Source organism: Mycolicibacterium austroafricanum (genome assembly GCF_902705885.1).
GTDB lineage: Bacteria > Actinomycetota > Actinomycetes > Mycobacteriales > Mycobacteriaceae > Mycobacterium > Mycobacterium vanbaalenii_A.
The window spans coordinates 1-54,864 of sequence record NZ_CACSIP010000015.1 but is presented as its reverse complement, the minus strand read 5'-3'; the positions used below and the strand labels follow the sequence as shown (position 1 = coordinate 54,864).

Genomic DNA, 54,864 nt, shown 5'->3' with positions numbered 1-54,864 from the left:
TGCGATCAGAGTTCGGTGGCGGTTCCACCCGCGGCGGTGATCTTCTCGCGGGCAGTCGCGCTGAACTTGTTGGCGGTGACGTCGACCTTGACGGCCAGCTTGCCGTCGCCGAGAACCTTCACCAACGTGTTCTTGCGCACCGCGCCGGCCGCCACCAACTCGGCGACACCGACGGTGCCACCGTTGGGGAACAGCTTGCTGATGTCGGCGACGTTGACGACGTCGTACTCGGTGCGGAAGCGGTTCTTGAAGCCCTTGAGCTTCGGCAGCCGCATGTGGATCGGCATCTGGCCACCTTCGAACGTCGCGGGGACGTTCTTACGCGCCTTGGTGCCCTTGGTGCCGCGGCCGGCGGTCTTGCCCTTGGAACCTTCGCCGCGACCCACGCGGGTCTTGGCGGTCTTCGAGCCCGGTGCGGGCCGCAGATCGTGCAATTTGATCGTCATCTCAGACCTCCTCAACCGTCACCAGGTGGTGGACGGTCTTGATCAGTCCACGGGTCTGGGAGTTGTCCTCCCGGACCACGGACTGGCGGATCTTGCGCAGACCGAGCGTCCGAAGGGACTCCCGCTGCTTCCAGCGCGCACCGATGGTGCTGCGCACCTGGGTGATCTTGAGTTCAGCCATGGTGGTTATGCCGTTCCTTCACGCGCTGCGCTGGCGGCCAGGGCGTCCGCCTCACGGCGGGCCTTGAGCATCCTCGCGGGCGCTACATCTTCGATCGGCAGGCCGCGGCGAGCCGCGACCTCTTCGGGACGCTGCAGCAGCTTCAGCGCGGCGACGGTGGCGTGCACGACGTTGATCGCGTTGTCACTGCCCAGCGACTTGGCCAGGATGTCGTGCACCCCGGCGCATTCCAGTACGGCACGCGCGGCGCCACCGGCGATGACACCGGTACCCGGGCTGGCCGGGCGGAGCATGACCACCCCGGCTGCCGCCTCTCCCTGAACGGGATGTGTGACAGTGCCGCCGATCAACGGAACGCGGAAAAAGCCCTTACGGGCCTCTTCGACACCCTTGGCGATCGCGGCGGGAACTTCCTTGGCCTTGCCGTATCCGACACCGACCATGCCGGCGCCGTCGCCGACGATCACCAGCGCGGTGAAGCTGAACCGGCGGCCGCCCTTGACCACCTTGGACACGCGGTTGATCGCGACGACGCGCTCGATGTAGTTGCTCTTGTCACCGCCGTCGCGGCCACGGCCGCCACCACGGTCATCGCGGCGGCCGCCACTGCGGCCTCCACGGTCGTCGGAGCGCGCTCCTCTGCCGTCGCGGCCTCCTGTGCTCGAGGGCCCGCCGGCTCCAACAGCCTGCTCGGCCATCATGCATTCCTTCCGTTTTTATTGGGAATCGTCATCTAGAACTTCAACCCGCCTTCGCGCGCGGCATCGGCCAGCGCCGCGATCCGTCCGCCGTAGGTGTACCCACCGCGGTCGAAGACGACCTCCTCGATGCCCGCGGCCTTGGCGCGCTCGGCGATGAGCTGCCCGACCCGAGTGCTGTGAGCCTTCTTGTCCCCGTCGACGGCCCGCACGTCGGCTTCGATCGACGACGCCGCGGCCAGCGTGACGCCTTCGGAGTCGTCGACCAACTGAACGTGGATGTGCCGCGCCGAACGGTTGACCACCAGGCGGGGCCGCTGCGCGGTGCCGGAGACCTTCTTGCGCAACCGTGCATGCCGCCGCAGCCGCGACCTGCGCCGCGCCTCGGAGATGTTCTGTCCCACCGGCTTGCGCACGGTTTCTTTGGTGTTGGTAGCCATGTCTACTTACCCGTCTTTCCGACCTTGCGACGGATCTGCTCACCCTCGTAGCGAACGCCCTTGCCCTTGTACGGGTCGGGACGGCGCAGGCGGCGGATGTTCGCCGAGATCTGTCCGACCTTCTGCTTGTCGATCCCCGAGATCGAGAATTTGGTGGGCGTCTCGACCGCGAAGGTGATGCCCTCGGGAGCCTCGATCACGACCGGGTGGCTGTAACCCAGCGCGAACTCCAGGGTGTTGCCCTTGGCCACCACGCGGTAGCCGACGCCGAAGATCTCCATCTTGGTGGTGTAGCCCTCGGTGACACCGGTGACCAGGTTGGCCACCAGGGTCCGGGACAGCCCGTGCAACGAGCGATTGCGCCGCTCGTCGTCGGGACGGGTGACCACGACCGCGCCGTCGTCGTCGCGGGACACCGTGATCGGCTCTGCGACAGCGAGTTCCAGCGTGCCCTTGGGGCCCTTGACGGACACCTTCTGACCATCGATGGTCACGTCCACTCCGGTGGGAATCGCAACCGGCTGCTTTCCAATACGTGACATTGCCTGTTCCTCCCCGCTACCAGACGTACGCGAGGACTTCGCCGCCCACGCCTTGTCGTGATGCCTGGCGGTCGGTGAGCAACCCCGACGACGTGGAGATGATCGCCACGCCGAGGCCACCCAGCACCCGCGGCAGATTGGTGGATTTTGCATACACACGCAGGCCGGGCTTGGAGACCCGGCGCAGGCCGGCGATGCTGCGTTCCCGGCTCGGGCCGTACTTCAGTTGCACCACAAGCGCCTTGCCCACGCGGGCATCCTCGGTGTGGAAGTCGGTGATGTAACCCTCTGCCTTGAGGATCTCGGCGATGTTGGCCTTGATCTTGCTGTGCGGCAGGGTCACTTCGTCGTGGTACGCCGAATTGGCGTTGCGCAGACGTGTGAGGAAGTCTGCGATCGGGTCCGTCATGGTCATGACAGCCGGTTCACCTTTCTCGCGGCGGTTCCTCCGAGAAGATTTCGGGAGGCCTACCGCAACCTGTTATTGGAGTTGAAGTTTGGGGGTCGACTGTCTTACCAGCTGGACTTCTGCACACCGGGCAGTTCGCCGGCGTGCGCCATCTCGCGAAGGCAGATCCGGCACAGGCCGAACTTGCGGAACACCGCGTGCGGACGGCCGCACCTGTTGCAGCGCGTGTAGCCACGCACCTTGAACTTGGGCTTCTTGTTGGCCTTGTTGACCAGAGCCTTCTTTGCCATCTGCTCAGTTCTCCTTGAACGGAAAGCCCAGCGCCCGCAGCAGCGCTCGTCCTTCGTCGTCGGTCGTCGCCGAGGTGACGACGGTGATGTCCATGCCACGGGGCCGGTCGATGTCGTCGATGTTGATCTCGTGGAACATCGACTGCTCGTTCAGCCCGAAGGTGTAGTTGCCGGTGCCGTCGAACTGCTTGGGGTTCAGGCCACGGAAGTCGCGGATACGGGGCAGCGCGATCGAGGTCAACCGGTCGAGGAACTCCCACATCCGGTCGCCGCGCAGCGTGACCCGGGCGCCGATCGGCATGCCTTCACGCAGCTTGAACTGCGCGATCGACTTGCGGGCCTTGCGGACCTCGGGCTTCTGCCCGGTGATCAGGGCGAGGTCGTTGACCGCGCCGTTGATCAGCTTGGCGTCACGGGCGGCGTCGCCGACACCCATGTTCACCACGACCTTGACCACGCCGGGGATCTGCATGACGTTGGCGTAGCCGAATTCCTTCTGCAGCGACTCGCGGATCTCCTCGCGGTAGCGCTGCTTGAGGCGCGGCAGGGCCTTCTCAGTTGTGGTCATTTCACAGATCCTTGCCATTGCTCTTGGCGATCCGGACGTTCTTGCCGGTCTCGTCATCCTTGCGGTAGCCGACGCGGGACGGCTTTCCGTCGGAATCGATCACCATCACGTTGCTCACCGAGATCGGCGCTTCCTGGGTGACGATGCCGCCGGAGGACGCACCGCGTTCCGTGCGTGATTCGGGGGTGTGCTTCTTGATCCGGTTGACGCCCTCGACGAGCACCTTGTCGCGGGTCGGGTAAGCCACCAGGACCTTGCCCTTGGCACCCTTGTCCTTGCCCGAGATCACGAGCACCGTGTCGCCCTTGCGGACCTTCATCTACAACACCTCCGGGGCGAGCGAGACGATCTTCATGAAGCGCTTCTCGCGCAATTCGCGACCGACCGGCCCGAAGATGCGGGTACCGCGCGGGTCGTTGTCGGGCTTGATGATGACGGCGGCGTTCTCGTCGAACCGGATGTAGCTGCCGTCGGCGCGACGGCGCTCCTTGACGGTGCGCACGATCACGGCCTTGACGACGTCGCCGCGCTTGACGTTGCCGCCGGGGATTGCGTCCTTCACGGTCGCGACGATGACATCACCGATGCCGGCGTAGCGCCGCCCCGATCCGCCGAGCACGCGGATGCACAAGATCTCCTTGGCGCCCGTGTTGTCGGCGACCTTGAGACGCGATTCCTGCTGAATCACTCGATCTCCTTGACCTGGTTATTCTGTATGCACGCAGGATTACCGACCCTGACGTACGCGGTCTTTGTCACCGAAGAGCACGCAGGGTCATCTGCGAAAGACAACCGAGGTCTGCCCAAGGCAACCCCCATATACTAGGTGAGCTCTTGGAATGCTCCAAATCGTGGCGACCTGCAGTTATCGGTCAGGCCATGCCTTCGAACGCCGCGGCCGCCGCCAGCACCAGCGCGTCAGCGTGCCGCCGGCCGACGATCTGCAGTCCCACCGGCGCCCCGCCGACGCGTCCCGCGGGGACCGAGATCGCCGGCTGACCGGTCAGGTTGAACGGAAACGTGACCGCCAGCGCGCCCCAGTGATCCACGGGTTGGCCCGCGATCTCGGTCGGCATCGGTCCCTCGGCCGGAAACGCAGGAACCTGCGTGGCTGGGGTGAGCAGCAGGTCAAAACCCTCGAACGCCACGGCCATCTCGGCCACCAAGGCCGCGCGGGTTTCATGAGCGTGCACGAGCGCGTCCGGGCCCAGCGCCTCGGCTGCCTCGACGTAGCGACGCACCGACGGGTGCATGTCGCGCCCGGGGAGCGCAGCGCGGACCTGGCCGTAGACCTCCGGTGCCGACAAGGCGCGGAAGGCCGTCCCGCACGCAGCATCGACCGTCACGTTTACCGGCACCCGGCGGGCACCGGTCGCTGCGATGAACATCTCCGCCGCCGACTCGGTGACGGCCGCCACCCGCGGATCACACGGCGCGTTTCCAAGTGTCGGCGTGAAGGCCACCCGCAGCTCGCTCAGATCCGTTGCGAAAAGCCGGTCCTCGTAGCGGAACGGCGGGGCGGGCAGCGAGGCCCGGTCGTAATCGTCCACTCCGCACACACAGTCCAGGAACCGGGCGGTGTCGGCGACGGTGCGGGTCAGCACCCCGTAGTGGTCGTTGTCGGCGACCCCCCGATGCCGCGGACCGCGCGGAACCAGCCCGTAAGTGGCCTTGAAACCCACCAGCCCGCAGTACGAGGCAGGGATACGGATCGAGCCGGCGCCGTCGGTCCCGGTGGCCATGGGCACCATGCCGGCGGCTACCGCGGCCGCAGACCCTCCGCTGGATCCGCCGGGTGTCAGATCGGTGTTCCACGGGTTACGGGTGACGCCGTGCAGCGCCGACGCGGTGTAGGAGGCGCGGCCGAACTCCGGCGATGCGGTCACGCCGATCGGCACCGCACCGGCAGCGACGGCCCGCGCCACCAGCGTGCAGGTGTGGTCGGCGATCCGGTCGGAGTACAGCGTGCTGCCCATCGCACAGGGCCATCCCGCGACCGCCTGTAGTTCCTTGACACCCATCGGCACGCCCGCCAACGGACCAGGGTCGACGCCGCGTGCCACCTTGGCGTCGATGTCACGGGCCAGTTCGAGCGCCCATTCGGTGTCGATGTGGACAAACGCGTTCAGGTCGGCGTTGAGCTGTTCGACAAGCGAAAGTGTCCTGCTCACAACATCACTGGCGCTCACGTCGCCCGAGCGGACACGCGCGGCCGTTTCGACCACCGTCGCGCCCGCGGGCACGCTGCCGTTCGTTGCGCCGTTCACAACAGCATTATCGACACAACCGAGGTGGCCACCACGAGCCCGCACACCACCGGCACGAACAGTCGCCGCGCCAGGTCCATCACCGAGACACCGGTGAGGCCGGCGACGACGATGAGCGACGACCAGATGACCAGGGTGCCGCCGCCGGTCCAACTGGCCCCGTTCTGGGCGATCGCAGCAAGCGTGGCGACGTCGGCGCCCGAACCCTCACCGAGCGATGCGGCCAACGACCCGGTGAACGGCAATCCCGGCCAGCCACTGCCGTCGAGGCCGATCACCATGCCGATCAGCAGCATCGCAAACGCAGCGAACACCGGTATCTGCGGGATAAGTGGCTGCACCGAGGCGACCGCGTCGATCAGGAAGCCCGGAGCGGGCGCATCCGGCGGCAGGTCGAGGATGGCCCCGGAATAGTCCGACAGCCCCATGTAGACGAACCCCGCGACCGGGATCACCATCCCCATCGACCGGAACGCGAACGTGATGCCATCGGTGAAGTGCTCTCCGACGTCGCCCAGCCAACTCTTGCGACCGTCCAGGAAGCTGATGGCCACCAGCGCCAGCGCGGCGGCCCCGCCCACCAGTGGCGCCCCGAGTCCCTCGTCGACGTTCGGGATCCACGGCGTGAAGCGGCCCAACAGCATGTAGGCCAGCAAGACAGCGAACAGGGCGGGCACCGCGATCGCGATGAGCCGCGCCTTCGTGGTCGGCGACGTCGACTCGCCGGTGCGTACCCGAACGGCAACCGAATCGCCAGCACCGGAACCGCTTTCGGTGGCGGACTGTATCGGTCCGACCGGACCGGCGGAAGCTTCTGCGACGGGTAGCGTCACCTCCGAGGCGGCGACGGGATCGAGCATCTTGGTGCGGACGTCGCGAAGGTAGGCGATCGTCAACGCCACCACGCCTGCGATCAGCGCAATGATCGTCGCCCGGTTGGCGATGAGGCTCGCGGAGACCCCCGCCCCCTCGGCAGAGAGTGCCGGTGCCACACCCATGACCAGATCCGAACTCAGTGCCATGCCTTGACCGGCGATGGCGATGGCCAGCGCGGCCCCGAATGGCGGTAGGCCGACCCGCACGGCCGCCGGCAGCAGGATCGCCGCGATCAACGGCAGCACCGGGGTGGGCCAGAACGACAGTGACAGCAGAAACGTCACCACCGCAAGCACCAGGTAGGAGATGTGACCGTTGCGGAACAAGCCGCGCAACGGCCGGATCATGATGGTGTCGGCGCCCGCGTTGCGGACCGCGCCGAGCATCGCGGTGACCAGAGCGATGATGATGAAGATCGGCAGCAGCTCACGGGTGCCGATGATGGCCGCATTGAACACTGCGCCCAGGCCCGTGGTGACGCTCCCGGAGTAGGCCACCCCCGTGAGAAATGTTGCGATCATCGCCGGCGCGATGACGTTTCTCTTGGCGACGACGGTCGCGATCAGTGCCACGAGGCCGAGCAGGTACATCCAGTGAGCGATCGACACAGACATCACCATCCAATCGGGAGCGGCTCGACGCCGGACGAACCGGGATGAACCGCAGTTGGCGAGAGTCTTTCCAACCGTGGATCTCCCGGCAATGACCACAGCGCACACATGATGTCGTCACGCCCTGTGCACATTCTCCAGCGCAGCGGCAACCAGCTGCACTTCGACGGGCGCGCCGGACGGCAGCGCCGATACCCCGATGGCACTGCGGGCCGGCAAGGCGCCGGCGCCGAGCGCCGCCGTGATCGCCTCGGAGGCGCCGTCGGCCACCATCGAAGCCTCGGTGAACTCTGCCGTGCACGCGACGTAGATCGTCATCTGCAGACAGCGCAGCCCGGTCGAGTCCCGCGGCAGGACCGATCTGGCGGCCGCGAGGGCATTGGTCGCGGCCAGGCCCGCGGCCGCACGCGCCTGCGCCGCGGTCAGGGTCCGCCCCACCACACCGGTCACCGTCAGGACGCCGTCTCGCCGCGGGGTCATGCCCGCGGTGTAGATGACCCCGCCGTGGCAGATCGCCGGCACGTAATCGCCCTGCGGCGCGGGCGGTCCGGGGTCAGTCGACACCGAGCGCGATCCCTTCTTGCCGCGGATCGGCTGCGCCGCTGAGGATCCCACGCTCGTCGCGGGAGATGACCTGTGCGCTGCCGCCTCCCCCGAGGGCTGGCTGAACCACCACGTGGTGTCCGACGGCCGACAGCTCCGCACGCAGTGTCGGAGCCAGGGTCTCCTCCACGCGCAGTTCTGCCGTTGCCCCGAGCACGTCGGCATCCGATCCGGGGAAGACCGTGAATCGGGGCGCCGAGACCGTCTCTGCCGGGTCCAGGCCGTGATCGAGCAGGTGCGAGAGCATCTGCATGTTCCACTGCACCTGGCCGTCGCCCCCCGGGGTGTTGCCGACGTGCAGCAGCGCACCGTTGTCGTCGGTGACGATCCAGGCGTTGAGGGTGTGCAGCGGTTTCCGGCGCGGCGCCACCTCGTTGGGGTGTCCGGGAATCAGGTAGGCGCCGCGGCCCAGGCGGTTGTTGAGCACCACCCCGGTCCCCGGCACGGTGAACCTCGCGCCGAACGTGAAGGCCAGCGAGTGGATGAAGCTGACGGCGCGACCGTCGGCGTCGACGGCGACCGTCGACGTGGTGTCGCCGGCGGCGACCTCGATCGGCGCCCACTTCTCACGTCGCTCGTCGAGGTCATGACGCTGGGCTTCGATCCGTTCGGGTTCCAGCACGTAGTGCGCGCCGTCGTTCTGACTGCCGCACAGCGCAAGCCGGTCGGTGAACGCCAGCCGCGCCGCGCGGGCCAGCCGGTCGATCGCCGGCAGCGACATCCAGCCGTGGAAACCCACCTCGGCATCACACAGGGCGGCCTGCTGCAGCACCATCCAGCCCGGAGTCGGCAGCGGGGTCTGGTGGACGACGGCACCGGCGTAGCGCCCGGTGATCGCAGGCTCCGGACTGATCACGCCACCGGCGGCCCATTCGTCACCGCTGAACGGTGCGCCACCGGCCTGCAACGCGGACACGGCCCGGTGGCCGAACTCCCCGGTGTAGAAGCCGCCGGGGTCGCGGGCCAAGGACCGGATCGATCCGGCCAACTGCGGGTTGGCCATCCTGGCCCCGAGATGAGGAGCGGCGCCGGTGCGGGTGTACACCTGTGACAGCCCGGGGTCGGCGCGCACTGCAGCCAGCGCGGTCGCGACGTCTCCGGAGGTGCGTGCCGAACAGGGCAAACCGTCCTCGGCTGCGCGGGCCGCCGGCTCCCACAACTCGGTCAGCGCCCTGGTGGCGCCACCGATGTGCAGTGCGGCCAGAGCGGCGGGCGCTCCAGGCACCGCCACCGCCAGCGGCCCGTCCAGTGGAATGCTGGAAATCCCTCGCGCCGTGTAGAATTCCGAGGTCCCGCCGTCGGGTCCGAAGCCGGAGCCGTTGATCGTCCAGACCCGGCCGTCGGGTTCGCGGACGATCGCGAACGCGTCGCCACCGATGCCACACTGCCCGGGCAGGGTCAGCCACGTCATCGACGCCATTGCCAGCGTGGCGTCGATCGCGTTACCCCCGTCGGCCAGGACCCGTGCCCCGGCGAGGCTGGCAGCCGGGTGGCTGCTGCTGACCATCGCGCCGACTGAGAGCGTCGCCGGCCGAATCCCTTCGGTCATCAGAGTTCCCGGCGCATCCGCCGGGTCGGGCCCGCTGGCGCCTCACCGGGTCGCACCCCGACGAAGATCTCACCGTCACGTTCCTCCACGGGGAAGGTCTTGATGGGTTCGGTGGCCGGTGGGCTGATGGGTTCGCCGGTTTCGAGATCGAAAGCGCTACCGTGACAGGAGCATCCGATGCCATCATCGCGGAGTTTGCCCGAGGACAGCAGGCAGTCCAGGTGCGTGCAGTAGTTCGACGTCGCGTAGGCCTTGCCGCCCAGCCGGGCCACGGCGAACTCGTGCTCGCCGGCGTAGAACCGCCGCACGATCCCTTCGGGGACCTGGCCCGACCGAGCCACACGAACGAATTCCATTGCCGTACTCCGCATTCTCTTCGGGCCGTCAGGCGACGGGGTTGAGGTAGACCGTCTTCTCATTGAGGTAGAACTCCATCATCGAGGCACCGGCCTGCTCCTTGAACGTCGCGGTGGACGATGACTTGTAGCCGCCGAAGGGCGCGTTCATCGCCATCCCGGTGGTGGGCTGGTTGATCTTCACCAGCCCACTGCGGGAAGTCCTGGCGAAGCGTTGCGCGACGGCGAGGTCGCCGGTGACGATGGCAGCCGACAACCCGAACTCGGTGGCATTGGCCAGGTCGATCGCCTCGTCGAGTGAGCCGGCACGTTGGAACGCGAGCAGTGGACCGAACACTTCGTCTGTGACGATCCGCATGTGCGGTTCGGCGTCGCTGAACACTGCGGAGCGGACGAAGAAACCACCGGGACTACCGGCAACGGTCACAGTGTCGCCGCCGCAGCACAGCGTGGCCCCCTCGTCGGTGCCGATGCGTACGTAGTCGGTGAACTTCTGCAACTGCTCCGCGTTGGCCAGCGCACCCATGTCCACGTCGGCCGCTGCGCCGGGCCCCACCCGCAGGGCCCGCGCCCGGGCGACGACGCGCTCGAGCACCGCGTCGTGCAGCGCCGCGGTGGCAATCACCCGGCTGGTCCCGGTGCACGCCTGGCCGGACAGGCCGAACGCGCCCTTGACGATCAGTGCCGCAGCCCGATCCGGATCGGCGTCGTCGGCCACGACCACCGGGTTCTTGCCGCCCATCTCGAGCTGCACCCGGCGGTGCGGGCCCACCTGGCCGTGCAGCAGCCGGCCGACCCGGGTCGAGCCGGTGAACGTCAACGCCGCGACGCGCTCGTCGCCGGCCACCGCCGCGCCTGCCGGACCTGCGCCCTGCACCAGCGCGATCGCCTGGGCAGGCAGCCCCCCGGCCAGCAGTGCCTCGACCAGCCGTTGGCCCATCAGCGGGGTGACCTCAGACGGCTTGAACACCACGGGATTTCCGACGGCCAACGCGGGCCCCAGCTTGCGGGACGGGATGTTCAGCGGGAAGTTCCACGGGGTGATCGCGCCGACGATGCCGACCGGCTCGCGAATCGTGTACAGCAACGTCTCGCCGGCGGCAGGGTAGGTCGCGCCGGCGCACCGGGTCGCTTCCGCAGCGTAGAACCGCAGGTTCGCCGGTGTCCGGCTGACCTCCATGGTGGCCTCGGCGGTGGTCTTGCCCTCCTCGCGCACCAGTTCACCGATCAGCTGGGCCGACCGGGATTCCAGTTGCATCGCAGCAGACTCCAGGATCGCTGCCCGCCGCTCCGGCGAAGTCGCCGCCCACTCCGGCGCCGCCTTGTCCAACGCGTCGACCGCAATGCGGACGTCGTCGGGTCCCGAGGCCGGGAAGGTGCCGATGACGTCGGCCGGATCAGCCGGGTTGCGCCTGGTGAAGGTCTGGCCGGAGACTGCCGGCACCCAGCTTCCGTCGATGAAGTTCGCACCTTCGATCATGTCCGTACCTGCGCTTCCAGCTCCGGTTCTTCGTCGTACACGAGATCGAACAGATCGACGTCGTCGTCGCACAGGGTGGACGCGTCGACTGTGCGGCCGAGCAGTTCCCGGGCCGCGGCGATGTCCTCGCCCCGCTCGACGGTGAAGGCTCCGCACAGGGTTCCGCCGTCGAAGTAGAAAGCGGTGAACTCGAGGGTGTCACGATCGCCCCGGATGACCGGCTCACCGCGTGCCGTTCCGACGAATTGGAGGTTGCGGCCGAACTGGTCCGACCAGAACCAGTTCGGTTCGTCACAGACGGCGTCCCTGCCGAGCATGGCGTGGGCCACCGCGGCACCCTGGCGGCTCGCGTTGTCGAAGTGCTCCAGTCGTACGTGCCTGCCGGCCCGTGCGGAGAACCGCCGGGCGACGTCACCGGCGGCGTAGACGTTGGGGACCGACGTGCGGCCCGCGGCGTCGACGACGATGCCGTTGTCCACCTGCAGCCCCGACGCGATGGCGGTGCCGACATTGGGCACCATCCCGATGCCGACCACCACCGCGTCGGCTTCCACCGGCGCCGCCGCGCCCTCGATGTCGATGAGCACGCCTTCGGCGGTGGTGCGCACCCCGGAGACCGGGGCACCGCAGCGGATGTCGATACCGTTGTCACGGTGCAGCTGCGCGACCAACTCCCCCATCTGTGGCCCGACGATTCGGCCGAGCGGTACCGGGTCTGTCTCGACGACCGTGACCGCGGCACCTGACGATGCCGCGGTGGCGGCGATCTCGAGCCCGATGAAACCGCCGCCGATGAGCGCCAACCGGCGTCCCGGTGTCAGTAGCGGCGCCAGCCGTCGGGCATCCTCCAGGGTGCGCAGGTAGTGCACCAGGTCCGGCCGCGGCCCGGGCACCGTCAGCCGTCGCGCGCTCCCGCCGGTGGCGAACAACACCGCGTCGGCCGCGACCGGCGCACCCCCATCCAGCTCCACGGCGCCGGAGAGGGTATCCACCCGCGCCACCGAAGCGCCGGTGACGATGTCGATGTCGTTGTCGGCCACCCACTTCGGCGGCAGGATCCACAGGGAGTCCTCCCCGTCGACACCGGCGAGGAATTCCTTGGACAGTGGCGGTCGCTGGTACGGGGGATGCGGCTCGTCGCCGATGAGCACGATGCGGCCGTCGAATCCGCGGCGGCGCAGTGTGCGGGCAGCGACCGCGGCCGCCTGGCCGGCGCCGATCGTGACGTAGGTGCGACGGGTCATGCCCGCGCCTCCTCTCCGGTGTGCAGGGGTGACTCCCGCGGTGTCGGGTTCACGTAGACGGTGCCGCTCTCGTCGACGCGCACCGGGTAGACGGGTTGGCAGCGGTCCTGATCGGCTTCGTAGCCGGTCTCCAGGTCGAACTGCCACTGATGGCCGGGACAGATCACCTTGCCGTGCAGAAGGGTCCCCCGGGACAGCGAACGATCCTGGTGCACACAGAGATCGGCGAAGGCGTACACCCGATCCTGGGCCTGGAACAACGCGATGGCCACGCCGTCGAGTTCGACCCGCAGTTTGCGGCGCCGGCTCAGCTCCTTGGTGGTGGCAACCGCTACCCAGTCCGCGGTCATGACGGCTCCTTCCGGCGACTTCGGCGTGGTTTCGACCGATGGGCGGTCGAAACCACGCCGAAATCCAGACGATCAGACGAGGGCGGGCTCCAGCTCGGCGGCCACATAGCTGTCGTAGAGACCCTTGGTGTAGGAAAACCGCATCTCGGCGCCCCACCGCACCATCTGCAGGCAGCGCTGCTGCAGTGCCGGGGTGTCGGCATGGTCGAGCACGATCTGGTAGCCGCGCTCGCCGTGCACCACGTCGGAGGTGATGTGCAGGTCGAAGAACTCGATCTCGTCCTCGGTGAACTTGTAGACCTCACGCAGCGGGACGATCTGCTTGGTGTAGATGCTAGGCACCTGCGACTCCAGCCCGACCACCAACGCCGCGGTGGCCACGACGAAGTGCTCGCGCTGGGACACCGCGTAACACCAGGACTGCAGTCCCCGGGTGATGGCGTTCATGTTGTTCGGGTCCTCGATCCGTTCCTTGGTGGTGCCGCACGCCTCGCCGAACTTGATCAACAGGTCGGTGTGCCGGATGTCGGCGAGTTCCTCCTCGTACATGTTCTGCAGCGTGAAGTCCTTGGCGCCGGTGAACTCGTCGGGGGTGTTGGAGTAGATGTTGGCCAGGTAGTCGGCGAACGGCCCGACGTAGTGGAAGTGGTTCTCGGCCCACCGCGCGAAGTGATGTCGCTGCAGCCGGCCCTCGGCCCAAGCCTTGGAGAACGACGCGTTCTTCGCCTCGCGGCCCTTGATGGCGTTCTCCAGCTCCGCGCGGAACTCGTCGCGGCCCAGTAGTTCGGTCATCTGTTCAGCCCTTTCAGATCGACGTCAGTTTCTGACGAGATCGTTTGTCGTAGTGAGGTTTCCGCTCCGATGCGGAGGTCGGTACTTCCTGCCGAGTCCAATTCGACTGTGCACCTTCGACGTTAGCCAGTCGGAGGTACGCCGACCAGGTACACAATCACCAGCGGTGGGCGCCCGGACCGGTCAAGATGCACATGAGCTGTCAGCGCCGGGCGACGGCGGTCGTCAGCGTCTCGAACTCGGCGAGCATCGCCGCGCCCACCGCCTTGTCCTGTGTGCCGTTACCGCCGCTGATGCCCACCCCGCCGACGATCTGGCCGTCGAACACCAGCGGGAAGCCGCCGACGAAGATCGCGAACTTACCCGGCAGCATGTGACTGATGCCGAAGGCCTCGTTACCCGGCAACGCTGGTCCGTCCGGCGCCTCGTTGAACAGGTGGGTGGCGCGCTCATGGCCGGCCGCGGTGAAGGCCTTGGCGATCGCGATGTCCACACCCGTCAACCGGGCACCCGGAAGGCGATGCAGGGCAAGCACGTTGCCCCCGTCGTCGCATACGCACAGCGTCTGTTTGACGCCGATCTCTTCCGCCTTGGCGCGGCCGGCGGCCAGCAGGGGCAGTGCGTCGTCGAGGGTGATCCGGTGAATCTGATGCATGTAGTTGCCTCGCTTGTGGATTCGGGAATGTCGGGCTCGAAACGATGCCTCGCAGCAATGTCTATCAAGGCGCCGAACCTGACGGCAGGGTCACATTGACCTGTTTCAGGTCGCCTCAATGGTCAATCTGCACATAGTGTGGGGTGAACACTTCGGTGTATTCGATGTACGGACGCCGAATTCCGCGCATCAGCGCAGTTGGGACAGGTGAAGATGTCACCTTCGAGAAACGACGACGATCGGATGACCGTCGCGGGGTTGCTCGACGAATCGCTGATGGCCCAGGCCCGGGTAATCGCAGGCGGCGATCGTCTGCACCTGGAGCTGGTCTGGGTGTTGCCGCTGGCCGAGGTCCTCTCCCGGCCCGATCCACTCGACGGGGTGGCGGTCTACACCCGACCGCAGGCGCTGCTGGGCAACCACGGCACGCTCACCGCGCTGGCGGCGCGCGGCGCCACCACGCTGCTGGTGGACGGGACTGTGCCGGCGGACTTCCCGCAGTCGGGGCTGCCCAGTGGGCTGGTGATCATCGAGATGGGCTTCCCGGTCGGTTTCGCCGCGCTGAACCGTCTGCTCGCCGAACGTGCGCTGAGCCAGGAAGTGCACGTGATGCGCTACTCCACGCATGTGCACGCCTCGCTGGCCGGGCTCTTCCACCGTGGCGCGGGCTCGCAGATGTTGATCCGCGAAGTGTCCAACCTGGCCCGCAATCCCGCGGTGGCGCTCGATGCCCGCGGCAACGTGGTCGCCGAGAACGGCCTCGGCGCCGAGGCCGCCGACGTGATCGTCGCGTCAATCCGGCCGAAGCTGGCCGAAGGGCTGCCGGCGGCGCGGCGGACCGCCGGTCATGAGACCCGCGTGGACACGGTCGAGGGGCCGAACGGTTGCACGTGGACGGCGATCGCCAGTGCGATCCGGCTCGGCAAAGCCTTCGAAGGATGGGTGCTGGTGCTGGTTCCGACCCCGGAGCCGGGCGTGCACGACGTTGCCCGCCATGTGGTGATCACCGAACAGGCCACCGCCATAATCGGGTCGGAGATGTTGCGCCAGCACAGCGTGGACGAGGCCGAGGAACGCGCCCGCGGCGATTTTGTGCAGGCGCTGGTGCACGGCAGCTTCTCCAGCGAGCATGACATGCGGGCGCGGGCCGAGTACCACGAGATCGACATCGACACCCGGTTCGGCGTCTTCGTCGCACCCGGTGTGCTCCCCCGCGGGGTCGACAACCCCGCCGCGAGCATGGTGCGGCTGGCGCGCTATGCCGCAGGAGTCGCCCCCGATCCGTCGGTGCGTTCCTACGTCACGGTCATCGGCGACATCCTGGTCGTCGTGCGATCACTGCGCGGAGAGACCAACCAGCAGTTGCGGGCCGAGATGACCGACTATGCCGACGCGATGGCCGTCGAGCTCGAGCAACGCCGCGGCGCACCGGTCGCCGTCGCGTACGGCCGGCCTGCCCGCGGCGCGACCCAGGTGTCCGACAGCTACCGCGAGGCACGCGTGGCACTGGGGATCGCCCGCCGGCTGGGACGCAACGGCGCCACCGCATATCACGAGCTGCGCAGCTTCACGGTGCTGGCCGACATCGCCGACACCGAACACACCCGGGCGCTGCTGCGCGACATCCTCGGGCCGCTGCGTGCGGCACCCGACCTGCTGGAGACGCTGACCGGTTACCTCGCCCACGGCGGTAACGTCAACGCGACCGCGCGGGCCCTCAGCGTCCACCGGAACACCATGCTGGCCAAGCTGGATCGCGTCTCCCGCTCGATCGGACTGGACATCAGGCTCCCGGAGCATCAGTTCACCGCGTGGCTGGCCATCCGGCTCGACATGCTCACCGAGGTGCGCTCCGCCGTCGAAAGGGAAGCCAGCTTCCGCTGAGCCTCAGCGTGGCAGCGGCTGCGGATCCGGGCCGAGGAACGAACTCACCAATCCGAGTACCACGACGCCGGCGGCAACGGTGAACACCACCGGGTAGGTGGCCACGTCGAGTGCGATCGCCACCCATGCGGCTCCCACCGCCGAACCGCTGAACCTGATCAGGTTGTACAACCCCAGCCCGGTCCCCTGCGCGCCTGCCGGTGACCGCGTCGCCCCGGTGGCCGCCGGCGTCTGGACGAGCGCGATGCCGACGCCGGTAACCACCAGCATGCCCACCAGGAACGCCGTCTCCAGCCGCTCGTCGGTGATCCGGCCGGACACGGCGACCGCCAGTGCGAGCTGTCCCGCGGTCAGCAGGGTCAGCCCGGTGCGCAACACCCGGCGGGGCCCGAGGCGGTCCTGGTATCGCCCGACGAGCGGTCCGAGCACCACCATCGTCGCGGGCACGGCCAGCAGCACCAGCCCCGCAGTCGAGGTGGATCGCCCACTGTCCACGACGAACAACGGCACCGCGAGCAGAGTGGCACCCAGGCTGAACATCAGCGCAAACGCCGCCAACGAGCTACGGGCGAACCGCGTCTCGGCGACGAGCCGCACCTGTACGAACGGTGCGTCGGTGCGCAGACTGTGCCAGACGAAACCGGCCAGTATCACCATTGCCGCCCCGATGAGGCTGATCACTGCGACCCAGGTTCCGGGCTGCGGGATCAGCGCGACCCCGAGAATCAGCGCGCCGGAGCCGACGGTCAACGCAACCGCACCGGCGACGTCGAACGGGATCCGCAACCCGGGGAAGGCCGGGATGTGCAGCATGGTGCCGATCAAGCCGGCCAACGCCACCGGCACCAGCGGGACGAACACCCATCGCCACCCCGCGGCGTCGGCGATGAACCCTCCCATCGTCGGCCCCACGGCCTGTCCGATCCCGTTCACCGAGGCCCACACCCCGACCGCCCGCCCCCGGCGTTCCCCGGAGAACAACCAGGTGAGCAGCCCCATGACTGCGGGCGCGAAGGCAGCCGCGACAGCGCCGCCTGCGCAGCGCCACGCGATGAGCAGCGGAAGCGACGGGGCCGTCGCGGCTCCGATGGCGCACACCGCGGTGCCCACCAGCGCGACGCAGTACACCCTGCGTCTGCCGAAGCGGTCGCCGATCCAGCCGACCAGCGGCATGGTGGCGGTGAACGTCAGCAGGAAACCGACGACGACGAACACCCCGCTGCCCAGCGGGGCGTCGAATTCGGCGAGGATGGCCGGCAGCGGCACGTTGACCACGTTGTTGCTCACCGTGCCGACCAGCGTTCCGGCCATCAGCGCTGCCAGCGCCAGCGGGGTGCCGTCACCACCCGCCGCCGCGGATCCGGCGTCGGTCCGGCTGTCGGTATCAGTCATCGTGGGCAACTGTGCCATTCGGGGGCACCCGACGGCAGCGCCCGTCCGGGCCAACATGCACAGAGATCCCGAGTGCAGTTGGGCACCATGCACCGGGTGAGCGCGGTCACGACACGCGGATCGTTACGCAGACGAAACGCCCGGACACCTCGAGGACAAGCTCGGAGCACATTGCACATGCAGAGTTGTCCACCGGTGTGCACTCTGGTCGTTGACCCGGGCCGAGTGTGCGCCGAGCATTCCAGCATCAAACTGCACAGCCCACGAGCAGTTGCAACGAAAGACCGTTGATGGATACACAACTCAGCGCCGCACATTGGATATATCTGGCGGGCATCGTCGTCATCCTGATCACGATGGCGTTGCGCAAGAACATCGTCGTCCCGGCGGTCGCCGCGACGATGCTGACGGCGTGGGCTTTCTCCGGCAGCATCATCACCGGGCTGTCCTCGATCTTCAACGCCAGCCTGGTCGCCGCCCAGGAGCTGTTCAACATCTTCCTGATCATCGCGCTGGTCACCGCGATGCTCGGGGCGTTGCGCGAGATGGGCGCCGACCGGCTGATGGTGACCCCGTTCCGGCACGTCATGCGCGCGGGGACAAGCAGCTTCGTGGTGCTTGCGGTGGTCACCTTCGTGATCTCGCTGTTCTTCTGGCCGACGCCGGCGGTCCCGCTGGTGGGTGCGGTGCTGATCCCGGTGGCGATCCGCGCAGGGCTGAGTCCGCTGTCGGTCGGCATGGTGATCGCCATCGCCGGGCAGGGGATGGCGTTGTCCTCGGACTACATCATCAAAGTCGCCCCAGGCATCTCGGCGGCCGCCGCCGGCGTCGACACCGACAGCGTCGCCGACAAGTCGCTGGCGCTGTCGCTGATCGTCGGTGTCACCGCGTTGGTCATCACCTATGTGATGCAACGCCGGACCTGGCAGAAGCCGTCACCGGATTTGCTCGCCGCCTGGGAGAACAAGGCGGACAAGTTCGGCATCACCGGCAGCGGCGGGGACGCCCCCGAGGCGGACCCCGGCCCGACGGGAACTGGTGTGCCGGGCGGATCCTCGGTGACGGCCGGCCCGGGCCGCCCGGCCACGGGCACCGCCACGATGGAACTGGCGGCGCCGGAGGCACCGGAATCTCCGAAATCATTGGCCGCCAGAACTTTTGCGACAATAGTCCCCACCGCGTATCTGGTGTTCATCGTGTACTTGCTGCTGGGCAAGTTCACCTCGCTGGTTCCGCCGCTGCAAGGAGGCGACGCCGCCGGCATCGTCGGCGGTATCGCGGCGCTGCTGATGTTCGCCGCCTGTCTGACCAACGACAAGCGTGACTTCCTGGAGAGTTCGTCCGCCCACATCGTCGATGGGCTGGTGTTCGCCTTCAAGGCGATGGGCATCGTGCTGCCTATCGCGGGCTTCTTCTTCATCGGCAACGGCGATTTCTCCGGCCCCATCATGGGCCTGCCCGATGATGTGGCCGGACCCGCCTTCCTGTTCGACCTCATCAACGTGGCGCAGTCCCACATCACGCCCAATCCCATCGTGCTCGCCTTCGGCGTCCTCCTGGTCGGAATCGTTGCGGGACTGGATGGTTCGGGTTTCAGCGGGTTGCCGTTGACGGGGTCGCTGGCTGGTGCGCTGGGTCCCGCCGTCGACATGGATCCCGCCACCCTGGCCGCCATCGGCCAGATGGGGAACATCTGGTCCGGCGGTGGCACGCTGGTGGCGTGGTCGTCGCTGATCGCGGTTGCCGGCTTCGCCCGCGTCCCCGTTCTGACGCTGGCGCGCAAGTGCTTCCTTCCGGTGATGGCCGGACTGATCCTGAGCACCGTGTTCGCGATCCTGGTGTTCTGACCCGTGGGGCACCAATTCGCTCGGCCGCGAATCGCTTTGGCGTCGATGGTGGCCCTGACGTTCGTCACCGGCGTGGTCGACGCTGTCGGCTTTCTCGGCCTGGACCGGGTGTTCACCGGCAACATGACCGGCAACATCGTCATCCTCGGGATGGGCGTCGCCGGGGCCGACGACCTTCCGGTGCTGGGTCCGGCGATTGCACTGGCCGGGTTCACCGCCGCGGCATGGGTCGCCGGCCTGGTTTTGCGGGGCATGCCGCCGGGGTGGCAGGTGCGGATCACCACGCTGCTGGGTATCGGCGGGCTGGTGCTCGCCGGGTTGGCGATCGCCGCGCTGGCCGACCCGCTGCCCGGAGCGCAGGGCCAGATCGTGTTCGCCACCGCCACCGCCGCGGTGATGGGACAGCAGGCGATGGTGGCCCGCGCGCTGGCCGTACGGGACATGACCACTGTCGTGGTCACGTCCACGCTGGCCGGCCTGGCCGGTGAGACCTGGGTTCAGGGTTACCCGGGGGCGTTGTTCAACCGCAGGCTGGTGGCGATCGTGGTGATATTCCTCGGCGCGGTGGCCGGCGCACTGTTGCTGAAAGTCCACCTCGCCGTACCGCTGGCGTTGGCGTCCGCGGTGACGTTTGCGGTCGTGCTCGTCGGGCACCGCACGCTTCGCGAACCCGCGAAACCGGCGCGCGCACGCCCGCTCAACGTCCGTTAGCGCGCCGAATTCACCCGTCGGCCACGCAGCGGAACCCGATGTGCGTCGTCGCGGTGTCCTGGCTCTGCGGGGAGCGCGCAGCGGGCCGGTACCGGTGGCAGTACTCCGGGGCGCACAGGTGCGAACCGCCTTTGAGTGCCTGGCTGATCGAGGGGTCGGGAGCCTGCGGTCCGCAGCAGGCCGCGGCGGGGGCGCCCAGCCGATGGCGACCGGTGAAGCGGGTGGTCGTCCATTCCCACACGTTGCCGATCATGTCGACGAGCCCGTAGCCGTTCGGCGGGAACACCCCGACGGACGAGGTGCCCGCCCACCCGAGTGCGCCGTCGTTGCGGTACGGAAACCGGCCCTGCCAGGTGTTGGCCATCAGCCGTCCCCCGGGGGCGGCCTCGTCACCCCACGGATAGGTCGTCGTCGCCCCGCCGCGCGCTGCGAACTCCCACTCCGCTTCGCTCGGCAGGCGACGGCCGGCCCATCGGGCATAGGCCACCGCGTCGGTGTAACACACCTGCACCACCGGATGCTCGGACCTGCCCTCGATGGAGCTTTCCGGGCCGGACGGATGTCGCCAGTTCGCGCCGGGTATCCAGTCCCACCACTGCCGCCAGTCACGCAGGTCCACCGGGCCGCTGGTGGCCCGGAACACCAGCGCCCCGGGCACCAGGTCCGCCGCGGCCGCGCCGGGGAACAGCGCGGGGTCGGGTGCGATCTCGGCGACCGTGCGATAGCCCGTCTCCGACACGAAGGCGCCGAACTGCGCGTTGGTCACCGGGTGCCGCTCGATCGCAAACGGCGTGACGGTGACGGTGTGCACCGGCGCCTCTTCGGGATAGAACTGCGTCGACCCCATCCGGAACGACCCGCCGTCCAGCGCAACGAGTTCGGTGAGCATGTCGTTCAGCGTAGGCCGACCTCGAAATCCCCGGTGAATCGCTTCAGGTCAAAGCCTCAATCAGGCCCAATGGAACTACCGCAAGTGACAAGTCTCGCAATTCGCGGGGCTCTAGCTTTATAAGACCGCCAGAGTACTCGCGCCCGTTCGCCTTAAGTGCCGTATTGCCAACGGACCGAAGCGCGTCGAGTAGCAAAAGTTCATTTGCCACGGAAGCCGCTAGCCAAGTTTCTACTCCGGCCAGCGGGTAGAGGCAGAGATAGTTGTTCAACGCCACCGCGTTGCTGCGGTTGAGGCGGAACCTCTTGCCGACACTGTTCTGCCTGGCCATGTAGGTAAAAACGAAACGTGGCGGCCTATTAGCTTCTTGACGATAGAAAGGCTTGCGACGCCGCACTAGTTCCCGGTCCCCAACCTCCATCTCGATTTCCTTTAGATATTCCGCAAAGAAAGGGGCTTCAGCTGCTATCTCGGCCATATGAGCATCACAATCGATCAACCAGGAGAAAGGAATGTTTCCCGGATTTCCCTGATTATCTGCTTCAATGACTCCACTCGGGATCAGGAAAGCTTTTGGAAGTACGGGTTTTCGCCATCTGGCCGGTATCTGCAGCGCATCGACTAACTCTTGCGAAATGACAAAGAATCGGTTTGCCCCTGTCGCGATACCGCGCCGTACGACGAATAGATCGCCGATCGTAACCAGAGTCTTTGTCCCCACCGGCTGCAAAGAACTCTGGAATATGCGTTGCCATTTTCCTTCTGCATTCAGGTCCCGCCACGGCACAGAAACGCGTTCGACCGGTGACATCAGCGTGCCCCCCTGTGTAAACGCAACACTTCCGGTCGACTGTGGATGTGATTTCCGATAGAGCACCACACAGGAAGACACTCGAGCATTCGAAAACTGCGATGGACCACCGTACACATGGACCCGAATGAGATCAACCTTCTCAAGCAAGTACTTTCTGAGCACCTGCCCATACCGCGTAAACATGAATTCAGTAGGCAGAAGCCACATAGCTACACCTCCGGCCTCCAGCCAGGTGTGGGCAGCGAAAATAAAATATACGTATAGGTCGCTTCTTGCGTCGGGGACTAGACCGACTTTGCCCCCAGAAGCAGATCTCCAATGAGAAACTCTGGCTGCATCCAGCCCTTGTGAGCGTACATACGGCGGATTCGCAATGACGAGATTTCGCTTCTGCGCTAGCCAAGCACCATTCACATCCCCAGCGTCACCCAGTATCCTCTCGACAAAATCGTCGGAGTTCACTTCGAGGCCGATGTGGCGCCAACGCTCAGCGGTAAGTGCCGAACGCCGTTCGTCGGCCTCAACCCCAATAGCCGAACGTATGTCCCCCCTATTGAATTCCCCGACTAGTGCTGCGACGAATATTCCAGAGCCGACTGCCGGATCTCCAAAGTCAATGGGGTAACTTTGGCTTGGCAAAAGCGCATGCGCGCATGCAACCATGTCACTCGCTATTTCTGGAGGCGTTATGTACAGACCATTCCGCCGGTGATCACGATTAACGGCCTCCCGTGGCTTTAAGACCCCCGAGTCCCGAATCAAATCGAAAAAAGACCATAGCTCACCTTGAGCCATCGGTGGAGTTCGTCCATGATTGTGTACGATTCCTTTGCCAACTTCAGGGCTGCTTGGCATGACCATAGAATGGAGTTCATAACAGGTCAGCCTGAGCAATTCTAGCCTGACGTCATCGCCTATCCGAAGAAGTGATTCAGCCTTAATGTCTCCATTGGTTACGCGTCCGAGAAGCTGTCGCGCGGCGGGAGTCAGCCTGGGAAGTGTGTTCCCAGCTGCATCCGCTATCTTGCGTATTGGCTCTACATGAGAAGGCGGGAGTTTAACTTCTAGATGCCAATCAAATGTACACAACAACAGGTAAGCTTTTTCCGCGAATTGAGAAGGACGCCCATCATAGAGTGTAAGATGAAATACGCTATCAGGAAAATCCGGCTTGTAGGACAATCTTTCTAGCTGTTCAGACTCACATCGTACGAATAGGGTCGATAAGCCTTCCGCATTCGAAGGCGCATCGAAGGTGTCCGGCCCTGACAGATAGATGCGATCAAGCCATACCTGGTCATACAATTCTTCAGCGAACTCTGGCAACTCGCGCCGTGCGTAGCGGACCGTGACATGAGGTCTGGACCTTGATCGTGGCTGACAGATCCTTCTCATCAACTCAAACGCAGGCGCCGCGATATTATCACCGAGGTAGAGAACGTAGGCACCGCGAGGCACCCTATATCACCAGGTACCTTAGTAGGCGATTACTATCGGCACTATCCCGCGATTCACCGATAGCAGAGATGAGGTCGAACATTGCATCTCCGTAGTTATTGGCGCGCTCGAAGCGTTCGCTACGGTGCTTTTTGTCTTCGAAGCCGCTACGTAGCTGTTCTTCAGTTTGTGCCGTTTGCTCCAGAAACCAGGAATATTGATCGAGCACTGCACGTACTTTTTCCGCAACCTGCGGCAGCGACACACGAACGGCATCTAGACGTTCCCGAGGCGTTCGCTGCACAATCTGCAATATTTGCTCCTCCGAGGGCGAATTTTCGAGACTCGCGAGCGCCGCAATCGTCGCAAAGCACGTCGTCATCCGGCTGTACTTTAGCTTGAAATTTCGAACCTTCTGCTTATTTTTCTGTATTTCGTGTTCTGGTGGCTGATTCCGCTTGTGCTCGTAATTTAGCAGCAGCGTTTTCCAAAAGCGGCCAATGTCATTGATCAAAAACCACGGTTCAAATGTAGCTTGGTGGTCTGGGTAGTCACGATAATACGCTGAGACGACACGCCGCTGAACGTCGTCAAAAATTCCGTCGCCCACCAAACACTTGCTTTCCAGCAATAGCAGCATTCTCAAAGTAAACAGATTTAAGCTGTCATCGGCCGGACTACCCATATGCTCGAGAATTGAACTGCATTCACGGGTGCACAAGTACTGGCCATCGTTCGAGAAAGCAGGGAAGCCCATATTATTAGCAGTCTCGATAACAGCCGAGAACAATCTGATTTCATCGATATTGCTCCGCGAACTAGCTCCGTCCGGATCTCCATATACAAAGAACAGGTCGATGTCGGAATATTCACTTGCTTCCATTCGTGCGTATGAGCCTGCGCAGAATACGGTGAGGCCTGGTAGCGCGCTAGTCTCGGGTCGGCTGCTCAACCGTCGTCTCAATTCCTCGACCCTCAGCGCCGAGTATGTCGCACGCTGGGCAAATATTTCTGGCTCAACCACGAGCCAATCATAACTGTGACGGCGGCAATACTGCCGAGCCACTGGTGTGCCCTTGCTAGCACAGACAACGGTGTCGATCGGTCAACTCTTCGAGTAGCAAACGGCGCGACGGTGACGGTGTGCACCGGCGCCTCTTCGGGATGGAACTGCGTCGACCCCATCCGGAACGACCCGCCGTCCAGCGCAACGAGTTCGGTGAGCATGTCGTTCAGCGTAGGCCGACCTCGAAATCCCCGGTCAGCAGCGCCGCCGCCTCCTCGAACCCGGGAGCACCGGACGGCGCCTCGACGTGAACGGCGATCAGGTAGTCCCGCGCCGGAGCAGGCACGTGCACGATCCGATCCTCGTACTGCACGGTCTGGGTCCCGTCCGACAGGATTCCCATCAGCCGCTGGCCGCTGAAGCCACACAGGTCACCGGGCAGGATGCTGACCGTGGTGATCACGGAGCCTTCGGTGAGCGCGTCGGTGTATTCGCGGAACGCGGCGGCCGGATCGAGCGGTGTCGGGGCGATCGTGACGGTCGCCGACATCCCTGCAACTCCCTGCAATCGCGCGCCCTCGGGATCCCCGCCCCCCGCCGACATCGACCATCCCTGCGGCACCCCCACGGTCGCCGTGGGCGCCGCGGGGTCGGAGATCTGCGCGACGGTCCTGACCGGGGGCAGGTCGGCCGGTGCGCAGACCGAGACTGCGGGTGCCGGCCTCTGCGTCGTCGGCACGACCCCCGGCTCCGGGTCCTGTTGCCCAGGGTCGGCGGGCGCCGTCTCGGTGGTGGTCGGCACCTCAGAGGCGGCGGAGAGCTCAGAGCTCGCGACGGTCGGCACCCCGTCGCCGGCGCGTGTGCACCCCGCCGCGACCACGGTGGCGCACACCAGCAGCACCGCGACAGAAGTGCGGATCATCTGGATCAGTCTCGGGCGAATGCGCGGGCGAACTCCCGCTCCAGATCGGTGTAGGGCGCGCCGGAGACGTCGACGCGCACCTGCGCGAGCGTGCCGCCGGTGAACGGGAACGGCGCCCGGTAGGCCTGCGAAACCGGCTGTCCGAGATTGCGTCCCGCGCTGACGCCGCCACCGGCGAGACCGAAGGTGAACGGGTGGGATTTCACCTCCGGCAGGGAGGCGACCGCGGCGCCGTCGATGTAGAGGGTCGCCTCGCCCACCGGGGTGTGGCTTCCTTCGACCGTTCCCGTGCGGACGTAGCCCACACCCAGGATGTGAACGCCCAGCGGCACCGGGTCGGGCGAAGCCACCCGCTGCTCCTCCTCGCCGAAGAAGTTGTAGACGAACTGCAGCCGCCCGTCGTCGATGAAGAGCACGTAGCCGCCGTGCCCGGCGCCCTGTTTGAACAGCACACCGCCGACATCGGGACTGTCCACCGACACCTCGGCGAGCACGGAGAAGGAACGTCCCTGGATCTCTACGCAGCCTCCGACCGACACCGGCGCGGTGTCCGGGTAGTAGATGTAGCTCGAGCGGTCACCGGCCAGTGACGGCCGCCAGCGGCCGATCATCTCGAAGACACCGAGATCGGACAGCGGCAGGCCGTTGTACTTGGTGGCCTCGGCCAGCCACAGCTCCTGCATCTCGGCCAGCTTTTCGGGGTGCTCGGCTGCCAGGTCGTGACACTGGCTCCGGTCGGAGTCGATGTGGTAGAGCTCCCAGCGGTCTTTGTCGAAATTCGACCAGCCGGACGGAGCGGCGGGATGGACCGCGTTGGCGAACCATCCTCTGTGCCAGATGCCCCGGGTACCGAGCATCGTGTAGAACTGGGTCTCCTTGCCTGTCGGTGCTGCCGGATCATCTAGGGCCACTTTGAAACTCATCCCGTCGAGCGGCTTCTGCGGGACGCTTCGGACGGTTGCCGGCGGGGTGATCTGCAGGAGGTCGTACACCGTAGGGGTTATGTCGCAGACGTTGACGTAGTTGTCGCGGATCTCGCCGTGCGCGCGAATCCCGTTGGGCCAGGAGATGATCGCCGCATCGGCGATACCGCCCTCGTGAGAGGCGTAACGCTTGTAGAGCTTGTACGGCGTGTTGAAGGCCATCGCCCACCCGATGGGATAGTGGCCGTAGGTGCTCGGGCCACCGAGATCGTCGAAGAACCGCATGCTCTCCTCGACGGTGTCGATGTAGCCGTTGAAGAACTTTCCCTCGTTGACCGATCCGTTGGGTCCGCCCTCACCGCTGGCGCCGTTGTCGCTGATGACCACGATGATCGTGTTGTCCAGCTGACCGGTCTCCTCCAGATGGTCCAGGATCCGGCCGATCTGGGCGTCGGTGTAGGACAGGAATCCGGCGAATACCTCGGCCATCCGGGCGAACAGCCGCTTCTCGTCGTCGTCGAGCGAATCCCAGGGGCGCACCGTGTCTCCGGCGGGCCATGGTTCGCCGTTGGGCCCACTGACGTCCGAATACGGGTTGACTGAGGATAATTCGGTGTCGGGCGGAATGATGCCGAGGCTCTTCTGGTTCTCCAGGACGATTTCCCGGTAACGCTCGTATCCCATGTCGAACTTGCCCGCGTAGCGGTCGGCCCATTCCTTGAACACGTGGTGCGGCGCGTGCCCGGCGCCGGGGCACACGTACGAGAACCATGGTTTGTCCGGGGCGATCATCGTCGAGTCGCGAATGAACTCGATTGTCTTGTCAGCGAGGTCCTTGGAGAAGTGGTAGCCCTCTTCGGGGGTCGCGGGCGCTTCGACGGAGTGACTGTCGTGGATCAGCTCGGGGTACCACTGATCGGTCTCGCCGCCCATGAAGCCGTAGAATCGCTCGAAGCCACGCGACAGCGGCCAGTGCTTCCTGGTGGCTGCGAGGTTGGACTCCTCGATGGGTGTCAGGTGCCACTTGCCCACGCAGTACGTGTTGTAACCATTCTCGGCGAGCACCTCGGAGATCAGCGCGGTGTCGTCGGGGATCCGGCCGTTGATGCCGGGGAAACCCTCGGTGAATTCTTCCACCATCGCCATACCCACCGTTGTCGCGTTGCGACCGGTCAACAGCGAGGCTCTGGTCGGCGAGCACAGGGCGGTGGTGTGGAACTGCGAGAGCCGCACGCCACGTTCCGCAATCCGGCTCATTGTGGGCATCTCGACGAGCCCGCCGAAGCAGTCCCAGGTCGCGATGCCGACGTCGTCCCACACCAGGTACAGCACGTTGGGCGCATCCGGTTGTGCCTTCGGCGCCGCGTAGGGTCCCCAGTCGGGTTCGGAGTCACGGATGTCGAGTTCGATCTTGCCGTTGAATTCCGTCGCCATGGCTCCGGAGGGTACTCGATTGCGGTCCAGTTGGCCGCGAAACCGTCGACGACTGAATCGATCTGCGCGTCACCCACCGGTGCACCGCGACCAGGTCGCATAGCAGCAGACCGGCGGCTACTGAGCTCCGGGGGGCGGCTCGTTCACCCGATAGAGACGCCAATTGGGCTGACTGTCACCGTCATTGGGTATCTCGAGTTCCAGGGTGGCGATGTCGGCACCCGTCTCGTACAGCGTCGGGTAGCGCAGATTCAGCGCGTCGGAGACCCCTCGCCCCTCCGGTGGGACGGCCAGCAGGTATCGGACACCGCCCGCCGCCGGGTCGTTGAGCAGCGCCGTGAAATCGGGGTCCGAAGGAATCACGAATGTCGTCGACAGAGGCGAGGCGGCCAGTATCGCGAACCCGTACACGGTGTCGGTGATCACCGAACCTTCGGGCAGGGCAAGGCTGTCCAGGTAGTCGGCGATCCTGCGTTCGGTCGAGAAGCTCGCCGCGATGCGGCGTTCGAGTGCCTTGCGTTCGGTGACGTTGTCGGGGTCAGGCGCCAGCACCGCGCCGAGCGCGTATTCCTGCGGCGCGTAATTCGGCATCCCCATCCCCCATGCCGTGACCGGCACGCTGACGGCAAGGAGAAGCGCCACCGGTGCGAACGCCGCGCGCGACCGTCGACGTGGGCGAGGCGGGACCGGTGCCGGTGCGTACCTGCCGCGTCTCTTGGGCGCTGCCGCGACCCCCTCGGGGACCGCGAGCATGGCCAGACAAGCCGTCAATGGCACCGCGATGATGAAGAACCGCAGGAACGGAAATGTCGCGCCGGACGCGTAGCTCAATGCCTGGAAGGCCAGCGCGGCGCCGTAGATCGACAGCGGCGCCAACACCACGACCAGGCCGGGCCTGCCCCATCTGCCCGATACACACCACAACGCGATCGGCACCAGCGTCGGCGCCAGCAGCGCAACACAGACGGCCGCGAACCCCAGACCGGCTCCGAAATCGACCGGGCCCTGCCCGGACTGCTCCAGGATCGCGGCGTTCCCGTACTGCGAGGTGAACTGCGCGAACGCCTCCCCGGTGATCAACCAGCTGACCGCCGCCCAGCCGAGAAAGGTCGCCGCTCCCGGCCCGCTGACCAGCAAGGTGTCCAGCAGCGCCCGCCGCACCCGAGGCGCCGGCCGAGCCCTGCGATAGGTGGTCACGCCGACCAGCACCCCTGCGGCCGCGACGCACGCCACCGCGTCATAGCGGGTCAGGTAGGCCAGCCCCATCGCGATGCCTCCAGCGGTGACCAGATGGTGCACGTCGTCGTCGACCATCCACATCATCAGCCTGCGGACCGCCCACGACATGAAGAAGATGAACGGCGCCTCACTCATGCCGTTGGCGCCGTAGAACACGATCATCGGGTTGAGCGCAAAGATCGCCGTGATGGTCACCGCGTAGCTGCGTGGCAGCCCCCGGTCCAGACCCATGCCGAGGATCTGGACAGCCGCCCCCGCCATGAAGACCGCCGACATCAGCGTGCCCGAGAAGGCCCGCTCGGCCATCTCCGGCCAGATCGGGGCCAGCGTGAGCATCGGTATCTGCAGCATGGCCGATAGCGGCGTGAAGATGAAGCCGATCGCCGCCAAGTGCGGGTCGCGGCTGAACAACACGGACTGCGCAGCGGCCACCCGGGACAGCGCGTCGCCCAGGATGAAGCCGTGGCGCACCTGCAACCAGTAACCGACCCCGACGTAGATCGCGAACGCCACGAAGCACACCGCGACCATCAGCCGCCGCCGGGATGGGCCGCGAGTCGTCAAGACCCACCCTCCGCCTCGGCTGGTTTCTCGGAGAGGCCGTGGAATGTCTTCTCCCAGTAGGACGGATTACGCACCATCTGGTAGCAGCCCTTGGCTGCGGCGACACTCATCATCAGCCAGAACGCCGGCACCGTCAGACCGGCGACCAGCAGGTCTGAGCGGTCGTCCTCACGCAGGGCGATCAGGTTCATGTACAGCGTCGCCGCGTTGCCCAGCACCAGGGCGACCAGCGCCGGAAAGTAGATGTAGTTCGGAAACACATCTTCCACCACTGAGGGCTGGCCGAGGAACCACACCAGGGTGATCAACCAGAACACCAGATTCAGCACCGCGATGATCGGGGTGCCGGCCAGCACCAGCGTGAACCGCACGAAGCTGCGCGGCCCGAGGATGCGGTACAGCTTTACGGGTCGGCGGATGTGTACCAGCCAGGTCTGCAGATAGCCCTTGTACCAGCGCGACCGCTGGCGGACCCAGTTGATCGGGTCGCTGTTGGCCTCTTCGAGGGTGTGCGAGTCGATCACCGCCGTGCGGTAGCCGTTCGCGGCGATACGCAGGCCGAGGTCGGCGTCCTCGGTGACGTTGAACGGATCCCATGCGCCTATCTCATCGAGGACTTCGCGGCGGAGATGATTCGACGTGCCGCCCAACGGGATCGGAGATGTCGACCCCATCATGCCGGGTAACAGATACCCGAACCACAGGCCGTACTCGGCGGTGAACCAGCCGGCCAAGATGTTCTGGTGTCCGTTGTGGTACACCAGTTTCGCTTGGATGCAGGCGACGTCGCCGGAGAGGTCACGGAAGGCCGCGACCACCCGCCGCAACTGCAGCGGTTCGGGAATGTCCTCGGCGTCGAAGATCGTCACGATCTCGCCGGTCGCGAAGTACAGCCCGTAGTTGCACGCCTTCGGTTTGGTGCGCGGTTCCGCCGGTGGCACCAACAGGATGGTGATCGCGTCAGATTCTGCACACCCCTGGGCGGCTGCGATCGTCACCTCGTCGTCCGCTTCGAGCAACAGCAACACCTGCAGCTTGTCGCGCGGGTACTCGAGGTTGGCCATCGCACCGATGAGATCGCCGACCACCTCCGGTTCGTTATAGGCGGGCACCAAGATCGTGTACGGCGGCAGTTCGCAGCCCGGTATAGACCGTGCCCTTTCATCAGGAATGACGATGGCCCGCGATGCCAGGCCCTGCCGAAAGATGAGCACCCGGTCGGTCATCGTGGCCAGATACGCCGCGGTGCACAGGCCGATGAGAACCACGGCGGTGGCCAGCAGGTCCCAAATAGCACATGCGATAACGAGCACCAACAACGACCACAGCACCACGCGTTGCCAGCGGGTGACCGGAATCGAAGCGGAACGCAACGGATCGTCGTCGCGCAGGCCGTCGATCGCGCGTCGTAGCGCGTACTCCCGGTCCGCCGGCGACGTCGCGTCGAGCACCGGCCTCCTGCGGGACGCGCTCATGGCGCTGGACCGGATTGTGCGGCGACCAGAGCACGCCCGAACTGGGAAAGCATGTCGGCATCCTTGAACGAAGGAGTGCGTTGGTCGAGTACTTCGTTGCCGCGGAACAACAGCGTGATCAACGTCCTCAGGGTGGGAAAGAGATTCTGCGTGGGTTGGGGAAATGGGGCATCTGGATCGTGATTGTCGACAGCAAAGATCGTCACGCGTTGAGCGAGGTCTTCATCACCCCAGTTGAATTGCATCGAGTTCCACGTCACCAGCAATTGGTCGTCGACCACCGATATCAGGCTTCCAATCACTCCCATCCCTAGGTCCACCTCGCGGATCTCGCTGATCCGGGCCGAGGTCAGGCCGTAGAGCACCCGCGATGGATATGTCCCGAGCGAAAACGGTCGTTGACTGACTGTGCTGTCCACGACAACTGTTCTGGGGCTGCCCATTTTGTCCCATCGCGGATTGCCGACGTCGGCGGTCATCCGCTGCCTCACCAGCACAGCATCAGGGCCGTAGAGGCGGTTGACCGGGGTGCGGGTGATCGCCGCGGAAGTCATCCAGCCCGGCGGTGCGACCGGGGGCGTCCCCGACACCAACGGATACCCGCTCGGCCGTTCGAAGATCGCGGCGTTGGGTGAGATCGGCAGCGGGAACGTCGCCAACACCAGCGCAGCGGCGGTCACAAGCGGAACACCGGCCCACACTTGTTTTGCGGCTAGAGGCTCGACCTTGCGTTCGAGCACGCGTTTGGGCTTCCCGCGCCGGGAGAGAAAGAACATCGCCAGGCCCACAACGCAAATGGCAGATAGCGCTGGTATCTGTTGATAGACCCGCATTGGGACAGTCGGAAGAAATATCGCGACCACTGCAAGTATGGCGAAGCCGACTGCCCACGCCGCCGCCGACGCCAATGCGCCACGGCGGTAGGAAGGTCCACCGGCGATACCGGCGCCAAGACCGGCGATCAACAGTGTCGCCGCCCCCGCAGCCACCTTTCCGCCGCCGAGCGAGATCACCGCGAGGTAGTAGGGCAGCGAGAAAACCAACAGCAGCATGGCCCATACCCAGGAGAACCTGATTACTGGGCGTAGGCCGAACAGCACCACCGCCGAAGCGACCACGAACAGCCACATCGCGACCAGATCGAGTCGCAGTAGGTAGAAGTACAGCGCATACCTCGGCAGCAGGACGCCCTGGATCAACAGTGCCAGACCGAGTCCGATGATGCCGACGATGATGTCAGTCTGGCGGTCATGGATCGGCAACTCCGTGCGGTTGCGACGCGCGATGGCCGACGCGACCAGAACCGCGGCAGTGGGCACTGTCCACACGTAGCCGCCGATACTGTCATTGCGGGTGACCTCAACCAGGCTTGCGATGCTGCGGTGAAACGCGACGGCGGTGAGTGTGACCATAAGCGCCCAGCGCAGAATCAGCCTGTAGGTGGGGTGTACCTCGTAGTAGCGCTGCAGCACAGTCGGCGGTTCGACCATTTTGGCGGGCGCGTCGATCTCATCCGCTGTCATTGTCGATGGCGGGGTCGCTTGGTGCGCACCAGGATCGCCACCAATGCCAATAGGACCAGCACCGTCAACGCAGCTCCGGCCGCCCAGAACCACCACGGCCGATCCGTCGGGGTCGCCGCCTGCGGCTCGGCGGCCACATCGACGTCGGTCCCGAAGACGACGGGCTGCCGCCCCGGCGCCGATATCAGCGCGGTGCCGTCGAGAGTGGCCCACCTCTCGACGTTGCCGCCGAGCCAGCCCAGCAGCCCGTCGAGTTGGTCGGGCGCGTCGTTCGACATCGCCACCAGCACAGTGCGCCGTCCGTCCTGGACGACCTGCAATGCGCCGAACCCCAGCGCCGGGTTGAGCGTCAGCGTCGTGGTCTCGTCCGGCGCATCGGCGCGTTCCACGGTCAGCTGACCGTCCGCTTCGGCGCTGACCGGCAGGGTGATCCGGTCATCGGCCCATCCGGCGGCACTGACGATGACCGCGGGGCCGACGGCGGCGACAGCGTCGCTCACCGGCATCACCTCGGTGTCGATCGGCAGCGCGCTGAGCCGCTGCAACCCGGTCATGAGCGCGACCGCGCGTCTGGTGTCGTCGAATCCGCCGTCGATGCCCACCGCGGCGCGTGGCATCAGCGACTGCGGTATCGATTGGAAGCCACCGGGCGCCGGCGGCTCGGCGGGGCTGCTGAGCACGGGACTGTCACCGTCGATGGTCAGCGTCAGGGGCTGGAACTCGCCGCAGCGCCCGGTGTCTCCCGCGATGTCGAGACGCAGACCGAGAGAGGTGTAGCGCTGCAGGAGACGATCGGGCACGTCCACCCAGCGGTCGACGGTTCCTGACGCATCGGCGGGCCACCGGTCGATGGCCTCACCCGCGATCGAGGCCACCAGTTGCCCGCCGATGGCTTCGGGCAACGGTGTGTAGGACCCGCGCAGGTGCACCCGCACGGCGTGTGCCGCCCGCCCCAACCGGGTCTGGTCCAGGCCGATACTGACCTGCGGTGACAGTGCGGTGGCATTCACCCCCGACTGCCCGAGGCGACGCAGGGTGGTCTGGTCGCCCGGCAACTGAGGCGTCGAACTCAGCGGTCCGGCAACGGCTTTGGATGTCAACGCGAGGCGGTTGAGGTCGCTGGTGAGCAGCCGGCTTTGATTGGCCAGCTCCTCGGGGGGACCGGCTACCAGCAGTGCGGGCACCCCATCGCCGGTCATCAGCGAGACGCCGGTGTCGGCGCTCTCCCGCACGACGATGTGCCGTTGCAGCGGCGCGGACGGCTCCGTGGGACCGGCCCGTCCTTCTGCCAGCGGCGCGAGCACGATGTCGGGATTCTGGGTCCCGTAGTACGCAGCGACGGCCGTCGCCAGGCGTACCGCCGCATCCGACTCCGCCCGGGTCGGGTTGTCGTCGACGAAGATGATGAGTTGACGCAGCACCGGCGGCAGGAAGTCGGCGACCGCGGCGGGGGCCTGTTCGACGCCGGCGAAGCTGACCCTCCCGTCGGCCAACCTCAGCGGGTTGGTCGGATCCAGGCAATAGCCGTCGACCGGAAGGAGATAGCTGCGCAGCGTCACGCTCACCGAATTGTCCACGATCTCGGCGCCGGTGAGCGGGATGACGATCGGCGCCCGGTCCCCGGGCGGGATGTCGACACGGGCCAGGGTGCGGTCCTCCTGCATCACGGTGATCGTCGCGCTCCGCACATTGACCGGGAGTTGCGTGATCGCATCGAGCGCGACGGGTTCCAACCCCGGGGGCACCGGGATGTTCAGGATCTCGGTGCCCTGGATTCCGTAAAAGGCCAGATTGGACAGTGCTCCGAGCTGCCCCAACGGAAGGACGGGAGCGACGACGACGCCACCGACGTCGGGCGGCTGACTTCTTGCCGCGGGAGACACCAGCAAAGACATCAGCGAAAGGGCTACGAGCAATCTCGCCGAGGTTGCAGCAGATCGTTTCATTGCAGGTCAGAGTAACGGTATAGGTGGCTCCGCAAACTCTATTGACACAACCACACAAAAGCCCCCGGCCGCCTGTAGAGGCGAGCGGGGGCTCTGCGTGTGCCGGTGAGGCGCTGGGTTACTTCGCCTTCTCGAGGATCTCGACGAGGCGCCAGCGCTTGGTCGCGGACAGCGGCCGAGTCTCCATCAACGAAACGCGGTCGCCGACACCGGCATCGCCGTTCTCGTCATGGGCCTTGACCTTCGTGGTGGTCCGGATGATCTTGCCGTAGAGCGGGTGGCTCTTGCGCGATTCCAGTTCGACCACGATGGTCTTCTGCATCTTGTCGCTGACCACATAGCCGATGGCGGTCTTGCGCCGGCCGCGCGGCTTGTCGGCGGGCGGGGTCCGCTTCGGACCCGGCGTCCCTGTTTCGGTCTTCTCAGCCATTTACGAATCCCCACTTCCGGGTCCGGCGGCCAGACCCAATTCACGTTCGCGCAGCACGGTGTACACGCGTGCGATCTCCTGCCGCACGACACGCAGCCTGCGGTTGTTGGTGAGCTGCCCGGTCGCCATCTGGAAGCGCAGGTTGAACAGCTCTTCCTTGGACTCGCGCAGCTTGTCGGTCAGTTCGTTGTCGGTGAGCTCGCGCAGTTCGCCGGTCGTGGTTCCGACTGCCATCAGAACTGCTCCTCTCTGGTGACGATGCGTGCCTTGATCGGCAGCTTGTGGATCGCGCGGGTCAACGCTTCCCTGGCGATCTTCTCGTCCGGGTAGCTCAGCTCGAACAGGATCCGGCCGGGCTTGACGTTGGCGACCCACCACTCCGGCGAACCCTTGCCGGAACCCATTCGGGTTTCGGCCGGCTTCTTGGTCAGCGGACGGTCCGGGAAGATGTTGATCCACACCTTGCCGCCACGCTTGATGTGCCGGTTGATGGCGATACGCGCGGACTCGATCTGGCGGTTGGTGATGTAGGCATGGCCGAGGGCCTGGATGCCGTAGTCACCGAAGCTCACCGAGGTCCCGCCGCTGGCGATGCCGCGCTGCCGCGGGTGGTGCTGCTTACGGTGCTTGACCTTGCGGGGAATGAGCATTGCCTAGCTCCCTGAATCCTGTGTAGTGCTCTCAGCTGCTGCGGGCGCCTCGGCGGGGGCAGCCTCGGTGGTGGCCGGCGCCGGAGCCTCTTCCGAGGTGGCGGCGCGACCGGCGTCGGTGCTCGTGGCGGTGGTGCCCGAGGCGCCACTACGACGCGGGCGGGTGCCCGACGGACGCTCGCGGCGCGGGCGGTCCGCTCCGGCGGGGGCCGAGGCGATCTGCTCGCGTTTGCCACCGACGATGTCGCCCTTGTAGATCCACACCTTGACGCCGATCCGGCCGAACGTGGTCTTAGCCTCGTAGAGGCCGTAGTCGATGTCGGCGCGCAGCGTGTGCAGCGGCACCCGGCCTTCGCGGTAGAACTCCGAGCGGCTCATCTCGGCACCGCCGAGGCGGCCCGAGCACTGCACCCGGATGCCCTTGACGTTCGGCTGACGCATCGCGGACTGGATCGCCTTACGCATCGCGCGGCGGAACGCCACGCGGTTGCTGAGCTGTTCGGCGACACCCTGGGCCACCAGCTGCGCCACCGACTCGGGGTTCTTCACCTCGAGGATGTTGAGCTGGACCTGCTTCTTGGTCAGCTTCTCCAGGTCGCCACGAATACGGTCGGCCTCGGTGCCGCGGCGACCGATCACGATCCCCGGACGGGCGGTGTGGATGTCCACGCGAACACGGTCACGAGTGCGCTCGATCTCCACGTCGGCGATCCCGGCGCGCTCCAGCCCGGTGGACAGCAGCTTGCGGATGGCCACATCTTCCTTGATGTAGTCGGCGTACTGCTTGTCGGCGTACCAGCGGGACTTCCAGTCGGTGGTGATACCGAGCCGGAAGCCGTGCGGGTTGATCTTCTGGCCCACTACTGCGAGCCTCCCTTCGCTTCGCTAGAAGCCTCAGTAGGAGCTGCCTTCTTCGAGGTCGACGCGGCCTTGCTGCCCTGCGCGCGCCGCGACCGGCTGGAGGACGCAGACGCCTTGGCGCCCTTGTCCTTCGGCGGGCGGCTCTCGACGATCACGGTGATGTGGCTGGTGCGCTTGCGGATCCGGAACGCACGGCCCTGGGCACGCGGCCGGATGCGCTTGGCGGTGGGGCCCTCGTCGGCATGGATGGTCGCGACCACCAGGGTGGTCGGATCCAGGCCGTCGTTGTTCTGCGCGTTGGCCGCGGCGCTGGCGATCACCTTGGCGACCGGATCACTGGCCGACTGCGGTGCCCACCGCAGGATGTCGAGGGCTTCCTCGACGCTCTTGCCGCGGACCAGATCGATGACGCGCCGCGCCTTGCTGGCCGAGACGCGGACGAACCGGGCCTTCGCCTGTGCTGACGGGTACTCGAGCGGAGTCTTTGTCGGAGTGCTCATCGCCTCTTGCTCTTCCGGTCATCCTTGATGTGACCCTTGAAGGTGCGGGTGGGTGCGAACTCGCCCAGCTTGTGTCCGACCATCGCCTCGGTGACGAACACCGGGACATGCTTGCGACCGTCGTGGACGGCGAAGGTGTGCCCGATGAAGTCCGGGATGATGGTGGAGCGGCGGGACCAGGTCTTGATGACCTGCTTGGTGTTCTTCTCGTTCTGGACGTCGACCTTCTTCAGGAGATGGTCGTCGACGAACGGGCCCTTCTTCAGGCTGCGTGGCATCGCTGAATTCTCCTAGCGCTTCTTGCCGGTGCGCCGGCGGCGGACGATGAGCTTGTCGCTCTGCTTCTTGGGCTTGCGGGTGCGGCCCTCGGGCTTGCCCCACGGGCTGACCGGGTGGCGACCGCCGGAGGTCTTACCCTCACCACCACCGTGCGGGTGGTCGACGGGGTTCATCACGACACCACGGACGGTGGGGCGCTTGCCCTTCCAGCGCATCCGGCCGGCCTTACCCCAGTTGATGTTGGCCTGCTCGGCGTTGCCGACCTCGCCGACGGTGGCGCGGCAGCGCACGTCGACGCGACGGATCTCGCCGGACGGCATACGCAGCGAGGCGTAGCTGCCCTCCTTGCCGAGCAGCTGGATGCTGACACCGGCCGAACGGGCGAGCTTGGCGCCACCACCGGGCCGCAACTCCACGGCGTGGATCACGGTGCCCGCCGGGATGTTGCGCAGCGGCAGGTTGTTTCCGGGCTTGATGTCGGCGTTGGCGCCCGACTCGACGACCGCGCCCTGCTTGAGACCGGCCGGGGCGATGATGTAGCGCTTCTCACCGTCGAGGAAGTGCAGCAGCGCGATGTTCGCGGTGCGGTTCGGGTCGTACTCGATGTGCGCGACCTTGGCGTTGACGCCGTCCTTGTCGTGGCGGCGGAAGTCGATCACGCGGTAGGCACGCTTGTGGCCACCACCCTTGTGACGAGTGGTGATCCGGCCGTGCGCGTTGCGACCGCCCTTGCCGTGCAGCGGGCGAACCAGCGACTTCTCCGGGTGATCGCGGGTGATCTCGGCGAAGTCTGAGACGCTGGAGCCGCGCCGACCCGGGGTCGTCGGCTTGTACTTGCGAATAGCCATGGCTTTTTAAGTCTCTCTAATCTCTTGCCTCTGGCCGGTCAGGCCGGCGCTCCGAACAGGTCGATCGGCTTACTGCCCGCGGCCAGGGTGACGATCGCGCGCTTGGTGGCTTTGCGCTGGCCGTAGCCGGCGCGGGTGCGCTTGCGCTTGCCCTGGCGATTGGCGGTGTTCACCGAATCGACCTTGACCTTGAAGATCTTCTCGATGGCGATCTTGATCTGGGTCTTGTTCGAATCGGGCGCCACGATGAACGTGTAGACGTTGTCCTCGATCAACCCGTACGACTTCTCGGAGATGACCGGGGCCAAGATGATGTCGCGGGGGTCGGTGACGGTAGCCATCAGGCCGAAACCTCCTCATTGGTGTTCGCGGCGATGTAGGCGTTGAGAGCCTCCACGCTGAACACCACGTCGTCTGCGTTGAGCACGTCGTAGGTGTTGAGCTGATCCGGCGAGATCACGTGCACGCCAGGAAGATTGCGCACACTCTTGGTGCCGACCTCGTCAGCGCGACCGATGACGACGAGCACCTTGGTGTTCTCGGTCAGCGTCGACAGGAAGCCCTTGGCGCTCTTGGTCGAGGGCACCTGACCGGCCACCAGCTCGGTGATCGCGTGGATCCGGTCATTGCGGGCCCGATCGGAGAGCGCTCCGCGCAGTGCGGCGGCGATCATCTTCTTCGGGGTGCGCTGGCTGTAGTCGCGCGGCTGCGGGCCGTGCACAACACCACCGCCGGCGAACTGCGGCGCCCTGGTCGAACCCTGACGAGCCCGGCCGGTGCCCTTCTGGCGGTACGGCTTCTTGCCGCCGCCACGGACCTCGCCGCGCGTCTTGGTCGAGTGCGTGCCCTGACGCTTGGCGGCCAGCTGCGCGGTGACGACCTGATGCATCAGAGCGATGTTGGGCTCGATGTCGAACAGAGCGGCGGGCAGCTCGACGCTGCCGTCCGTCTTGCCGTCCGGCGTCTTCACTGTGATTTTGAGTGTCATTGTTACTTCTCGCCTCGCTTGATTGCGCTGCGGACAACCACCAGTCCACCGTTGCGCCCGGGGATGGCGCCCTTGATCAACAGGACGCCCTTCTCGGCGTCGACCTTGTGCACCTTGAGGTTCTGCGTGGTGACGCGGTCGCTACCCATCCGGCCCGACATGCGGGTGCCCTTGAACACCCGGCCGGGGGTGGCGCAGCCACCGATGGAGCCCGGCCGACGGTGCACTGCCTGGGCGCCGTGGCTGGCGCCCTGGCCCTTGAAGCCGTGACGCTTCATGGTGCCGGCGAACCCCTTGCCCTTCGAGGTGCCGGTGACGTCGACGTAGGTGCCGTCGGCGAAGATCTCCGCGGTCAGCTCCTGGCCGACCTCGTACTCGCCGGCCGCCGCCTCATCGTCGAGCCGGAACTCGGCGAGATGACGACGCGGGTTCACTCCCGCGGCGGCGTACTGACCGGTGACCGGCTTGTTCACCTTGCGGGGGCTGATCTCGCCGTAGGCGAGCTGCACGGCGCTGTAGCCGTCGCGCTCGGGGGTGCGGATGCGGGTCACCACGTTGGGGCCGGCCTTGACGACCGTGACTGGGACGACCTTGTTGTTCTCGTCGAACACCTGCGTCATGCCCAGCTTGGTGCCCAGAATGCCTTTGCGTGCCATGTTCTGGATATCTCCTGGGATGCCTATTGGATATTGACGTCGACGCTGGCCGGAAGATCGATGCGCATCAAGGCGTCGACCGTCTTCGGCGTGGGATCGAGGATGTCGATCAACCGCTTGTGGGTGCGCATCTCGAAGTGCTCCCGCGAGTCCTTGTACTTGTGCGGGGACCGGATGACGCAATACACGTTCTTCTCGGTCGGCAGCGGCACCGGGCCGACCACGCTGGCTCCCGTCCGGGTGACCGTCTCGACGATCTTGCGCGCTGAGGCATCGATCGCCTCATGGTCGTAGGCCTTCAGCCTGATGCGGATCTTTTGTCCCGCCACGCTTCTCCTACCTCACTACTAACGGACCCGAACTCGGGCCTGGCTGTGCCGCCGCTGTTTACCTGTCTGTGGTCCACCGACCCCCGCGGTCGGGTGTGTCGCCCGCACGCACACTCGTTCGCGTCGGAAAACCCGTCACGATCGAGGTTGGGACCGGATGCGCCCGTGAGGGCGCTGGTCGCATGCCCGGCCAGGCGAACCCGGCTCAAGGCAACCCGAACAGTATGCCTGACGACCCTGGCCTGCTCCAAATCTCCGCGGCAGGCCGTTTCTCGCGGGCCGCCTGCGCACAAAAACCGGGCCTGAGGTGCCCAACCTACTTCAGACCGTCCCAGAACGGGCACTGGTGGATCTGGGCGAAGTCGTCGAACACCCTGATGTCGCCGGGCGCCAGCGACAGCCGCTGCCGCGGGACGGGGCCTTCCCCGAGCGCCGGCCACTCGGGCGACCCGGCGCGGTGGGGCGCGCCGGTCCTGACGAACTCGCTCCAGTAGTCGATCATCTGGTCCGACAGTGCCTGCTGAGCGGGGTCGAGTTCCGGCGCGTTCCCGACGTCGAACAGATACTGCAGCTCCAACGAATGACTGGCCCCGACCGGGAACGGCAGCGTCGCGAAGGGCTCCGGCGCAGGCGCCTGCCGGTCGTTGAACTCGTAGGCGTACACCGGACCGTGCCGTGCCAGGTCGGCACCGATGCGCTCGTCCACGCAGGCGAAGACGCCGTCGGTCACCGCCGCCGAGTAGGCCAGCGGCGCACTGCCGCCGTACCGGTCCAGCGGGTAGCGCTGCGCCACCGCGTCGGCGTTGGGGCCGAACGTCTCGGCCAGGACGTCGGGATACCCGGCGGGCAGGAGTTCTCTCCCACGCAGGTGCTCCAGTGCCATGAACAGCGTGAACTCATCGCGGGTGGTGCCGATCGCGATGGGCACCCGCGCCGCGTCACCGTCGGCGAACGTCGCCATCGGATCCGTCGGCAGCACTGCGCTCCCGGTGACCGGTCCGCTCAGCGCGTCGTCACCGATGCGGAAGTACCGCACCGGTTCTCGCAACTTGTCGGCGGGCAGCGCGCGCAGGCATCCGGCCGCCGCGGCCGGGTCGGCGCACCCAACTTCCCGCGCATAGTCGATGCTGATGCGCTCTGCCTCCGGCAGCGCGACCTGGGCCTGACAGGGTCCGCTCTGAATGATGGCCGCGTCGAACAGCCCCTCCGAACCCGGGGCCACCAGGTGGTCGCACACCGACATGCCACCGGCGGACTGCCCCGCCACGGTGACCTTGCCGGGGTCACCGCCGAACTGCGCGATGTTGTCGCGCACCCACCGCAGGGCGGCCTGTTGGTCGGACAACCCGTAGTTGCCCACCGCGCCGGCGGGACCGAGCGCCGGGTGCGCCAGAAAGCCCATCGTGCCCAGTCGGTAGTTGAGGGTGACGACCACGATGCCGCCGCGCGCGACGAGGTGCTGCGCGTCGTAGACCGAACCGCTTCCGTTGACAAAGGCACCGCCGTGGATCCACACCATCACCGGCCGCGGCGGCGGCGGGTCCGAGTCGACCGCGGGCGTCCAGACATGCAGGTTGAGGCAGTCCTCGTCGGTCTGGCGCCCCAGCTCGACGCCGCCGTCGAGGTCCTGCAGACATCGGGGGCCGAACGCGGTGGCGTCCCGTACCCCGTCCCACGTCGGCGCCGGCTGCGGCGGTTGCCAGCGGAGTGCCCCGACGGGCGGCGCGGCGTACGGAATCCCGGCGAAGAGGCGATGGTCGCGTCCGACGACGCCGCGCACGGTCCCCGACGCGATCTGCACCAGCGACGGATCGGCGGATGTCGACGCCGGTTCGTCCCACCCCCGGGCGCACCCGGCGGCCATCGTCGCGGCCACCAGGACACACACGACACGGCACAGGACCGAGGTGGGCGCCACGAGGTCCGAGCTTACGGCGACGAGGACGCGCGCCTCTTCCCCTGCGTGGCGCCCGTCACATAGACTGCCTACTTGACACCCGTCAAGTCTTTCCCGCAGCCCCCGAGGAGACCGCATGAGCACATCGGCAATGGACGTGCACCACGACCACGCCGCCAACGTCCTGGCCGATCCGACCGCTTACGCCGATGACGCCCGACTTCATGCGGCGCTGACCCATCTGCGGGCGAACGAACCGGTCGTGTGGGTGGACAATCCGCCGTATCGCCCGTTCTGGGCGGTCACCAGGCACGCCGACATCATGGCCATCGAACGGGACAACAACCTTTTCGTCAGCGGCCCACGACCGCTGTTGATGCCGGCCGAGGGCGACGACGTGATGAAGCAGCAGCAGGATGCGGGCATCGGCCTGCGCACGCTGATCCACATGGACGACCCGCACCATCGCGACGTGCGCAAGATCGGCGCGGACTGGTTCCGGCCGAAGGCGATGCGCGACCTGAAGGTCCGCGTGGACGAGCTGGCCAAACGCTATGTCGACAAGATGCGCGACATCGGCCCCGAGTGCGACTTCGTCACCGACATCGCCGTGAATTACCCGCTCTACGTGATCCTTTCACTGCTCGGCTTGCCCGAGGACGACTTCCCCCGGATGCTCAAGCTCACCCAGGAGATGTTCGGCGGCGACGACACCGAGCACAAGCGCGGCGAGGGCAGCACCGAAGACCTGCTGGCTGTCCTGATGGACTTCTTCGCCTACTTCTCGGCGCTGACCGCGTCTCGCCGCGAGCAGCCCACCGACGACCTGGCCTCGGCGATCGCCAACGGCACGATCAACGGCGAGCCGATGTCGGACATGGACACCGTGTCGTACTACGTGATCGTCGCCAGCGCGGGCCATGACACCACTAAGGACGCCATCTCGGGCGGACTACGTGCCCTCATCGACAACCCGGATCAACTCGCCCGCCTGCAGAACGATCCGAGCCTGATGGGGACCGCGGTCGAGGAGATGATCCGCTGGACCACCCCGGTCAAGGAGTTCATGCGGACCGCCACCGCCGCGACCGAGATCCGCGGCGTGCCGATCGCCGAGGGGGATTCGGTGTACCTGGCGTACGTGTCGGCCAATCGCGACGAGGAGGTCTTCACCGACCCGTTCCACTTCGACGTCGGCCGAGATCCGAACAAGCACCTGGCGTTCGGGTACGGCGTGCATTTCTGCCTCGGCGCGGCACTGGCGCGGATGGAGATGAACAGCCTGTTCACCGAGCTGCTGCCGCGGTTGGACTCGATCGAACTGGCGGGTGAGCCCGAACTGTCGGCCACCACGTTCGTCGGCGGTCTCAAGCACCTGCCGATCCGGTACTCGCTGCGGTGACCTAGCGGTCTCTGGCGAAGGTCGCCAGGAAGCCGTCCACCGCCGCGATCGCCACTGCCCGGTAGTCAAAATCGGCCAACGTGCTGATCCGGCCGAACGCCAACGGACCGATCAGCAGAGCGAACGCCATGGTCCGGTCGACGGGGCCGAGTTCGGCAGCTGCCTGCGGTCCGGCGAAGAGCGCGTCGAACGGCGCAGAGTACTGCTCGGCGATCCGTTCCCGCAGCGACAGCACCTCCCGGCTGCCCGACCCGGCGTTGGGCACCGCAGCGATGTCGGGCCCCAGCGAGAGCCACGCCATCGCGGTCAACGTGGTCGGCGCCTCGGCGATCGATTCCGCCCATTCGACCTCGATCGCGATCAGGCGATCCCGCAGGCTGCCGCGCTCGGGCGGCATCGGCGGCGGCGGGATGAGCCTCATGAATGCCGCTGCCACAAGATCATTCGCGCTGGGAAAATGACGATAGAGGGTGGCCCGGGCCACATTGGCGCTGCGGGTGACAGCGTCGACGGTCACGGCGCCGGGCCCGCCCTCGCGCAGCAGCGCCGTCGCGGCGTCCAGCAGCCGAGCCCGGGACCGGGCCGGCCGCGGGTCACCAGTTGCCGCGGCCATCGTCGTTTCCCCTGCCTCCCCGACGGCTACGAGACCGTCATTCTTGGAACGAGACTGTTAGTCTCGAAAATATCCCCTGCCCAAGGAGGCGACGTGGTCGACACCCTCGACGAGTCCAGCCAGGATATCGACGGCGAAACCACCAGCCTCTCCCCGCGCAGAAGAACCTGGTTGCTGGCGGTCGCCTGCGCCGACGTCATCCTGGTCATCTCGTCGATGGTCGCGCTCAACGCCGCACTGCCCGACCTCGCGGTGGAGACGTCGGCGACCCAAACCCAACTGACGTGGGTGATCGACGGTTACACGCTCGCGCTGGCATGCCTTCTCCTGCTCGCGGGAGCCCTCGGCGACCGCTACGGCCGGCGCGGCGCCCTACTCGCCGGACTGGCCATCTTCGGCGTGGCCTCTCTGGCCCCGGTGGTGTGGGACAGTCCGACGCAGATCATCGCCGCACGCGCGGTGGCAGGTGTAGGTGCGGCGTTCATCATGCCGGCGACACTGTCGCTGCTCACCGCCGCGTTTCCGAAGTCCGAACGCAACAAGGCCGTGGGGATCTGGGCGGGTGTGGCCGGTTCGGCGGCGATCGTCGGATTCCTGGGCACCGGGGCACTGCTGCACTACTTCCCATGGCAGTCGATCTTCTGGGCCTTCGGCACAGCCGCAGTCATCCTGTTCTGCCTCACCTGCACCGTCGGGTCGTCGCGGGACGAAACCGCCGCGCCGGTCGACTGGCTCGGCGGCGGACTCATCGGCGCGGCCATCGCGGTGTTCGTGCTCGGGGTGATCGAGGCTCCCCACCGCGGGTGGACCGACCCCGTTGTCCTGGCCTGCTTGGTGGCCGGACTGGCGATCACCGTCGTCTTCACCCGCGTGCAACTTCGCCGCGCACACCCACTCCTCGATGTCAGGCTCTTCCGACGGCCGGACTTCGCCACCGGCGCCGTCGGCATCACGTTCCTGTTCTTCGCGAACTTCGGATTCTTCTTCGTATCAATGCAATACATGCAGCTGGTGTTGGGCTATAGCCCACTGACGACCGCATTCGCTTTGACGCCGCTGGTGTTTCCGGTGCTGATCCTCAGCACCACGGTCCATCTCTATCTGCCCAGGCTCGGACTGCGGGCGGTGGTGACCGGCGGATTGCTGATGTTGGCGGTCGGGCTGTTCTGCATGCGCACTCTGGAAACGGACTCGTCGTACCTGAGTCTGGCCTGGCCACTGCTGATCATGGCCTCGGGTATCGGGTTGTGCACGGCGCCAACGACTTCGGCGATCATGGGGGCCGTCCCGGATGCGAAGCAGGGCGTGGCCTCCGCGGTCAACGACGCCACCCGGGAGATCGGCGCGGCACTCGGCATCGCCGTTGCCGGATCGGTCCTCGCGGCGGGCTATCAGCACACTCTGGCGCCGGATGTGGACGCATTCCCCGACCAGACCCGCGACGCCGCGTCCGAATCGCTGGCCTACGCGCTGTCGGTCGCCGAACAGATGGGCCCCGCGGGTGAGCGACTGGCTGACATCGCAGAAACCGCGTTTCTACACGCGATGGGCCAGGCGGTGATGGTGCTCTCCGCGGTGATGGTCGTCGCGGCCGTATTCGTCGCGGTGTGGTCACCCGGTCGCGACGGTCGGCAGTCACGTCCGATCCGCAAGCTCACCTCGCCGCGATGAACTCCGCGGCGCGGTGGCCCGCCATCACGATCGTCGCGTGCGGCCCCCGACTGGTGATCGCGGGCAGGATCGACCCGTCGACCACCCACAGCCCGTCGACACCGAAAACGCGGCAGCGGTTGTCCACCACGGCGGCCGGGTCGCCGTCGCTGCCCATCCTGGCGCTGCCACAGAGGTGTTGGGACGTCGCCCAGGAAGCATCCAATCGGGTTGATTCCCGGGCGAGTTCGCGTGCCAGCTGGAATCCGGAGCGCAACACCTCGACGTCGGCGGCCGCACTGTCGTAACGATGTTCGATCACCGGCGCGACGTCCGGGTCTGCGGAGACCAGGGTGATCCGGCCCCGCGACCGAGGACGCATCAGCGCCACCCCCAGGTGCGGGCGGTCGGTCGGATCGCCGCCCCGGCTGTCCGTCATGGCGCCGAAGCCCGCTGTGTAAGGCCTGATCTCGAGCCCGTCGGGTGTTGTCAGCACTGCCTCCAGCGGCGGGACGCCCTGCGTCGGCGGCCAGCTCACCGGCAGCACCCACTCCGGATGGTCCATGGTGGCTGTTCCGACGGGAAGGTCGACCAGGACGGGCACCCCGGCGGCTCGCAGCACCGGGGCGGGCCCCAGGCCCGAGATCATCAGCAACTGGGCCGTCGCGATCGCCCCGGTGCACAGCACGATCCGGTCCGCGGTCAGGACAATGGCGCCGGTGGCGCCTACACAGTCGGCACCCACGGCCCGACCCCCTTCCATCCGGATCCGTCGGACACGGGTGTCGGTCAGCACCGTCAGGTTCGGACGTGACGACGCGGGCTGCAGAAAGGCTCGCCCCGGGCCCACCCGCGTGCCACGATCGATGTTGAGCGGCAGCGCCCCCACGCCGGCCGGCAGCGCCCAGTCCGGCGTCGAGCCATTGAGGTCGTCGATCCAGCCGTAACCGGCCTGCTGCGCGGCATCGACGAAAGATGCTGTACAACCGTCGAATTCGGCAACACGACGCACGGTGATCGGGCCGTGCGATCCATGCAGCGGCCCGTCGAAATCGAGGTCGTTCTCGATGTCGATGAAATGCGGCAGCACGTCGTCCCAGGACCATCCGTCCAGCCCCCACCCACTGATGTCCGAGGGCAGCGCACGGCAGAAGTATCCGCCGTTGATCGCTCCCGAACCGCCGACCACAGCACCGCGCACGATCTGGGCGTGACGCACGGGGGTGTCGGTCAACGTGGTCGAATACCGCCGAACCACCGAGCTCGCCGCGCCGATCGGTAGCCGAAGGCCGTCGGTGATCTGGCCGTGCACACGCGCGTCCGAGGGTGCGGGACCTGCTTCGACAACGGTGACCCGGCAGCGTTCGTCGCGGGAAAGCCGCTCGGCCAGGACAGATCCCGCGCTGCCCGCGCCGAGGATCAGAACGTCGCTACGCAACTCCGGCGCTTCAGGTGCGGATCTGCGGCTTGAGTGCGCCCGCGTGCCGCTCCCGCACGACACCGCCCCACAGCCCCAGACCGTAGGCGATGTCGTCGAGTCGCTTGAGCAGGATGTACGTCAGCAGCCCGACTCGTCTGGTCTCGTCTTCGTCGGCATTGCCGTTGCGGGTGATCCAGTCGAACACCCCGTCGAGCACCGCGGCCACCACCACCACCTGCCGGCACCGTCGCGACAGCACGGCCGCGATCAGCGCCAGCGGCCAGTAGTGTCGACAGATCGCCGACGCCAACTGCAGCGCCGCCGACCACAACCCGTGGGCGGCGACGACGGCAACCTCGATGGGCTCGGTCTGCACGCTCGACAACGACTTGGCGATCCGGTGGCCGGTGAGGGCCGCGACGGCCACCGAACCCAGGTAGCCGAGGCTGGATCCGATCGCGGCGAGCAACCACACCACCAACGTCCACCCCGAAATGACCAGCGGGGCCGTCTTGCCGGGGTGCCGGATCGCCAGCGGTGCCGCAGAGCCGCCGTAGAACGACTTGCGGGCAAACCACTTTCGCAATTCGGTGCGGTGATCGTGAGCGACCATGGCGATGGGTTCGTAACGCAGTCGGGCGCCCGCCTCGTTGAGTCGCCAGCACAGGTCGACGTCCTCACCGGACTGGAGCGACTCGTCGAAGCCACCGACCTCGAGAAGACTGCGCCGGCGGCAGATGATCGCGGCGCTGGGGACGTAGGACACCGTGCCGAACGGGACCACCGGCGCCTCACGCAGTCCCAGGTCGAGCGATGAGCGCACCGCCTCGTAGCGTGCCACCACGCTGTCGGACGGCCGCAACGCGACGATCCGTGGTGCGACCAGTGCCACGGCGGGGTCACAGAAGTGCCCCAGCAGCGCCTCCAGCCACCCGCGGCGGGGCACCACGTCAGAGTCGAGGAAGGCGACGAAGTCGGTGTCGCAGGACCTCAGGCCGAGGTTGCGGGCGGCGGCCGGACCCTTGCTCCGGGCGTTCCGCAGGATACGCACGTCGCAGTGCACTGCCTGGAAATCGGATGCGAGCACCGGCGTCGCCGATCCGTCGTCGACCACGATGACGCGCAAACCTCGCAATGAGAGGAGCAGCCGCGAGAGCCCGGACATGTTGTCCCGCACCGGGATTACGACGGTCACGTCCCGGTGCGACGGTCCGGTCAGCGGCCTCGGGTGGGCCACTGTGGCATCCAGCAGGGTGCGGGCCAATTGTGCGCTGACAGCATCGTGTACCTCGAGCCTGCCGCCGTTGAGCATCGTCTGAGCGGACGGCGCCAACCGGAGCAGCCGGGTGGGCGAACCGCCGAGCAGCGCAGCACCCTCGCCGAGCACCCGTACCCGTCGATCGACCTGGACGGCGAACCCGTCGGGCAACCGCGGCCCGCTCATCTCAGCATCCCCTCATGGTCGGGCGCCCACCGGGTGATCCTCCCCTGACACCCGTCAATCATCTCGGCAAAGATCGTCCTGCCCTCCTCCGCAGTCGCCGTGGTCGGGTCCCCCAGCACTCCCAGCGAACTGACGGCGGCAACTCCCCCACGAAGCATTTCGGGCAGTAGCTCGGACAACGGAGCCCGGTTTCCCGGCACCCGCTCTTCCTCCCTGACGACCCCCGGCGAAATATGTAGCAATACAGATGTTTCGGTGTGCCCGGCGTGAGCATCGGCGTTGCTGGCACTGCAGGAACACCATCCCACGTCGCGTCCCTCGAACCGTAACAGTCCGGTCGCGCGGCGCAATGCGTCGACGTTGCCGCCGTGGCCGTTGACGAATACGACGCGAGAAGCCCACCGACAGGCGGATCGGGCGAACTCCACCAGAAGTTCCGCCAGTACGGGTGTGCCAATCGAGACGGTGCCGGGGAAGCCTTCGTGCTCACCACTGGCGCCATACCCGATGGCGGGGGCGACCAACCAGTCGCATTCATTCCCAGTACAAAGGCGTGCGGCTAGGGCTTCTGCGACCGCCGCCGCGATCCGGGTGTCGGTGTCCAGCGGCAGGTGGGGTCCATGCTGCTCGGTGGAACCTACCGGAACGACCAGCGCGGGCGACGTGTTGTGCAGCTGCCTCGACGTTGAGTTCCCGAGCTTGCTGGGGAATGCCACGCGACGATGGTAGGCCGAATTCACCTGGTATGCGCCAATTGTTGGCGCATGCGTGGCAATTGATTTCCCTGCGTCCGGCGCGGCCACCCGTGGGGGATTCACGCCAGCCCCCTGCGCCACGCCCGTATCAGCCGCTCACACCCCGAGAGTGCGGGTGAAGCCGTCCGGAATCAAAATGTCGTCGCGCGTCAATTCGTGGACGGAAGATTTGCCAAGGCCCATCAAGGCAGAGTCGATGCCGCCCCGCATGATGTCGAGTACGTTCTCCACACCCGCCTGGCCGTTGGCGGCCAGACCCCACAGATACGCCCGGCCGAGCATGACCGCGCGGGCTCCCATCGCGACGGCCTTGACCACGTCGCTGCCGCGCCGGATCCCACCGTCCAGCAAAACCTCGACCTGGTCGCCCACGGCGTCGGCGATGGCAGGCAGACACCGGATCGCCGCCGGGGTGCCGTCCAGGTTGTTGCCACCGTGGTTGGACACGGTGATCGCCGAAACGCCTGCGTCAACAGCGCGTTTGGCGTCGTCGACCCGCACCGTCCCCTTGAGCAGGAACGGCCCACCCCACTGCTCACGCAGCCAGGCGACGTCCTCCCAGGTGGGAGGCGGGGTGCCCATCCACTGCCCGTAGGCCTCGAAGAACGTGGGGCCGGCCTCGCCGCGCATGGCCTGGTTCGGCACCCGCAGCGCCGGGGGCCGCAGCCCCTTGCCGAAGCTCCACAGCCAGCGCGGCTTGGTGACCACCTCGGGAAACATCCGCACCATGGTGGCGAGGTTCATCTGCTCGGGGATCTTGGGGCTACCCCAGTCGCGGCCGTGCGAGAAACTCCAGTCGGTGGTCAAGATCAAGCCGACGGCACCGGCCGCCCTGGCGCGTTCCATCCGTTGCAGGATCTCGTCGCGGCTGCCCAGCCAGTAGATCTGGAAGAAGATCTTGTCGTTGACCGCGGTGACTTCCTCCATCGGCTTGCTCGCGAACGACGACAGCCCCATCGCGGTTCCGCGCGCGGCCGCGGCCCGTGCCACCGCAACCTCGCCATCGGGGTCGATGGCCTGAACGCCGGTCGGAGAGATGATGACCGGCATCGAAATATCCTGGCCCATCACCGTTGTCGCCATGTCCCGCTTCTCGGTGGCGCCGATGACATGGGGCGCGAACCCAAGGTGCGCAAACGACTCGACGTTGTCGGAGACTGTGACGCCCTTCTCGCTGGCCGAGACCAGCGACAGGTAGGCGGATTTGGGCAGTCGTTTCTTCGCCCGCTGCTGGGCGATGGCGACAGTTTCGAACCAGGTATCGCGTGCCATGGGTTACACAGGACTTTCGTTGCAGAATTTCTTGGGGGGTGCGCTCAGCAGGGTGAGCGGGACCGGGCCCGAGGGCTTCTTCCTCGCCCCGGTACGCGAGTGGTCGACGCTGGACTTGGGCTTGTCGCGCTCGCGGGCCAGTGCCGGCTCGCCGTAACCCTGCACACATTCCGGGTCCGGACCGTCCAGAGGCAGGCCGGTGAAGAACTTGGCGGCCATGCAGCCACCGCGGCAACTGTCGTAGTGCCCACAGCTACCGCACGCGCCTGCCGATTGCGGCTCACGCAGCTCGCGAAACAGCGTGGAATTCTGCCAGACGTTCTGGAAGCCGTTATCCGACAATACATTTCCGGCCAGGAACGTGTCGTGGATGGCGAAGGGACAGGCGTAGACGTCGCCCACCGGATCGATCAGGCAGACCACCCGGCCGGCGCCGCACAGGTTCAGCCCGGCCAACGCGCCCGGCTCACCGAGCCCCGACAAGTGGAAGAACGAGTCACCGGTGAGCACCCGCTCACCGCGGGCCACCAGCCAGTCGTAGAGCTCAACCTGTTGGGCCGGGGTGGGGTGCAGTTCGTCCCACACGTCGGCACCGCGGCCCGACGGCCGCAGCCGGGTGATGCGCAAGGTCGCGCCGTAGCTGTCGGCCAGGGCCTTGAAATCGTCGAGCTGGCCGACGTTGTGGCGGGTGACCACCACCGAGATCTTGGCGTCGGTGAACCCGGCGTCGCGCAGGTTCTCCAGCGCCCGAACCGCCATCTCGAACGATCCCGGACCGCGCACGGCGTCGTTGACCTCTGCGGTGGCGCCGTCGAGCGAGATCTGTACGTCGACGTAATCGCTGGCCGCGAGTTTCGCGGCCACATCAGGGGTGATCCTGACCCCGTTGGTGGAGAACTTCACCCCGACGTGGTGGGCGGTCGCGTAGTCGACGAGCTCCCAGAAGTCCGACCGCACAGTGGGTTCGCCGCCGCCGATGTTCACGTAGAACACCTGCATGCGTTCCAGCTCGTCGATGATGTCCTTGCACTGCTGCGTGGACAGCTCCCGCGGGTCGCGCTTTCCCGACGACGACAGACAGTGCACACACGACAGGTTGCAGGCGTAGGTCAACTCCCACGTCAGACAGATCGGCGCGTCCAGGCCGTGTTCGAACTGATCGACCAGCCGGGGCACGGGTTGCATGGTGGTCATTACGTCTCCTCGCGAACCAGCATCTGGGACTGGGCGAGCACACCCAGTGCGTGTAGGTAGGGTGCCTGCGCGTCGTCATCGATTCCGGCAGCGCGGCACGCGGATCGAGCGTCGGGGTGATCACCCAGCAGGTTGATCACCTCGACGATCGTCCGGTTCTTCAGGAACGAGAGCTTGCGGGTGCCGAAGTGGTAGAGCAGCGCGCCGAAGGGTTCCGGCCGCACCGCCACCTGGGGGTGCAACCGCCAACGCAGGTCCGGATCGAAGACATGGTCCTGGGTGTTTTCCACCATCGGCGCACTCATGCTCAGTAGACCCCGCACATCCCGTCGATCGAGACTTCCTCGACCAGGCTCTCGGTGACCAACTCTTCGTTCTCGGCGTGCTGATTCGGCTCCATGGATCTCACCTTTCTCCGATGCAGTCCCCGGGTAGGGTCTCGACATTTGTGATGCAGGTCGCAACAATATGGCATCGGGTGCCTAAATGGAAGGGCGGATTCCGGTGGATGCTGTGAAGGGTCGCGTGGGTCGCCGTCGGTCGACGAGCTGGGAGCACATCAGTGACGTCGCGATCGACCTCTTCATGGCGCGCGGATTCGACGACGTCAGCGTCGACGACGTCGCGACAGCCGCGGGGATCGCCCGCCGGACGCTGTTCCGCTACTACCCGTCCAAGAGCGCGCTGCCGTGGGGTGATTTCGACGCCCACCTGCAGAACATGCGCACGCTGCTGGCCGACCTGGACCCCGACGTGCCCATCCGCGACGCGCTGCGCACCGCGATGCTCGCGTTCAACGAGTTCGACGACCCCGACCGGCACCGCCAGCGCATGCGGCTGATCCTGGAAACCGAGGCCTTACAAGCCTATTCGATGACGATGTATGCCGGCTGGCGCGACGTGGTCGCCACGTTCGTCGCGAACCGGATGGGCGTGGCCCCGGCGGATCTGGTGCCACAGACCGTGGCATGGACCATGCTCGGCGTGGCGCTTGCCGCCTACGGGCACTGGCTGGAGAACGAGCAGGTGCTGCTGCCCGTCGCGCTCGGTGACGCGTTCGACATGCTCGCCCCCGGACTGACCGACCTCGAAATCGGGGTGTCGGAGTCCGGGCACCAACGGCGACGATAGAGGTGTGGGCGGCGAACCGAACGGTGACAACGCTCCACGAGCACTGCTAGCGCTCTACGACGAAGCCCTGCCGGCCGTTTACGGGTACTTCGCCAGACGCTGCGGCGACCGTGGAACAGCCGAGGACCTGACCTCGGAGACCTTTCTGGCGGCCATGGACGCTGCCAGAAAGGAGACTCCGCCACAGCTCACGGTGCCGTGGCTGATCGGGGTGGCGCGTCACAAACTGGCCGACCACTACCGCAGACGCCACGACCGGTTCTCGATACCGATGGCCGAACTGCCCGAAGCGGTCGATCCCGCCGACGATTGGGACGCCGAGTTGGACCGCATCGTCGCCGAACACGTTCTCGCTCGCCTACCCGAACATCACCGCACGGTCCTGGCACTGCGCTACCTGGACGACTGCTCGGTGCCAGAGTGCGCCGAACTGATCGGCCGCACCGTTCATGCCACCGAGGCACTGCTGGTTCGGGCACGCCGAGCGTTCCGCGCGCAGTACCCGCAACCGGAAGGAGGGATGTCGTGAACAACGACAGTAGATCTGTTGATCCGCTGGACGTGCTGCGCGGTGACGACACTCCGCTCGAACCGGATCCGGCTTTCGCCGCCCGACTGCGCGCACGCCTCGAGGCAGCCGCGAAATTGTTTGAACAACAACCCGATCGAACACAAGGAGTCATCATGAGCGGGACCGATACTGCCCTCGCCGAGCTACAGCGGCCCGGCGCTACATCCTCGCCGCGGCCCGCCGCCACATCCTCGCCGCGGCCCGCCGCCACATCCTCGCCGCGGCCCGCCGCCACATCCTCGCCGCGGCCCGCCGCGGTCCCCTACCTCGCCGTGGCCGACGCCCGCGCTGCCATCCGCTGGTACGCCGACACATTCGGCGGCGTAATCCTCGGCGATCCCGTCGAGATGGCCGACGGCCGGATCGGCCACGCCGAGCTGGCGATCTCGGGCGGTGTGCTCTACCTCACCGACGAGTATCCCGAGATCGGCGTAAAAGCACCTTCACCGCAACAGGCTTCGGTGAGTCTGATGTTGCCGGTGGCCGACACTGACGCCACGCTTGAGCGTGCCCGTGCCCGTGGCGCACAGGTTCAGCGCGAGCCGTACGAGAACTACGGCACCCGCACCGCGACGCTCGTCGACCCGTTCGGGCACCGGTGGATGCTCACCGGCCCGACAACCGGGGCGCCCGTCCCGATCCAGCACGGCGACGTCGGCTATGTCTCGGTGTGGACCCCCGACGCCGACCGCGCGGCGGCGTTCTACGGGCGAGTGCTCGGCTGGACCTACGACGCCGTGACCCGGCAGGTCACCAACACCGAGCAGCACATCGGGATCTTCCCGGTGGCCGACCGTCACACCTTGTTCTGCTGCTACGCGGTGGCCGACCTCGACGGTGCGCGGGAAAGCATCGTCAGCGGTGGCGGAACCGTCGACGAGATCCAGCAGTTCGACTTCGGAACCGTGCTCGGCGCCACCGACCCACAGGGCACCGAATTCGCGGTGTTCCAGCCGACTCCCGGCCAACCCCGACCCGAGCTCAACGGCGGCGGGCCCGGCGAACTGGCTTACATCACTTACCAGGTCCCGGATTCGGACGCGTTCAAGGCCTTCTACAGTCGGGTGTTGTTCTGGTCGTTCGAACCGGGGCACGTCCAGGACGGCTGGCAGATCTCCCCGACTCACCCGATGGCCGGGGTCGCCGGCGGCAATGACGCGCCGCTGACCGTACCGATGTGGACGGTCGAGGACATCGTCGCTGCGGTCGCGCGGGTGCGTGAGGCAGGTGGGTCGGTGATCGATGAACCCACACGACAGCCGTACGGGATGTCAGCGCTGTGCACCGACGATCAGGGCACCCGGTTCTACCTCGGGGAACTCTGACGAACCGGGTTGTTTTGTGCGCGTTCGGCTTTGATGCGTGTGGCTTCGTCGGCGGCGCGGGTGCGTCGTCGGCGGGGCATCATCGCGGTGCGGGCCGGATGGGCAGGCGGACCTGTGCCCGGTGGTGGCAGGTTCGCGGTGGTGAGGTCGCAGGACGGGAAGAACAGTCGACTGCCGGGTTTGGTCGTGTAGGTTCGCCCGTCGGGGGCGGTCCAGATCACGGTCCCGTCCGGGGACTGCGAGTCGGTCCAGCCGCCCGGCCCGCCCCAGAAGGTCTTCATCAGAT

Annotated in this window: 58 protein-coding genes and 2 pseudogenes; 8 read left to right on the top strand and 52 right to left on the bottom strand. The window is 66.5% G+C overall.

The genetic code is table 11. From position 1 onward, the window contains the following. Positions 1-5: 5 nt before the first annotated feature. The 20 genes from rplO to BEMPMBAN_RS11885 form a co-directional block, all read right to left on the bottom strand. Positions 6-446 carry a 50S ribosomal protein L15 gene (rplO, locus tag BEMPMBAN_RS11975; RefSeq protein WP_159230599.1) on the bottom strand — a complete coding sequence of 147 codons (441 nt, stop codon included), beginning with the start codon at positions 444-446 and terminating at the stop codon, positions 6-8. A 1-nt stretch (position 447) separates the two neighbouring features. Further along, positions 448-627 carry a 50S ribosomal protein L30 gene (rpmD, locus tag BEMPMBAN_RS11970; protein WP_159230598.1) on the bottom strand — a complete coding sequence of 60 codons (180 nt, stop codon included), beginning with the start codon at positions 625-627 and terminating at the stop codon, positions 448-450. A gap of 5 nt (positions 628-632) precedes the next feature. Next, positions 633-1,325, bottom strand: coding sequence for a 30S ribosomal protein S5 (gene rpsE / locus BEMPMBAN_RS11965; RefSeq protein ID WP_200845953.1), 693 nt, complete (start codon positions 1,323-1,325; stop codon positions 633-635). A 35-nt stretch (positions 1,326-1,360) separates the two neighbouring features. Beyond that, the gene (rplR, locus tag BEMPMBAN_RS11960) at positions 1,361-1,765 is read right to left on the bottom strand and encodes a 50S ribosomal protein L18 (protein WP_159230596.1); all 405 of its coding nucleotides are present in this window, start codon (positions 1,763-1,765) and stop codon (positions 1,361-1,363) included. A gap of 2 nt (positions 1,766-1,767) precedes the next feature. Beyond that, positions 1,768-2,307 (bottom strand): 50S ribosomal protein L6, encoded by a 540-nt coding sequence (gene rplF / locus BEMPMBAN_RS11955; protein ID WP_159230595.1) that lies wholly within the window; start codon positions 2,305-2,307, stop codon positions 1,768-1,770. Positions 2,308-2,323: 16 nt separating this feature from the next. Then, positions 2,324-2,722: a 30S ribosomal protein S8 gene (rpsH, locus tag BEMPMBAN_RS11950; RefSeq protein ID WP_159230594.1), complete on the bottom strand. Its 399-nt coding sequence runs from the start codon at positions 2,720-2,722 to the stop codon at positions 2,324-2,326. 98 nt (positions 2,723-2,820) lie between these two features. After that, positions 2,821-3,006, bottom strand: a complete 186-nt coding sequence (locus tag BEMPMBAN_RS11945) for a type Z 30S ribosomal protein S14 (RefSeq protein WP_011778599.1) — start codon at positions 3,004-3,006, stop codon at positions 2,821-2,823. Positions 3,007-3,010: 4 nt separating this feature from the next. Further along, positions 3,011-3,574, bottom strand: coding sequence for a 50S ribosomal protein L5 (gene rplE / locus BEMPMBAN_RS11940; protein ID WP_159230593.1), 564 nt, complete (start codon positions 3,572-3,574; stop codon positions 3,011-3,013). A 1-nt stretch (position 3,575) separates the two neighbouring features. Further along, the gene (rplX, locus tag BEMPMBAN_RS11935) at positions 3,576-3,893 is read right to left on the bottom strand and encodes a 50S ribosomal protein L24 (protein ID WP_159230592.1); all 318 of its coding nucleotides are present in this window, start codon (positions 3,891-3,893) and stop codon (positions 3,576-3,578) included. Next, a complete protein-coding gene (gene rplN / locus BEMPMBAN_RS11930; protein WP_159230591.1) occupies positions 3,894-4,262 on the bottom strand; it encodes a 50S ribosomal protein L14 in 369 nt (122 codons plus the stop codon). A gap of 184 nt (positions 4,263-4,446) precedes the next feature. Next, positions 4,447-5,841, bottom strand: a complete 1,395-nt coding sequence (locus tag BEMPMBAN_RS11925) for an amidase (protein WP_159230590.1) — start codon at positions 5,839-5,841, stop codon at positions 4,447-4,449. Beyond that, entirely contained in the window at positions 5,838-7,325 is a 1,488-nt protein-coding gene (locus tag BEMPMBAN_RS11920) for a permease (protein ID WP_234897424.1), read from the bottom strand. The genes BEMPMBAN_RS11925 and BEMPMBAN_RS11920 overlap by 4 nt, the downstream gene beginning before the upstream one ends. 120 nt (positions 7,326-7,445) lie before the next feature. Continuing rightward, the gene (locus tag BEMPMBAN_RS11915) at positions 7,446-7,892 is read right to left on the bottom strand and encodes a RidA family protein (protein WP_234897423.1); all 447 of its coding nucleotides are present in this window, start codon (positions 7,890-7,892) and stop codon (positions 7,446-7,448) included. Continuing rightward, entirely contained in the window at positions 7,882-9,480 is a 1,599-nt protein-coding gene (locus tag BEMPMBAN_RS32580) for a gamma-glutamyltransferase family protein (RefSeq protein WP_234897422.1), read from the bottom strand. The genes BEMPMBAN_RS11915 and BEMPMBAN_RS32580 overlap by 11 nt, the downstream gene beginning before the upstream one ends. Beyond that, positions 9,480-9,836 (bottom strand): Rieske (2Fe-2S) protein, encoded by a 357-nt coding sequence (locus BEMPMBAN_RS11910; RefSeq protein WP_159230588.1) that lies wholly within the window; start codon positions 9,834-9,836, stop codon positions 9,480-9,482. Before BEMPMBAN_RS11910 ends, BEMPMBAN_RS32580 begins: the two co-directional genes overlap by 1 nt. Before the next feature lie 28 nt (positions 9,837-9,864). After that, positions 9,865-11,316 carry an aldehyde dehydrogenase family protein gene (locus BEMPMBAN_RS11905; RefSeq protein WP_159230587.1) on the bottom strand — a complete coding sequence of 484 codons (1,452 nt, stop codon included), beginning with the start codon at positions 11,314-11,316 and terminating at the stop codon, positions 9,865-9,867. Continuing rightward, on the bottom strand, positions 11,313-12,560 hold the full coding sequence (locus BEMPMBAN_RS11900; RefSeq protein WP_159230586.1) for an NAD(P)/FAD-dependent oxidoreductase: 1,248 nt from the start codon (positions 12,558-12,560) through the stop codon (positions 11,313-11,315). Before BEMPMBAN_RS11900 ends, BEMPMBAN_RS11905 begins: the two co-directional genes overlap by 4 nt. Further along, positions 12,557-12,910 (bottom strand): Rieske (2Fe-2S) protein, encoded by a 354-nt coding sequence (locus tag BEMPMBAN_RS11895; protein ID WP_159230585.1) that lies wholly within the window; start codon positions 12,908-12,910, stop codon positions 12,557-12,559. The genes BEMPMBAN_RS11900 and BEMPMBAN_RS11895 overlap by 4 nt, the downstream gene beginning before the upstream one ends. Positions 12,911-12,982: 72 nt before the next feature. Next, positions 12,983-13,702 carry an iron-containing redox enzyme family protein gene (locus BEMPMBAN_RS11890; RefSeq protein ID WP_159230584.1) on the bottom strand — a complete coding sequence of 240 codons (720 nt, stop codon included), beginning with the start codon at positions 13,700-13,702 and terminating at the stop codon, positions 12,983-12,985. Between the two features lie 202 nt (positions 13,703-13,904). Continuing rightward, positions 13,905-14,357 (bottom strand): GlcG/HbpS family heme-binding protein, encoded by a 453-nt coding sequence (locus BEMPMBAN_RS11885; protein ID WP_159230583.1) that lies wholly within the window; start codon positions 14,355-14,357, stop codon positions 13,905-13,907. Positions 14,358-14,570: 213 nt separating this feature from the next. Between BEMPMBAN_RS11885 and BEMPMBAN_RS11880 the strand changes: the two genes are divergently transcribed. Then, the gene (locus tag BEMPMBAN_RS11880; protein ID WP_234897421.1) at positions 14,571-16,241 is read left to right on the top strand and encodes a PucR family transcriptional regulator; all 1,671 of its coding nucleotides are present in this window, start codon (positions 14,571-14,573) and stop codon (positions 16,239-16,241) included. 3 nt (positions 16,242-16,244) lie between these two features. Here the strand turns inward: BEMPMBAN_RS11880 and BEMPMBAN_RS11875 are convergent, their stop codons facing one another. Beyond that, positions 16,245-17,633, bottom strand: a complete 1,389-nt coding sequence (locus tag BEMPMBAN_RS11875; protein ID WP_159230582.1) for an MFS transporter — start codon at positions 17,631-17,633, stop codon at positions 16,245-16,247. A 290-nt stretch (positions 17,634-17,923) separates the two neighbouring features. On the opposite strand from BEMPMBAN_RS11875, the gene BEMPMBAN_RS11870 reads away from it, so the two are divergent. Both BEMPMBAN_RS11870 and BEMPMBAN_RS11865 read left to right on the top strand, forming a co-directional pair. Continuing rightward, entirely contained in the window at positions 17,924-19,480 is a 1,557-nt protein-coding gene (locus BEMPMBAN_RS11870; RefSeq protein ID WP_159230581.1) for a hypothetical protein, read from the top strand. Between the two features lie 45 nt (positions 19,481-19,525). Beyond that, positions 19,526-20,191, top strand: coding sequence for a YoaK family protein (locus tag BEMPMBAN_RS11865; RefSeq protein ID WP_159230580.1), 666 nt, complete (start codon positions 19,526-19,528; stop codon positions 20,189-20,191). 10 nt (positions 20,192-20,201) lie between these two features. Here the strand turns inward: BEMPMBAN_RS11865 and BEMPMBAN_RS11860 are convergent, their stop codons facing one another. The 22 genes and pseudogenes from BEMPMBAN_RS11860 to BEMPMBAN_RS11755 all read right to left on the bottom strand — a co-directional run bounded on the left by BEMPMBAN_RS11860 (position 20,202) and on the right by BEMPMBAN_RS11755 (position 41,768). Beyond that, positions 20,202-21,080 (bottom strand): formylglycine-generating enzyme family protein, encoded by an 879-nt coding sequence (locus tag BEMPMBAN_RS11860; protein WP_159230579.1) that lies wholly within the window; start codon positions 21,078-21,080, stop codon positions 20,202-20,204. A gap of 43 nt (positions 21,081-21,123) precedes the next feature. Further along, positions 21,124-22,689, bottom strand: coding sequence for an Eco57I restriction-modification methylase domain-containing protein (locus tag BEMPMBAN_RS11855; protein ID WP_272952236.1), 1,566 nt, complete (start codon positions 22,687-22,689; stop codon positions 21,124-21,126). A gap of 664 nt (positions 22,690-23,353) precedes the next feature. Next, on the bottom strand, positions 23,354-24,355 hold the full coding sequence (locus BEMPMBAN_RS11850; RefSeq protein WP_159230577.1) for a nucleotidyltransferase domain-containing protein: 1,002 nt from the start codon (positions 24,353-24,355) through the stop codon (positions 23,354-23,356). Between the two features lie 86 nt (positions 24,356-24,441). Next, positions 24,442-24,558: pseudogene (locus BEMPMBAN_RS11845) on the bottom strand (SUMF1/EgtB/PvdO family nonheme iron enzyme); the annotation flags it as partial. A 5-nt stretch (positions 24,559-24,563) separates the two neighbouring features. Then, positions 24,564-25,259: a hypothetical protein gene (locus BEMPMBAN_RS11840; protein ID WP_159230576.1), complete on the bottom strand. Its 696-nt coding sequence runs from the start codon at positions 25,257-25,259 to the stop codon at positions 24,564-24,566. A gap of 5 nt (positions 25,260-25,264) precedes the next feature. Continuing rightward, positions 25,265-27,616, bottom strand: coding sequence for an arylsulfatase (locus BEMPMBAN_RS11835; protein ID WP_159230575.1), 2,352 nt, complete (start codon positions 27,614-27,616; stop codon positions 25,265-25,267). Positions 27,617-27,733: 117 nt separating this feature from the next. After that, the gene (locus BEMPMBAN_RS11830; protein ID WP_200845954.1) at positions 27,734-29,386 is read right to left on the bottom strand and encodes an ABC transporter; all 1,653 of its coding nucleotides are present in this window, start codon (positions 29,384-29,386) and stop codon (positions 27,734-27,736) included. A 29-nt stretch (positions 29,387-29,415) separates the two neighbouring features. Next, positions 29,416-30,894 carry a glycosyltransferase gene (locus BEMPMBAN_RS11825; RefSeq protein ID WP_159230574.1) on the bottom strand — a complete coding sequence of 493 codons (1,479 nt, stop codon included), beginning with the start codon at positions 30,892-30,894 and terminating at the stop codon, positions 29,416-29,418. Beyond that, complete coding sequence (locus BEMPMBAN_RS11820; protein ID WP_200845952.1) at positions 30,891-32,417, bottom strand: hypothetical protein; 1,527 nt, start codon at positions 32,415-32,417, stop codon at positions 30,891-30,893. The genes BEMPMBAN_RS11825 and BEMPMBAN_RS11820 overlap by 4 nt, the downstream gene beginning before the upstream one ends. Next, complete coding sequence (locus BEMPMBAN_RS11815) at positions 32,414-34,312, bottom strand: hypothetical protein (RefSeq protein ID WP_234897420.1); 1,899 nt, start codon at positions 34,310-34,312, stop codon at positions 32,414-32,416. The genes BEMPMBAN_RS11820 and BEMPMBAN_RS11815 overlap by 4 nt, the downstream gene beginning before the upstream one ends. Positions 34,313-34,481: 169 nt before the next feature. Further along, the gene (gene rpsQ, locus BEMPMBAN_RS11810; protein ID WP_159230572.1) at positions 34,482-34,793 is read right to left on the bottom strand and encodes a 30S ribosomal protein S17; all 312 of its coding nucleotides are present in this window, start codon (positions 34,791-34,793) and stop codon (positions 34,482-34,484) included. After that, on the bottom strand, positions 34,794-35,027 hold the full coding sequence (gene rpmC / locus BEMPMBAN_RS11805; protein WP_159230571.1) for a 50S ribosomal protein L29: 234 nt from the start codon (positions 35,025-35,027) through the stop codon (positions 34,794-34,796). It lies immediately after the preceding gene. Continuing rightward, entirely contained in the window at positions 35,027-35,443 is a 417-nt protein-coding gene (gene rplP, locus BEMPMBAN_RS11800; protein WP_159230570.1) for a 50S ribosomal protein L16, read from the bottom strand. The genes rpmC and rplP overlap by 1 nt, the downstream gene beginning before the upstream one ends. Before the next feature lie 3 nt (positions 35,444-35,446). Then, a complete protein-coding gene (rpsC, locus tag BEMPMBAN_RS11795) occupies positions 35,447-36,304 on the bottom strand; it encodes a 30S ribosomal protein S3 (RefSeq protein ID WP_159230569.1) in 858 nt (285 codons plus the stop codon). Further along, a complete protein-coding gene (rplV, locus tag BEMPMBAN_RS11790) occupies positions 36,304-36,804 on the bottom strand; it encodes a 50S ribosomal protein L22 (protein WP_159230568.1) in 501 nt (166 codons plus the stop codon). Before rplV ends, rpsC begins: the two co-directional genes overlap by 1 nt. Beyond that, positions 36,801-37,082 carry a 30S ribosomal protein S19 gene (rpsS, locus tag BEMPMBAN_RS11785; protein WP_003892827.1) on the bottom strand — a complete coding sequence of 94 codons (282 nt, stop codon included), beginning with the start codon at positions 37,080-37,082 and terminating at the stop codon, positions 36,801-36,803. The genes rplV and rpsS overlap by 4 nt, the downstream gene beginning before the upstream one ends. Before the next feature lie 12 nt (positions 37,083-37,094). Continuing rightward, positions 37,095-37,931: a 50S ribosomal protein L2 gene (gene rplB, locus BEMPMBAN_RS11780; RefSeq protein ID WP_159230567.1), complete on the bottom strand. Its 837-nt coding sequence runs from the start codon at positions 37,929-37,931 to the stop codon at positions 37,095-37,097. Between the two features lie 38 nt (positions 37,932-37,969). Continuing rightward, positions 37,970-38,272 (bottom strand): 50S ribosomal protein L23, encoded by a 303-nt coding sequence (gene rplW, locus BEMPMBAN_RS11775; RefSeq protein WP_159230566.1) that lies wholly within the window; start codon positions 38,270-38,272, stop codon positions 37,970-37,972. Next, on the bottom strand, positions 38,272-38,919 hold the full coding sequence (gene rplD / locus BEMPMBAN_RS11770) for a 50S ribosomal protein L4 (RefSeq protein ID WP_159230565.1): 648 nt from the start codon (positions 38,917-38,919) through the stop codon (positions 38,272-38,274). The genes rplW and rplD overlap by 1 nt, the downstream gene beginning before the upstream one ends. Before the next feature lie 2 nt (positions 38,920-38,921). Further along, positions 38,922-39,575, bottom strand: a complete 654-nt coding sequence (gene rplC, locus BEMPMBAN_RS11765) for a 50S ribosomal protein L3 (RefSeq protein ID WP_159230564.1) — start codon at positions 39,573-39,575, stop codon at positions 38,922-38,924. 23 nt (positions 39,576-39,598) lie between these two features. Next, positions 39,599-39,904 (bottom strand): 30S ribosomal protein S10, encoded by a 306-nt coding sequence (rpsJ, locus tag BEMPMBAN_RS11760; protein ID WP_003883485.1) that lies wholly within the window; start codon positions 39,902-39,904, stop codon positions 39,599-39,601. Positions 39,905-40,220: 316 nt separating this feature from the next. Further along, positions 40,221-41,768: a carboxylesterase/lipase family protein gene (locus tag BEMPMBAN_RS11755; RefSeq protein WP_159230645.1), complete on the bottom strand. Its 1,548-nt coding sequence runs from the start codon at positions 41,766-41,768 to the stop codon at positions 40,221-40,223. A 169-nt stretch (positions 41,769-41,937) separates the two neighbouring features. Between BEMPMBAN_RS11755 and BEMPMBAN_RS11750 the strand changes: the two genes are divergently transcribed. After that, positions 41,938-43,203: a cytochrome P450 gene (locus BEMPMBAN_RS11750; protein ID WP_159230563.1), complete on the top strand. Its 1,266-nt coding sequence runs from the start codon at positions 41,938-41,940 to the stop codon at positions 43,201-43,203. Between the two features lies 1 nt (position 43,204). Here BEMPMBAN_RS11750 and BEMPMBAN_RS11745 read toward each other — a convergent pair whose 3' ends face one another. After that, complete coding sequence (locus tag BEMPMBAN_RS11745) at positions 43,205-43,816, bottom strand: TetR/AcrR family transcriptional regulator (protein ID WP_159230562.1); 612 nt, start codon at positions 43,814-43,816, stop codon at positions 43,205-43,207. A 93-nt stretch (positions 43,817-43,909) separates the two neighbouring features. Here BEMPMBAN_RS11745 and BEMPMBAN_RS11740 point away from each other — a divergent pair, with 93 nt between their 5' ends. Then, entirely contained in the window at positions 43,910-45,487 is a 1,578-nt protein-coding gene (locus BEMPMBAN_RS11740) for an MFS transporter (RefSeq protein WP_159230561.1), read from the top strand. Here the strand turns inward: BEMPMBAN_RS11740 and mftG are convergent. The 7 genes from mftG to mftA all read right to left on the bottom strand — a co-directional run bounded on the left by mftG (position 45,471) and on the right by mftA (position 51,951). Then, on the bottom strand, positions 45,471-46,904 hold the full coding sequence (gene mftG, locus BEMPMBAN_RS11735) for a mycofactocin dehydrogenase MftG (protein ID WP_159230560.1): 1,434 nt from the start codon (positions 46,902-46,904) through the stop codon (positions 45,471-45,473). The two genes, BEMPMBAN_RS11740 and mftG, sit on opposite strands and share 17 nt — an antisense overlap. A gap of 10 nt (positions 46,905-46,914) precedes the next feature. Further along, positions 46,915-48,330 carry a mycofactocin biosynthesis glycosyltransferase MftF gene (gene mftF, locus BEMPMBAN_RS11730; protein WP_159230559.1) on the bottom strand — a complete coding sequence of 472 codons (1,416 nt, stop codon included), beginning with the start codon at positions 48,328-48,330 and terminating at the stop codon, positions 46,915-46,917. Next, positions 48,327-49,070: a mycofactocin biosynthesis peptidyl-dipeptidase MftE gene (gene mftE, locus BEMPMBAN_RS11725; protein ID WP_159230644.1), complete on the bottom strand. Its 744-nt coding sequence runs from the start codon at positions 49,068-49,070 to the stop codon at positions 48,327-48,329. Before mftE ends, mftF begins: the two co-directional genes overlap by 4 nt. Positions 49,071-49,181: 111 nt before the next feature. Beyond that, the gene (gene mftD, locus BEMPMBAN_RS11720; RefSeq protein ID WP_159230558.1) at positions 49,182-50,357 is read right to left on the bottom strand and encodes a pre-mycofactocin synthase MftD; all 1,176 of its coding nucleotides are present in this window, start codon (positions 50,355-50,357) and stop codon (positions 49,182-49,184) included. A 3-nt stretch (positions 50,358-50,360) separates the two neighbouring features. Next, complete coding sequence (mftC, locus tag BEMPMBAN_RS11715; RefSeq protein ID WP_159230557.1) at positions 50,361-51,551, bottom strand: mycofactocin radical SAM maturase; 1,191 nt, start codon at positions 51,549-51,551, stop codon at positions 50,361-50,363. After that, positions 51,551-51,856 (bottom strand): mycofactocin biosynthesis chaperone MftB, encoded by a 306-nt coding sequence (gene mftB, locus BEMPMBAN_RS11710; RefSeq protein WP_234897419.1) that lies wholly within the window; start codon positions 51,854-51,856, stop codon positions 51,551-51,553. Before mftB ends, mftC begins: the two co-directional genes overlap by 1 nt. Before the next feature lie 2 nt (positions 51,857-51,858). Continuing rightward, positions 51,859-51,951, bottom strand: a complete 93-nt coding sequence (gene mftA, locus BEMPMBAN_RS11705; protein WP_159230556.1) for a mycofactocin precursor MftA — start codon at positions 51,949-51,951, stop codon at positions 51,859-51,861. Between the two features lie 86 nt (positions 51,952-52,037). Here mftA and mftR point away from each other — a divergent pair, with 86 nt between their 5' ends. The 3 genes from mftR (at position 52,038) to BEMPMBAN_RS11690 (ending at position 54,578) form a co-directional block, all read left to right on the top strand. Beyond that, a complete protein-coding gene (gene mftR, locus BEMPMBAN_RS11700; RefSeq protein WP_159230555.1) occupies positions 52,038-52,682 on the top strand; it encodes a mycofactocin system transcriptional regulator MftR in 645 nt (214 codons plus the stop codon). A 4-nt stretch (positions 52,683-52,686) separates the two neighbouring features. Next, positions 52,687-53,211 carry an RNA polymerase sigma factor gene (locus BEMPMBAN_RS11695; RefSeq protein ID WP_159230554.1) on the top strand — a complete coding sequence of 175 codons (525 nt, stop codon included), beginning with the start codon at positions 52,687-52,689 and terminating at the stop codon, positions 53,209-53,211. A gap of 155 nt (positions 53,212-53,366) precedes the next feature. Then, positions 53,367-54,578, top strand: coding sequence for a VOC family protein (locus BEMPMBAN_RS11690; protein WP_425294965.1), 1,212 nt, complete (start codon positions 53,367-53,369; stop codon positions 54,576-54,578). Here BEMPMBAN_RS11690 and BEMPMBAN_RS11685 read toward each other — a convergent pair. After that, a pseudogene (locus BEMPMBAN_RS11685) lies at positions 54,560-54,864 on the bottom strand (hypothetical protein); the annotation flags it as partial. The gene BEMPMBAN_RS11690 and the pseudogene BEMPMBAN_RS11685 overlap by 19 nt on opposite strands.

What these genes read in the sequence shown, in the direction of transcription:
- rplO (WP_159230599.1), bottom strand. Translation starts at nt 446, where the DNA reads ATGACGATCAAATTGCACGATCTGCGGCCCGCACCGGGCTCGAAGACC.
- rpmD (WP_159230598.1), bottom strand. Translation starts at nt 627, where the DNA reads ATGGCTGAACTCAAGATCACCCAGGTGCGCAGCACCATCGGTGCGCGC.
- rpsE (WP_200845953.1), bottom strand. Translation starts at nt 1,325, where the DNA reads ATGGCCGAGCAGGCTGTTGGAGCCGGCGGGCCCTCGAGCACAGGAGGC.
- rplR (WP_159230596.1), bottom strand. Translation starts at nt 1,765, where the DNA reads ATGGCTACCAACACCAAAGAAACCGTGCGCAAGCCGGTGGGACAGAAC.
- rplF (WP_159230595.1), bottom strand. Translation starts at nt 2,307, where the DNA reads ATGTCACGTATTGGAAAGCAGCCGGTTGCGATTCCCACCGGAGTGGAC.
- rpsH (WP_159230594.1), bottom strand. Translation starts at nt 2,722, where the DNA reads ATGACCATGACGGACCCGATCGCAGACTTCCTCACACGTCTGCGCAAC.
- BEMPMBAN_RS11945 (WP_011778599.1), bottom strand. Translation starts at nt 3,006, where the DNA reads ATGGCAAAGAAGGCTCTGGTCAACAAGGCCAACAAGAAGCCCAAGTTC.
- rplE (WP_159230593.1), bottom strand. Translation starts at nt 3,574, where the DNA reads ATGACCACAACTGAGAAGGCCCTGCCGCGCCTCAAGCAGCGCTACCGC.
- rplX (WP_159230592.1), bottom strand. Translation starts at nt 3,893, where the DNA reads ATGAAGGTCCGCAAGGGCGACACGGTGCTCGTGATCTCGGGCAAGGAC.
- BEMPMBAN_RS32580 (WP_234897422.1), bottom strand. Translation starts at nt 9,480, where the DNA reads ATGACCGAAGGGATTCGGCCGGCGACGCTCTCAGTCGGCGCGATGGTC.
- BEMPMBAN_RS11910 (WP_159230588.1), bottom strand. Translation starts at nt 9,836, where the DNA reads ATGGAATTCGTTCGTGTGGCTCGGTCGGGCCAGGTCCCCGAAGGGATC.
- BEMPMBAN_RS11905 (WP_159230587.1), bottom strand. Translation starts at nt 11,316, where the DNA reads ATGATCGAAGGTGCGAACTTCATCGACGGAAGCTGGGTGCCGGCAGTC.
- BEMPMBAN_RS11900 (WP_159230586.1), bottom strand. Translation starts at nt 12,560, where the DNA reads ATGACCCGTCGCACCTACGTCACGATCGGCGCCGGCCAGGCGGCCGCG.
- BEMPMBAN_RS11895 (WP_159230585.1), bottom strand. Translation starts at nt 12,910, where the DNA reads ATGACCGCGGACTGGGTAGCGGTTGCCACCACCAAGGAGCTGAGCCGG.
- BEMPMBAN_RS11890 (WP_159230584.1), bottom strand. Translation starts at nt 13,702, where the DNA reads ATGACCGAACTACTGGGCCGCGACGAGTTCCGCGCGGAGCTGGAGAAC.
- BEMPMBAN_RS11885 (WP_159230583.1), bottom strand. Translation starts at nt 14,357, where the DNA reads ATGCATCAGATTCACCGGATCACCCTCGACGACGCACTGCCCCTGCTG.
- BEMPMBAN_RS11880 (WP_234897421.1), top strand. Translation starts at nt 14,571, where the DNA reads ATGTCACCTTCGAGAAACGACGACGATCGGATGACCGTCGCGGGGTTG.
- BEMPMBAN_RS11875 (WP_159230582.1), bottom strand. Translation starts at nt 17,633, where the DNA reads ATGACTGATACCGACAGCCGGACCGACGCCGGATCCGCGGCGGCGGGT.
- BEMPMBAN_RS11870 (WP_159230581.1), top strand. Translation starts at nt 17,924, where the DNA reads ATGGATACACAACTCAGCGCCGCACATTGGATATATCTGGCGGGCATC.
- BEMPMBAN_RS11865 (WP_159230580.1), top strand. Translation starts at nt 19,526, where the DNA reads ATGGTGGCCCTGACGTTCGTCACCGGCGTGGTCGACGCTGTCGGCTTT.
- BEMPMBAN_RS11860 (WP_159230579.1), bottom strand. Translation starts at nt 21,080, where the DNA reads ATGCTCACCGAACTCGTTGCGCTGGACGGCGGGTCGTTCCGGATGGGG.
- BEMPMBAN_RS11855 (WP_272952236.1), bottom strand. Translation starts at nt 22,689, where the DNA reads ATGGCTCAAGGTGAGCTATGGTCTTTTTTCGATTTGATTCGGGACTCG.
- BEMPMBAN_RS11840 (WP_159230576.1), bottom strand. Translation starts at nt 25,259, where the DNA reads ATGATCCGCACTTCTGTCGCGGTGCTGCTGGTGTGCGCCACCGTGGTC.
- BEMPMBAN_RS11835 (WP_159230575.1), bottom strand. Translation starts at nt 27,616, where the DNA reads ATGGCGACGGAATTCAACGGCAAGATCGAACTCGACATCCGTGACTCC.
- BEMPMBAN_RS11830 (WP_200845954.1), bottom strand. Translation starts at nt 29,386, where the DNA reads ATGGTCGCGGTGTGCTTCGTGGCGTTCGCGATCTACGTCGGGGTCGGT.
- BEMPMBAN_RS11825 (WP_159230574.1), bottom strand. Translation starts at nt 30,894, where the DNA reads ATGAGCGCGTCCCGCAGGAGGCCGGTGCTCGACGCGACGTCGCCGGCG.
- BEMPMBAN_RS11820 (WP_200845952.1), bottom strand. Translation starts at nt 32,417, where the DNA reads ATGACAGCGGATGAGATCGACGCGCCCGCCAAAATGGTCGAACCGCCG.
- BEMPMBAN_RS11815 (WP_234897420.1), bottom strand. Translation starts at nt 34,312, where the DNA reads ATGTCTTTGCTGGTGTCTCCCGCGGCAAGAAGTCAGCCGCCCGACGTC.
- rpsQ (WP_159230572.1), bottom strand. Translation starts at nt 34,793, where the DNA reads ATGGCTGAGAAGACCGAAACAGGGACGCCGGGTCCGAAGCGGACCCCG.
- rpmC (WP_159230571.1), bottom strand. Translation starts at nt 35,027, where the DNA reads ATGGCAGTCGGAACCACGACCGGCGAACTGCGCGAGCTCACCGACAAC.
- rplP (WP_159230570.1), bottom strand. Translation starts at nt 35,443, where the DNA reads ATGCTCATTCCCCGCAAGGTCAAGCACCGTAAGCAGCACCACCCGCGG.
- rplV (WP_159230568.1), bottom strand. Translation starts at nt 36,804, where the DNA reads ATGAGCACTCCGACAAAGACTCCGCTCGAGTACCCGTCAGCACAGGCG.
- rpsS (WP_003892827.1), bottom strand. Translation starts at nt 37,082, where the DNA reads ATGCCACGCAGCCTGAAGAAGGGCCCGTTCGTCGACGACCATCTCCTG.
- rplB (WP_159230567.1), bottom strand. Translation starts at nt 37,931, where the DNA reads ATGGCTATTCGCAAGTACAAGCCGACGACCCCGGGTCGGCGCGGCTCC.
- rplW (WP_159230566.1), bottom strand. Translation starts at nt 38,272, where the DNA reads ATGGCTACCGTCACCGACCCCCGCGACATCATCTTGGCCCCGGTCATC.
- rplD (WP_159230565.1), bottom strand. Translation starts at nt 38,919, where the DNA reads ATGACACTCAAAATCACAGTGAAGACGCCGGACGGCAAGACGGACGGC.
- rplC (WP_159230564.1), bottom strand. Translation starts at nt 39,575, where the DNA reads ATGGCACGCAAAGGCATTCTGGGCACCAAGCTGGGCATGACGCAGGTG.
- BEMPMBAN_RS11755 (WP_159230645.1), bottom strand. Translation starts at nt 41,768, where the DNA reads ATGGCCGCCGGGTGCGCCCGGGGGTGGGACGAACCGGCGTCGACATCC.
- BEMPMBAN_RS11750 (WP_159230563.1), top strand. Translation starts at nt 41,938, where the DNA reads ATGAGCACATCGGCAATGGACGTGCACCACGACCACGCCGCCAACGTC.
- BEMPMBAN_RS11745 (WP_159230562.1), bottom strand. Translation starts at nt 43,816, where the DNA reads ATGGCCGCGGCAACTGGTGACCCGCGGCCGGCCCGGTCCCGGGCTCGG.
- mftF (WP_159230559.1), bottom strand. Translation starts at nt 48,330, where the DNA reads ATGAGCGGGCCGCGGTTGCCCGACGGGTTCGCCGTCCAGGTCGATCGA.
- mftD (WP_159230558.1), bottom strand. Translation starts at nt 50,357, where the DNA reads ATGGCACGCGATACCTGGTTCGAAACTGTCGCCATCGCCCAGCAGCGG.
- mftC (WP_159230557.1), bottom strand. Translation starts at nt 51,551, where the DNA reads ATGACCACCATGCAACCCGTGCCCCGGCTGGTCGATCAGTTCGAACAC.
- mftB (WP_234897419.1), bottom strand. Translation starts at nt 51,856, where the DNA reads ATGAGTGCGCCGATGGTGGAAAACACCCAGGACCATGTCTTCGATCCG.
- mftA (WP_159230556.1), bottom strand. Translation starts at nt 51,951, where the DNA reads ATGGAGCCGAATCAGCACGCCGAGAACGAAGAGTTGGTCACCGAGAGC.
- mftR (WP_159230555.1), top strand. Translation starts at nt 52,038, where the DNA reads ATGGAAGGGCGGATTCCGGTGGATGCTGTGAAGGGTCGCGTGGGTCGC.
- BEMPMBAN_RS11690 (WP_425294965.1), top strand. Translation starts at nt 53,367, where the DNA reads ATGAGCGGGACCGATACTGCCCTCGCCGAGCTACAGCGGCCCGGCGCT.